This window comes from Streptomyces sp. bgisy027 (genome assembly GCF_057710365.1).
Genome location: NZ_JBYIVZ010000007.1, coordinates 228,693 through 275,613, shown reverse-complemented (window position 1 = coordinate 275,613; position 46,921 = coordinate 228,693). Strand labels below are relative to the sequence as shown.

32 protein-coding genes and 1 pseudogene (1 of these 33 running past the window's edge) are annotated in these 46,921 nt (G+C 72.9%); 16 read left to right on the top strand and 17 right to left on the bottom strand.

The genetic code is table 11. The annotated features are described in order from the left end of the window. Positions 1-559: maltotransferase domain-containing protein (locus AC3ETA_RS10340; RefSeq protein WP_432192517.1), on the bottom strand; the 559-nt coding region annotated here is incomplete at its 3' end. A 70-nt stretch (positions 560-629) separates the two neighbouring features. Beyond that, the gene (locus tag AC3ETA_RS10335) at positions 630-935 is read right to left on the bottom strand and encodes a DUF5133 domain-containing protein (protein WP_432192516.1); all 306 of its coding nucleotides are present in this window, start codon (positions 933-935) and stop codon (positions 630-632) included. Between the two features lie 297 nt (positions 936-1,232). Between AC3ETA_RS10335 and AC3ETA_RS10330 the strand changes: the two genes are divergently transcribed. Beyond that, the gene (locus tag AC3ETA_RS10330) at positions 1,233-1,745 is read left to right on the top strand and encodes a pep a2 (protein ID WP_432192515.1); all 513 of its coding nucleotides are present in this window, start codon (positions 1,233-1,235) and stop codon (positions 1,743-1,745) included. Between the two features lie 35 nt (positions 1,746-1,780). Continuing rightward, positions 1,781-3,898, top strand: coding sequence for a glycogen debranching protein GlgX (glgX, locus tag AC3ETA_RS10325; RefSeq protein WP_432192514.1), 2,118 nt, complete (start codon positions 1,781-1,783; stop codon positions 3,896-3,898). A gap of 57 nt (positions 3,899-3,955) precedes the next feature. Here the strand turns inward: glgX and AC3ETA_RS10320 are convergent, their stop codons facing one another. Continuing rightward, complete coding sequence (locus AC3ETA_RS10320) at positions 3,956-4,756, bottom strand: VOC family protein (RefSeq protein ID WP_432192513.1); 801 nt, start codon at positions 4,754-4,756, stop codon at positions 3,956-3,958. Positions 4,757-4,923: 167 nt separating this feature from the next. Here AC3ETA_RS10320 and AC3ETA_RS10315 point away from each other — a divergent pair, with 167 nt between their 5' ends. Then, on the top strand, positions 4,924-5,256 hold the full coding sequence (locus AC3ETA_RS10315; protein ID WP_432192512.1) for an ANTAR domain-containing protein: 333 nt from the start codon (positions 4,924-4,926) through the stop codon (positions 5,254-5,256). A gap of 3 nt (positions 5,257-5,259) precedes the next feature. Here AC3ETA_RS10315 and AC3ETA_RS10310 read toward each other — a convergent pair whose 3' ends face one another. After that, entirely contained in the window at positions 5,260-6,051 is a 792-nt protein-coding gene (locus tag AC3ETA_RS10310; protein ID WP_432192511.1) for an RNA polymerase sigma factor SigF, read from the bottom strand. A gap of 461 nt (positions 6,052-6,512) precedes the next feature. On the opposite strand from AC3ETA_RS10310, the gene AC3ETA_RS10305 reads away from it, so the two are divergent. Next, the gene (locus tag AC3ETA_RS10305; protein ID WP_432192510.1) at positions 6,513-7,034 is read left to right on the top strand and encodes a hypothetical protein; all 522 of its coding nucleotides are present in this window, start codon (positions 6,513-6,515) and stop codon (positions 7,032-7,034) included. 27 nt (positions 7,035-7,061) lie between these two features. Here the strand turns inward: AC3ETA_RS10305 and hemC are convergent, their stop codons facing one another. Next, positions 7,062-7,997, bottom strand: a complete 936-nt coding sequence (gene hemC / locus AC3ETA_RS10300) for a hydroxymethylbilane synthase (protein WP_432192509.1) — start codon at positions 7,995-7,997, stop codon at positions 7,062-7,064. Positions 7,998-8,014: 17 nt separating this feature from the next. Further along, the gene (locus AC3ETA_RS10295) at positions 8,015-9,217 is read right to left on the bottom strand and encodes an MFS transporter (RefSeq protein WP_432192508.1); all 1,203 of its coding nucleotides are present in this window, start codon (positions 9,215-9,217) and stop codon (positions 8,015-8,017) included. Positions 9,218-9,349: 132 nt separating this feature from the next. Here AC3ETA_RS10295 and AC3ETA_RS10290 point away from each other — a divergent pair, with 132 nt between their 5' ends. Next, positions 9,350-10,357 carry an ArsR/SmtB family transcription factor gene (locus tag AC3ETA_RS10290; protein ID WP_432192507.1) on the top strand — a complete coding sequence of 336 codons (1,008 nt, stop codon included), beginning with the start codon at positions 9,350-9,352 and terminating at the stop codon, positions 10,355-10,357. A gap of 19 nt (positions 10,358-10,376) precedes the next feature. On the opposite strand, the gene AC3ETA_RS10285 is transcribed toward AC3ETA_RS10290, so the two are convergent. The 3 genes from AC3ETA_RS10285 to AC3ETA_RS10275 form a co-directional block, all read right to left on the bottom strand. Next, positions 10,377-11,153 carry an NPP1 family protein gene (locus tag AC3ETA_RS10285; RefSeq protein WP_432192506.1) on the bottom strand — a complete coding sequence of 259 codons (777 nt, stop codon included), beginning with the start codon at positions 11,151-11,153 and terminating at the stop codon, positions 10,377-10,379. Positions 11,154-11,317: 164 nt separating this feature from the next. Continuing rightward, on the bottom strand, positions 11,318-12,301 hold the full coding sequence (locus AC3ETA_RS10280; RefSeq protein ID WP_432192505.1) for an ATP-dependent DNA ligase: 984 nt from the start codon (positions 12,299-12,301) through the stop codon (positions 11,318-11,320). 74 nt (positions 12,302-12,375) lie between these two features. Further along, on the bottom strand, positions 12,376-13,062 hold the full coding sequence (locus AC3ETA_RS10275) for a response regulator transcription factor (RefSeq protein WP_432192504.1): 687 nt from the start codon (positions 13,060-13,062) through the stop codon (positions 12,376-12,378). A gap of 324 nt (positions 13,063-13,386) precedes the next feature. Here AC3ETA_RS10275 and AC3ETA_RS10270 point away from each other — a divergent pair, with 324 nt between their 5' ends. The 6 genes and pseudogenes from AC3ETA_RS10270 to AC3ETA_RS10245 all read left to right on the top strand — a co-directional run bounded on the left by AC3ETA_RS10270 (position 13,387) and on the right by AC3ETA_RS10245 (position 18,551). Continuing rightward, complete coding sequence (locus AC3ETA_RS10270) at positions 13,387-14,043, top strand: TetR/AcrR family transcriptional regulator (RefSeq protein ID WP_432192503.1); 657 nt, start codon at positions 13,387-13,389, stop codon at positions 14,041-14,043. A 77-nt stretch (positions 14,044-14,120) separates the two neighbouring features. Then, positions 14,121-14,651 carry a MarR family winged helix-turn-helix transcriptional regulator gene (locus AC3ETA_RS10265; protein ID WP_432192502.1) on the top strand — a complete coding sequence of 177 codons (531 nt, stop codon included), beginning with the start codon at positions 14,121-14,123 and terminating at the stop codon, positions 14,649-14,651. 287 nt (positions 14,652-14,938) lie between these two features. Next, positions 14,939-15,196: pseudogene (locus AC3ETA_RS10260) on the top strand (helix-turn-helix domain-containing protein); the annotation flags it as partial. A 73-nt stretch (positions 15,197-15,269) separates the two neighbouring features. Continuing rightward, a complete protein-coding gene (locus AC3ETA_RS10255) occupies positions 15,270-15,650 on the top strand; it encodes a DoxX family protein (RefSeq protein WP_432192501.1) in 381 nt (126 codons plus the stop codon). Next, complete coding sequence (locus AC3ETA_RS10250) at positions 15,647-16,105, top strand: peroxiredoxin (RefSeq protein WP_432192500.1); 459 nt, start codon at positions 15,647-15,649, stop codon at positions 16,103-16,105. Before AC3ETA_RS10255 ends, AC3ETA_RS10250 begins: the two co-directional genes overlap by 4 nt. 106 nt (positions 16,106-16,211) lie before the next feature. Then, positions 16,212-18,551, top strand: coding sequence for an ATP-binding SpoIIE family protein phosphatase (locus tag AC3ETA_RS10245; protein WP_432192526.1), 2,340 nt, complete (start codon positions 16,212-16,214; stop codon positions 18,549-18,551). A gap of 251 nt (positions 18,552-18,802) precedes the next feature. Here AC3ETA_RS10245 and AC3ETA_RS10240 read toward each other — a convergent pair whose 3' ends face one another. Then, positions 18,803-19,633: an aldo/keto reductase gene (locus tag AC3ETA_RS10240; RefSeq protein ID WP_432192499.1), complete on the bottom strand. Its 831-nt coding sequence runs from the start codon at positions 19,631-19,633 to the stop codon at positions 18,803-18,805. Between the two features lie 95 nt (positions 19,634-19,728). Between AC3ETA_RS10240 and AC3ETA_RS10235 the strand changes: the two genes are divergently transcribed. Continuing rightward, the gene (locus AC3ETA_RS10235; protein ID WP_432192498.1) at positions 19,729-20,793 is read left to right on the top strand and encodes a LacI family DNA-binding transcriptional regulator; all 1,065 of its coding nucleotides are present in this window, start codon (positions 19,729-19,731) and stop codon (positions 20,791-20,793) included. On the opposite strand, the gene AC3ETA_RS10230 is transcribed toward AC3ETA_RS10235, so the two are convergent. The 4 genes from AC3ETA_RS10230 to AC3ETA_RS10215 are packed head-to-tail and all read right to left on the bottom strand — an operon-like array spanning position 20,756 to position 25,382. Continuing rightward, entirely contained in the window at positions 20,756-22,156 is a 1,401-nt protein-coding gene (locus AC3ETA_RS10230; protein WP_432192497.1) for a glycoside hydrolase family 32 protein, read from the bottom strand. The two genes, AC3ETA_RS10235 and AC3ETA_RS10230, sit on opposite strands and share 38 nt — an antisense overlap. Further along, positions 22,153-23,007, bottom strand: coding sequence for a carbohydrate ABC transporter permease (locus AC3ETA_RS10225; protein WP_432192496.1), 855 nt, complete (start codon positions 23,005-23,007; stop codon positions 22,153-22,155). The genes AC3ETA_RS10230 and AC3ETA_RS10225 overlap by 4 nt, the downstream gene beginning before the upstream one ends. A gap of 15 nt (positions 23,008-23,022) precedes the next feature. Further along, a complete protein-coding gene (locus AC3ETA_RS10220; RefSeq protein ID WP_432192495.1) occupies positions 23,023-23,976 on the bottom strand; it encodes a carbohydrate ABC transporter permease in 954 nt (317 codons plus the stop codon). After that, on the bottom strand, positions 23,973-25,382 hold the full coding sequence (locus tag AC3ETA_RS10215; protein ID WP_432192494.1) for an extracellular solute-binding protein: 1,410 nt from the start codon (positions 25,380-25,382) through the stop codon (positions 23,973-23,975). The genes AC3ETA_RS10220 and AC3ETA_RS10215 overlap by 4 nt, the downstream gene beginning before the upstream one ends. A 175-nt stretch (positions 25,383-25,557) precedes the next feature. Here AC3ETA_RS10215 and AC3ETA_RS10210 point away from each other — a divergent pair, with 175 nt between their 5' ends. Next, positions 25,558-27,108, top strand: a complete 1,551-nt coding sequence (locus tag AC3ETA_RS10210; protein ID WP_432192493.1) for a glycoside hydrolase family 32 protein — start codon at positions 25,558-25,560, stop codon at positions 27,106-27,108. A gap of 136 nt (positions 27,109-27,244) precedes the next feature. After that, positions 27,245-28,210 (top strand): TauD/TfdA dioxygenase family protein, encoded by a 966-nt coding sequence (locus tag AC3ETA_RS10205; RefSeq protein WP_432192492.1) that lies wholly within the window; start codon positions 27,245-27,247, stop codon positions 28,208-28,210. A 30-nt stretch (positions 28,211-28,240) separates the two neighbouring features. On the opposite strand, the gene AC3ETA_RS10200 is transcribed toward AC3ETA_RS10205, so the two are convergent. Together AC3ETA_RS10200 and AC3ETA_RS10195 are read right to left on the bottom strand one after the other, a co-directional pair. Further along, positions 28,241-29,119 carry an alpha/beta fold hydrolase gene (locus AC3ETA_RS10200; protein WP_432192491.1) on the bottom strand — a complete coding sequence of 293 codons (879 nt, stop codon included), beginning with the start codon at positions 29,117-29,119 and terminating at the stop codon, positions 28,241-28,243. Positions 29,120-29,224: 105 nt separating this feature from the next. After that, positions 29,225-29,518: a hypothetical protein gene (locus tag AC3ETA_RS10195; protein WP_432192490.1), complete on the bottom strand. Its 294-nt coding sequence runs from the start codon at positions 29,516-29,518 to the stop codon at positions 29,225-29,227. A 182-nt stretch (positions 29,519-29,700) separates the two neighbouring features. Between AC3ETA_RS10195 and AC3ETA_RS10190 the strand changes: the two genes are divergently transcribed. After that, complete coding sequence (locus tag AC3ETA_RS10190) at positions 29,701-32,205, top strand: AfsR/SARP family transcriptional regulator (protein WP_432192489.1); 2,505 nt, start codon at positions 29,701-29,703, stop codon at positions 32,203-32,205. Here the strand turns inward: AC3ETA_RS10190 and AC3ETA_RS10185 are convergent. Further along, positions 32,202-34,478 carry a polyprenyl synthetase family protein gene (locus AC3ETA_RS10185; RefSeq protein WP_432192488.1) on the bottom strand — a complete coding sequence of 759 codons (2,277 nt, stop codon included), beginning with the start codon at positions 34,476-34,478 and terminating at the stop codon, positions 32,202-32,204. The genes AC3ETA_RS10190 and AC3ETA_RS10185 overlap by 4 nt on opposite strands. A 271-nt stretch (positions 34,479-34,749) precedes the next feature. Here AC3ETA_RS10185 and AC3ETA_RS10180 point away from each other — a divergent pair, with 271 nt between their 5' ends. After that, positions 34,750-46,921 carry the 5' portion of an amino acid adenylation domain-containing protein gene (locus tag AC3ETA_RS10180; RefSeq protein WP_432192487.1) on the top strand. 98 nt of this gene lie beyond the right edge of the window, so the window shows 12,172 of its 12,270 coding nt (coding positions 1-12,172); the start codon lies at positions 34,750-34,752; the stop codon falls past the right edge of the window.

The window sequence follows — 46,921 nt, the reverse complement described above, 5'->3', positions numbered from 1 at the left end:
ACGGATACCGCCCCAACACGGCGTCCACGTTCGCCGCGAACGCCGCCGCCAGCCGTGACACGGGCGGCAGCGAGTCGTCGCGCAGCGCCTCCGAGGCGGCCAGCACGGCCGCTCGCTCCGACTCGTCGGGCACTCCGGCGGCGGCACGCTCGTACAACTCGCCGCCTTCCTCCAGGACCAGCCCGACGTCGATCCCGGCCGGCACCTTGATCCGGGCGGTGCGGCGCCATGTGGCCACCGGATCGCTCCAGGCCTCCACGTGGAACGTCCAGCGGCCCACCGCGGACGGCGTCACCTTGGCGCCCCAGCGGTCCATGCCGGGGGCCAGTTCGTGCATCGGGGTCCAGGGGCCGGGGCGGCCGTCCGGGTCGGTCAGCACGACATTGGCGGCCACGGAGTCGTGGCCCTCGCGGAACACGGTGGCGGTGACCTCGAAGGCCTCGCCCACGACTGCCTTCGCCGGATGCCTGCCGCACTCCACGGCCGGTCGTACGTCCCGTACGGGGATGCGGCCGATGGTCCCGGTGCCGGCACCGGCTTTGCTCTTGGTCCTGCCCATGGTTCACCTCCACCGCACTCGAGGCCGGGCACAAGGCCCGGCCGGGGGTTCGATCTTCGCCGGGAGCTGGCTACCTCCCGGCATGGAAACGCCGCCGCCGCGATCTCGGCGGTCCTCTCCGGGCCGAGACGCTCGCCGTACGGGGCCGTCCGTCCTGCTCCAGGGCGTAGGCGGCCGGAGTGATCCGCAGAAATCGTTCGGCGGCGTCCACGGCCTCGCGGGCGCAGCGCTTCCCCATCAGCACACAGAGGGTGTAGCCGGTGTTCTCGAAGGTGGCGCGCACCGTGAGGTCGTCCGGGGCCGCGAGCATGGCTCGTTCCCAGGCCCGATATCGCCGCAGTTGCCGGGCGACTTCGGCTTTGGCCGGTAGCAGCATTGGCCCCGTTCACCTTCCGGGCTCGATGAGCGTTTCCCGACCGTCGGGCGGAAACCCGTGCGCGCATACGCACAGGTTTCCGTTACGGGCATCGAGGTCTTCACACATGGTGCACGGTTGGCGACGCAGCGTCCTGTTGGATCTTCAACTACCTCAGGAGTGCGCTCCTGTTGCACGAATGGCGTACCGCCCCCACCCTGGAGTGACTCAGAAGCGATCAGTGCTCACGCTCCGTCATCGGGGCCCCGCCCCGCAGGGGCGAGGAGAGCGGGAGCTTTCGCGGTGAGGAGGTAAACGGTGAAGACCGCAGTGCCCTGCTACTACCACCTCGACGTGGAAGTCAGCCCCGAACGGGTGGGTCAGGTCAGCCGAATTCTGGCCGCCCACCTCCGGTACTGGGACCTGGAGACACTTGTCGAGCCCGTCCGCCACGGCGCGGAGATGCTGCTCAGGGTCATCGACGAGCACGCGACGGACAAGAACATCTCCATCGAGATGTGGTGGAACGGCCAGCACCTCATCACGGCCGTCGGCGACAACGACCGCGCCCTGCGCCCGGACCACGAGCTGCGGGCCTGTCTGAGGCACATCGCCCTGACGAGTGACGGCTGGGGCTGCTGCGCCACCGAGTCCGGCAGCAAGGTCATCTGGTTCTCGCAGCGCGCCCGCGCCGGCGAACGGGCCCCGCTCGTACCGGTCGCCCCCGCGCCCAGCCTGCGCGAGGCGCGCCGCGTCCCCCGCGACGTGCCCGCCACGGCCGTCGCGCCCGCGGCGGACATCCGGGACGGCGTCCTCGAGGGGGCCAGGTGACGGCGAGCCGGCGCCGCGACGACAGGAGCCGAGGGGTGTCCGCCTGGAGCGGGCACCCCTACCCGCTGGGTGCCGTGTACGACGGCCGGGGCACCAACTTCGCCATGTTCAGCGAGGTCGCCGAGCGTGTCGAACTCGTCCTGGCCGACGACAAGGGCCGGCACAGCGCGGTCCCGCTGACCGAGGTCGACGGCTTCGTGTGGCACGGCTATCTGCCCGGCGTCGGCCCGGGGCAGCGCTACGGCTACCGGGTGCACGGTCCCTGGGACCCGGGCCTCGGCCACCGGTGCAATCCGGCGAAGCTGCTGCTCGACCCGTACAGCCGGGCGGTGGACGGCCAGGTCGACAACCACGCCTCCCTCTTCGAGCGCACCCCGGGCGCCCCGTCCCCGGCGGACAGCGCCGGGCACACCATGCTCGGCGTGGTCACCGAGCCGTACTTCGACTGGGGCGACGACAGCCCACCGAGACGGCCGTACGCCGACACCGTCATCTACGAGGCGCACGTACGGGGCCTGACCCGCAGTCACCCCGACGTCCCGCCCGACCTGCGCGGTACCTACGCAGGGCTCGCGCACCCCGCGATCGTCGAGCACCTCACGTCCCTCGGCGTGACCGCCGTCGAGCTGATGCCGGTGCACCAGTACGTCCAGGACGGTGTGCTGCTCGACCGCGGCCTGTCCAACTACTGGGGCTACAACACGATCGGCTTCTTCGCGCCGCACAACGCCTACGCCGCCCGCGGCACCCGCGGGCAGCAGGTCGACGAGTTCAAGTCGATGGTGAAGGCGCTGCACGCGGCCGGTCTCGAAGTGATCCTGGACGTCGTCTACAACCACACCGCAGAGGGCAACGAGCGCGGCCCGACGCTGTCCTTCCGGGGCATCGACAACGCCTCGTACTACCGCCTGGTGGACGGCGACTGGGCGCACTACTACGACACCACCGGCACCGGCAACAGCCTGCTGATGCGGCACCCGTACGTGCTCCAGCTGATCATGGACTCGCTGCGCTACTGGGTCACCGAGATGCATGTCGACGGCTTCCGCTTCGACCTCGCGGCGACACTCGCCCGGCAGTTCCACGAGGTGGACCGGCTCTCGGCGTTCTTCGACCTGATCCAGCAGGACCCGGTGATCAGCCGGGTCAAGCTGATCGCCGAGCCGTGGGACGTGGGGGAGGGCGGCTACCAGGTGGGCAACTTCCCGCCGCTGTGGTCGGAGTGGAACGGCAGGTACCGGGACGCCGTACGGGACTTCTGGCGGGCCGAGCCCGGTTCGCTCGGCGAGTTCGCGTCCCGGCTGACCGGCTCCTCCGACCTGTACGCGCACAGCCGGCGCCGCCCGCGGGCCAGCGTCAACTTCGTGACCGCGCACGACGGATTCACGCTGCGCGACCTCGTCTCGTACAACGACAAGCACAACGAGGCCAACGGCGAGAACAACCGGGACGGCGAGAGCCACAACCGGTCCTGGAACTGCGGTGCCGAGGGCGAGACCCGCGACCCGGCCGTGCTCGGGCTGCGCGCCCGCCAGCAGCGCAACTTCCTCGCCACGCTCCTGCTGTCGCAGGGCATCCCGATGCTCTGCCACGGCGACGAGCTCGGCCGCACCCAGCGCGGCAACAACAACGCCTACTGCCAGGACAACGAGGTCTCCTGGGTCGACTGGCGGCTCACCGACGACCAGCGCGCCCTCGCCGACTTCACCCGGCACGTCATCGGCCTGCGCGCCGCCCACCCGGTGCTGCGCCGCCGCCGCTTCTTCCAGGGGGAGACCCCGACCCACCCCGACCAGCCGCTGCCCGACCTGGTGTGGCTGCTCCCCGACGGCCGCGAGATGACGCAGGACGACTGGCGCCGCTCCGACGCCCACGCGGTAGCAGCCTTCCTCAACGGCGACGCGATCGCCGAGCCCGACTCGTGCGGGCGCCCGGTCGTGGACGACTCGTTCCTGATGCTGCTCAACAGCTACTGGGAGCCGATGGAGTTCCGGCTCCCGGACGAGACGTACGGCGAACGCTGGACGACACTGATCGACACGTCGGAGCAGCAGAGCCCCCCGGACGAGGTGGAGCACAAGGCGGGCACGGCAGTGCTGATCGAGCGCCGAAGCCTGGTTCTGCTGTCAAGACCCTCGCGGCAACGCCCCTGAAGGGGCGCGGGGAACGGCGGGACCAGCCACGACGGTGCCGCGGAAACCCGACCACCGTCACCTCTCACGGCGAGAAGTGACCGTGAACTGCGCCCCGTCCGGATCGCGCAGCACCGCCTCGTCACTCACCTTCGACAACACGCTGCCCCCGTTCAGCTCCGCGGCCCGTGCGCACTCCGCCACATCCGCGACCGCGAAGTGAACCTGCCAATGCGGACGGATCGTCGGGTCGGGCGCGGACCCGACCGCCCCCGACTCGATACGCGCCACCGCGTCGCCCCCGCTGCGCAGCACGACCTCGCCGCCCTCGTAGTGCACCTCGCAGTACCCCGGCCCCTCCGTGGCCCAGTCGAGAACCTCGCCGTAGAACAAGGCCGCGTCGAACGCGTCACGCGTGTGCAGGCGGATGAACGTCGGCGCGGCCCGCCGCCAGGTCTCCCAGTTGGAGATGAGCTCCCCCTCCCAGATGCCGAAGGTCGCCCCGTCGCGGTCCGCGAGCAGCGCGGCCCGGCCGGGCGGCAGGGACAACGGCCCCACGGCCGCGGTGCCGCCGCGTTCCTGGACCCGGGCGACGGCCTCGTCCGCGCTCGGCACGGCGAAATACGGTGTCCAGGCCACGGCCATCTGCCACATCGAGGCGACCGCCGCGATCCCGGCCACCGGCACGTTCTGCACCAGCGCGACCCGGAACCGGTCGCCCAGCTTGGCCGGCCGCCAGCGCCATCCCAGTACGGCCGTGTAGAACGCCTGGGTGGTCTCCAGGTCTCGGCTGGTCAGGCTCACCCAGCAGGGTGCGCCGAACACGGAGTGTGTGGACACGACATCGGCCGTGCTCCTGGGGGTCTTCGTATTGTTCATGGCAGTCGCGTCCTGGTCTCGCCCCACCGGCGGCCACCGGTGTGCTCCCAGTGTCCGGCCGGAACCGCTCCCGGGCCTGTCGAGTACCCCCGGCGGAGTGCCGAAACGGCCGATGTCCCCACACGTGTTCACTGGCACCCGACCGGCGAAGGGACGACGATGGATGCGTGGCACCGGTACCGAGCGAGCCCGCCGACGAGACCGACCGGATTCTCGAACTGGAAGCGGAAGTCGACCAGCTCAAGGAAGCGGTCGTCTCGCACGCCGTCGTCGACCAGGCGATCGGCATGGTCGTCGCGCTGGGCCGGGTGGCACCGGACGGGGGATGGGCGGTGCTGAAGGAGGTCTCCCAGCACACGAACATCAAGCTCCGCCGGGTCGCGGAACTGATTCTCGTCTGGGGCAGGGAGGGCGAGATGCCGCCCGAGATCCGCTTCGAGCTCGAAGAAGCCCTGGAGCGTCACGGCCCGACGCAGATCCCGGGGGCGGCACCGGAGTAGGACTCATCGCGCCTCGGCGAGCAGTTCCTCACGCAGATGGGCGAAGCAGCCGCTGAGCAGCCGGGACACATGCATCTGCGAGATCCCGAGCTGGCGGGCGATGCGGCTCTGCGTCATCCCGCCGAAGAAGCGGAGGTAGAGGATCGTCCGCTCGCGCTCCGGAAGCCGTTGCAGACACGGCGTGACCGAGACACGGTCGACGATCACCTCGTACGCCGGTTCCGGACCGCCGATGGCGTCCCCCAGCGCATAGCCGTCCGTCCCGGGCATCTCCGCGTCCAGCGACAGCGCGGTGAAGCAGTCCAGGGCTTCCATCCCGGTACGGACCTCGTCCTCGCTCAGCTGGGCGTGTTCCGCTATCTCGGCAACCGTGGGGGCCCGCCCCGGGGCCTGCTGCGACAGCTCCTTGCTGGAGTTGCGCACCCGGTTGCGCAGGTCCTGGACCCGGCGCGGCACGTGCAGCGTCCACATGTGGTCGCGGAAGTGCCGCTTGATCTCACCGGTGATGGTGGGTACCGCGTACGCCTCGAAGGCGTGGCCGCGCGCCGGGTCGTAGTGGTCGACCGCCTTCACCAGGCCCAGGGCGGCCACCTGGTACAGGTCCTCCAGGGACTCGCCGCGGCCCTTGAACCGGACGGCGATCCGCTCGGCCATGGGCAGCCAGGCCCGGACCAGTTCGTCCTTGAGTACCTTGCGCTCCGGCCCTTCGGGGAGTCCCACGAGCCGGGCGAACGCTTCCGCGGTGTCGGGAGCGTCGTCGTGCGGGTGCTGCTTCGTTCTGGTGGCGGCACACATCCGTGCGCACCTCCCTCAGCAGGTGCTGGCTGGACAGCCATGGGAGGCGCGCGCTCGGACCTCGTGGAGGACACCCAGGGGCCTGATGGCCGGCTCCCACGGACGTGCCTCCTGTCCGAAGCACATATGTCCGTATTCCCGCCCAACCCGAACCTGAAACAGATTTCGTGAATGCAACTACATGTTAGGGCCCGGTGACTGTACGTCCGCACGGCCTTGACCCTTCCTTCAGGGCTGCCCGGTCCGCGGGACCGCCCCGGCGGCCGGGGAAACGAGGCGCGCGGAACGTGATGTGCGGCACGTGGGCGACCACCCGGGCACGGCCCGCAGGGAGATTCTTCCTGCCCACGGCTTGATCGGTGATCAAGGGGGCGAATGGGCTGGCCACAGCGCATTCTGCTCATTTGACAGTGCACTGAGCACAAAGATAGGAAGCAGCTCTCTGGGTCGAGAGGTGGATTGTGTACGAGCCGCACGTGGTCGGGGACTGGCACGAGTACGACGAGCATGCCGGTCTGCGTGTCCGCGTCCACCGCCTGGAAGCCGCCGAGCCGCCGCGAGGACGCGACGACGCCGCCGAGGGGCTGACGTACTTCAGGCTCCGGGTCACCGTCGAGAACCGCGGCGAGCGGCACCTCGGCATCCACCTCGAGGACGGCCAGATCGACGTGCGGATCGGCCGCGACGGCGAGGCCGCGTTCCTCGACTGGCGCAACTCGCAGTTCATCGAGGGCTTCGACGTCTACCCACTGCGCCGCGCCACCGCCGTGCTCTACGCGGCGGGCCCCGAGGCGAGCCTGAGCCAGGTCGATGTGCAGATCCAGCTGCGGGTCGAGGAGGAATGGGCGGAACGCCGGCTGTGGACCGGCGGCGTCGGCCTCCAGGAGGGCTGCGCGGGCGCCCACGCCGCCGCCCTGCGCGACGGCCTCGCGCTCCAGGTCAGCGACTTCCTGCGCGACCAGGCCGAGGAGGGCACCGCCTGACGGGGCTCAGGTCGGTGCCCGTTCGGCTCAGTGCGGGATGCCGTCGATGATCTCGCGGGCGCCCTGACGCAGCAGCGCCACCGCGACCGACGTGCCCAGCGTCGCCGGATCCAGCCGGCCGGCCCACTCGTGGGCGTTCAGCCGCGTCTTCCCGTCCGGGGTGAACACGCAGGCCCGCAGCGACAGTTCGCCACCACGGTCCACGCGCGCGTACCCGGCGATCGGGCTGTTGCAGTGGCCCTGCAGGACATGCAGGAACATGCGCTCGGCGGTGGCCTCCCGGTAGGTGTCCGGGTCGCCGAGGCCGCTGACGGCGTCGATGAGCTCGGTGTCGCCCTCCCGGCACTGCAGGGCGAGGATGCCCGCGCCGATCGGCGGCATCATCACCTCGGGGGAGAGGATCTCGCTGATCACGTCGGTGCGTCCGATGCGCTCCAGGCCGGCCACCGCGAGCAGCAGCGCGTCCGCCTCGCCGGCCGCGAGCTTCTCCAGCCGCCGGTTGGCGTTGCCGCGGAACGGCACGCACTGAAGGTGCGGGTGGGTGGCGGCCAGCTGCGCCACCCGGCGCACCGAGGAGGTGCCGATCCGGGTCCCGGCCGGCAGCTCGTCCAGCGTGAGTCCGCCGGGGTGGATCAGGGCGTCGCGGACGTCGTCCCGCTTCAGGAACGCGGCGAACGTCGTCCCCGCGGGCAGCGGCCGGTCGGCCGGGATGTCCTTGACGCAGTGCACGGCGAGATCGGCCTCGCCCACCAGCAGGGCGGCGTCCACCTCCTTGGTGAAGGCGCCCTTGCCCTCGACCTGGGACAGGTCGCCCATCCACTTGTCACCGGTCGTCTTCACCGGCACGACCTCGGTGCGCACACCGGGGTGCAGGGCCGCCAACTCGGCGCGGACACGCTCCACTTGGGCGAGCGCCATCGGCGAGTCGCGGGAGACGATGCGGATCAGTTCAGGGACGGACATGCCGCCACGATAGACCTTCACAAGTCCGCGCTCGTACGCCACCGCCCCATTTCCCCTCTCTCCCGCGCCCGCGCGGGCCGGGTCTGTACCATCAGCGCCGCCGCCGTGCACAACCCTCCGGCCAGGAACGTGCCGCGCACCCCGGCCACCGGCAGCAGTGCGCCCCCGAGCAGGGCGCCGGCGGCGATGCCCACGTTGTAGGCGGCCGAGTTCGCGGCGAGGGCGGTCTCGGTCCGGCCCGGCGCGACCCTCAGCACCTGGGTCTGCGTCGCCATGAAGACGGCCGAGACCGAAGCGCCCAGCACCATGATCAGCAGCACGCTCGCCACCGGGACGCGGCCCGCCGCCCACAGCCCGAGCAGCGCCACTGTCTGCGCCGCCACCGGCACGGTCAGCGTGGCCCGCGGGAAGCGGTCCAGGAGCGGCCCGGCCACGGCGACCCCCGCGAGCGCCGCGCCGCCGAACGCGAACAGCACCGCGCTCACCGCGCTCGCGCCGAACCCGTTCATCTCGTCGAGGAACGCGACGACATAGGTGAACCCGGCGAAGGCACCGGTCACCGACAGGGCGGTCACCGCCAGGACGACGCGGAACCCGCGCCGGTCGGGGGCGGCGCCGTACGCGGCATGACCGTCCTGCGGGCGGGACGTCGGCAGCAGCGCGGCGATCGTCACCAGTGAGGCGAGCGCGAGCACCCCGAGCAGTACGAAGGGCGTGCGCCAGTCGGTGTGCCCGCCCAGCCAGGTCCCGGCCGGCACGCCGGCCACCGTGGCCAGGGAACCGCCGACGGACAGCATCCCGATCACGCGCCCCCGGCGCTCGGGTGGGAACAGGCCGACCGCGACCGGCCCCGTCACCGACCAGAACACCGCCTGTGCCAACGCCGTCACCACCCGGGCCGCCAGCAGCACCCCGTACGACACGCCGCCAAGCGCCGGCACCCAGCTCGCCACGGCGAGCATCCCCAGGATGCCCGCGAGCAGGTACCGGCGCGGCACCGACCGGGTGATCCGGGCCAGCGGCAGTGAGGCGAGGGCCACCGTCAGGCCGTACCCGGTGACCAGGGCGCCCACCGCGGCGAGCGACACCCGCAGATCGTCCGCCATCAGCGAGAGCAGCCCGACCGGCAGATTCTCGGTGGTGTTGAAGGTGAACGCCGCCAGCATCAGCGCCGCGACGACGCCGGCGCGCCGCCGCGGAGCCGGACCTGTGCCGCCCATCGAACCGCCTTTCCTGCGGGGGGAGTCGAGGGGCAAGAGTGCGGGGCAGCGGCCGGCGCGCTCTACTCTTTCGGTCCAGGACGAATCACTCGTCCGGTCCAGGACGAAATCGCCGCTCACGACGGGGGTCGCATGCCGCTCGCCCTGCACCTCGGCACCGACGACCTGACGCGCTGCCGGTTCGCGATCTCGCCGCTGTGCCAGACCCACGAGGCGCTGCGGATGCTGCGCCGGCCCACCCGGCACGGCTACCACCGCGGCTGGCTGCGCCGTATGCGCCGTACGCTCGCCGGCCTGGACCTCGCACCCCTGTGGCTGTTCGTCCCACCCGCCGGCGGCTACACCCCCGACTTCCTGGGGGCGCCCCCGCCGGAGCCGTACCCGTCCTTCGACGACGAACTGGCCCGGATGCGCGCCACCGACCCGGCGCTGGCGCACGCGGAGATGGCCCGCTCCCTGGCCTGCGTGCCCGGACTCGCCGGGTCACCCGAGGGGCGCGCCGCGCTCGACGACCCCGCTGCCACCGTGCAGCGCCTGGCCGACCTCACGGAACGGGCCTGGCACGCGCTGCTCGCCCCGGACTGGGCGCGGCACCGTGCCGTACTGGAGGCGGACATCGCGCACCGCTCGCGCCGGGCGGCCGACGGCGGCCTCGACACGCTGCTCGCCGGCCTGCACCCGGCCGTCGACTGGACCGACCACACCCTCACCCTGCGCCGCTACGACGAACTGGCCGACGCCCAGCGCCCGGACGGCAGGGGAGTGCTGCTCATGCCGAGCGTGTTCGTGTGGCCGGACGTGGTCAGCGGTTTCGCCCGGCCCTGGCAGCCGACGGTCATCTACCCTGCCCGTGGCATGGGCCGCCTGCACGACGCCCTGCCGCCGCGCCCGCCGCGGGCCCTCGCCCGGCTGCTCGGGCACCGGCGTGCGGCCGTCCTCGCGGGGCTCACCGCGCCCTGCTCGACCACGGAGCTGGCCCGCCGTCACGGCCTGGCGCCCTCGACCGTGTCGGCCCACCTGTCCACGCTGCGGGACGCCGGACTGCTGGAGTGCCGGCGCCAGGGCCACTACGTCCTGTACGCACGAACGCCCCTGGGCGACGCCCTCGTGGAGGGGGACGCCGGCCCGGGGGCGCGTTGACCGCGGAGCGCCGGACGGATCAGGCGTTCGGGTCGAAGGCGATGCCGGACGGCTTCGCCGAGGCCAGGTGGGAGGCGAAGCTGCCGTCCTTCAGGCCGAAGTGGGCGCTGCCGAAGTTGTACGCGACGAGCTTGTCGCGCACGCCCGCCGGGTAGCCGTTCCAGCCGACCAGCGGCGGGTACTGCCAGGTGCCCTTGTGGTTCTCCGGCGGCTCGTCGTTCGAGTTGGCCAGCCGGAAGCAGTGCGTGCTGATGCCGTCCTTGTGGTAGACGATCTTGGCGTGCGTGCCGTCGAAGCGCACCGAGGACGCGGCGTGCACCGTGAACGAGCCGTGGTTGGACGTCGACACGTACTGCACCGCGTTGTTCTGCACCCACACCACGACGTGCTCCCAGTCGTGCCGGTGCCCGCCGATGCTGCTGCCCGCGAGGGCCTGGTCCTTCTCGAAGTACAGGCCGTAGAGGTACGCGCACCAGCCGTTGTTGCACTTGTAGCGCGAGTAGCTGTTGGTGTTGTCGAGGTCCGAGGCGTCACGGCACTGGCCGTTGAGCGCACCGGTCGGGTTCAGACCGCCGTTGACGGTTCCGTCCGGGCCGATCGCCGGGGTGGAGTAGCACCCGTCGGTGTCGTAGTCGAAGGCCGGCTGGAACGTCCGCTCGGCCGCCTCGGCGTTGCCCGGCAGGGCACCGGGCGGTGCGGCGAAAGCGACGCTGGGGAAAGCGATGACAAGGGCGGCAGCACCGGCGAGCCCGGTGAGCCACCTCTTGCTGTGGGTGCGGAACGACTGTGACGCCACTGCGTCCTCCTCCTGGAACGGCGCAGCCCAACGGCTATGGGGGGATGGGGAGTTCAGCATCCCGGCGTTTCACATCGGTGCCAAGAGGCACGGGCGTACCGCTGGTAACGATCAGCACAACAATTGGCGCCCGGGAAAGGCGCCTTGGCGGGCGTGAAGCCCCGTCAGACAGCGTCCCCCGGCAGCCAGGCCGCCGACTTCTCCGGCGTCAGGTCCGGGCGCAGCCGCAGCCAGGACGGCTGGCGCAGCATGCCGGACCGGGTACGGACGCTGTAGCGCACCTCGCCGACCAGCCGGGGCAGCACCCAGTGCGCGTCCGCCACCCGGGGCACCGGATCGAAGGGGCACCCGTCCGTCGCGACGGCCCCCAGCAGCTCGGCCAGCTCCGTCCGCTCGGCCTCGCTCCAGCCGGTGCCGACGCCGCCGACGTACCGCAGCCGGCGGTCGGCCGCGAACTGCCCGACCAGCAGCGCGCCCGGCCGGCCGGTGAGCCGGCCCTTGCCCGGCAGCCAGCCGCCCACGACGACGTCCTCGCTGTGCATGTTGCGGATCTTCACCCAGGCGCGGGAACGCACTCCCGGCTCGTACAGCGAGTCCAGCCGCTTGCACACCAGCCCCTCCAGGCCGTGCTCCCGTGTGGCCGCCAGCGCCTCCGCCCCATGTCCCACCACGGCACCGGGCGTCGACCAGAACGGCCCGTTCAGGTCGAGGTCCTCCAGTCGCCCGCGCCGCCGCGAGTAGGGCACCTTCAGCAAGGAGTGGCCCGCCAGGTGCATCACGTCGAACAGCACCAGGTGCGCGGGCGTCCGCGCGGCCATCCGGGCGGCCCGCGCGGGCGAGTGCGCCAGCCCCATCCGGGACTGGAGCAACTGGAAGTCGGCGCGCCCCTGTTCGTCCAGGGCCAGGATCTCCCCGTCCAGGACGGCGGGCGTGGTGCCGAGCGCGTCGCCCAGCGCCCGCAGCTCGGGGTAGGCGGCCGTGATGTCCTCGCCGGAGCGGGCGCGCAGCAGCATGGTGCCGTCACCCGCCAGATACACCACCGCGCGCTGGCCGTCCTGCTTGGTCTCGTAGGCCCAGCGCGCGTCCTGGGAGATGGGCGGGAGTTTGCCGGAAGTGGCGAGCATGGGAGAGATCAGCGGCAGGCTCACGGGTCAGTTCTCGACACGCCCGCCCGCCGCCACGCGCGCCGGCCGCCGATTTCCCCTGAACGGCCGTCGGGGCGTCACTCGCCCCCGTTCGGCGGAACCGCCCGCACCAGGCCCGACTGATAGGCCATGACGACCAGTTGGGCACGGTCGCGGGCACCCAGCTTGGTCATGGCGCGATGCACATGGGTGCGTACGGTCAGCGGGCTCACGTACAGCTTCCCGGCGATCTCCTCGTTGGAGTGGCCCTCGGCCACCCAGGCCATGACCTCCCGCTCGCGGGCGGTGAGGGCGGACAGGTGCTCCGGAGCGGCCGACTGGGCGCTCTCGGCGGGGGAGGACAGGAACCGGGTGATCAGGGTGCGGGTCGCGGTGGCGGACAGCAGGGACTCGCCGGCGGCCACCGTGCGGATGCCGGCGAGCAGCACGTCCGCGGTGACGTCCTTGCCGAGGAAGCCGCTGGCCCCGGCCCGCAGCGCCTGCGCGACGTAGTCGTCGATCTCGAACGTGGTCAGGATCAGCACCCGCACCGCCGTGAGGTCCGGGTCGGCGCAGATCGCGGAGGTGGCGGCGAGTCCGTCGGTGCCGGGCATGCGGATGTCCATCAGGACCAGGTCGGGGCGGTGGATCCGGGCGAGTTCGAGGGCCTCGGTGCCGTCGGTGGCCTCGCCGACCACCTCCATGTCCGCGCAGGAGTCGATCAGGATCCGGAAGGTGGCCCGCAGCAGGGCCTGGTCGTCGGCGAGCAGTACACGGATGGTCATGGATGGTGCTTCTTCCGGCTCCGGATCATCGTTCGTCCCTCAGCCTGGCCGCTTCGGACCGCCACGTCGTCGTCCGTCCGCCGACAATCACCCCTACTCGGAACGCAGTACGTTCCCCCGCCCACGTCATCCCCGAGCAGGACGGCCCGCGGCCCGGCGCCCACCACACGCACGGCAGCTCCACCTCGATCACCGCGGGCCCTGCGCGCGCCCCGGCTCCCGTCCTGTTCAATCAATTGACTTAGATTGTACGGAGGTGAAACCGCGGCGGCTCGAGGGACTGGCCGCCGAGGTGCGGTGCGCAGTCCCGGTGCGGTGGTGATCATGGCAGGCAGGACACTGCGGGAGGAACAGACGGACGCGACCCGGGAGCTGCTGCTGACCGCGGCGGAGCGGCTCTTCGCCGAGCACGGGGTGTACGCGGTGTCCAACCGCCAGGTCAGTGAGGCCGCCGGGCAGGGAAACAACACCGCGGTCGGCTACCACTTCGGCACCAAGACCGACCTCGTCCGCGCCATCGTCCGCCGGCACTCGGCGCGCATCGAGGAGATCCGCGCCCGCCTGGTCACCGACCTGTCCGACCGCGACGAGGTGCGCGGCTGGGTGGACTGCCTGGTCCGGCCCTCCTTCGCACACCTCGCCGCGCTCGGCAGCCCCACCTGGTACGCGCGGTTCTGCGCCCAGGTCGTCGCCGACCCCGCGCTGCACCGGATCATGGTCGAGGAGGTCCTCACCTCCCCGTCCCTCCAGACGATCATCGACGGCCTCGACCGGTGCCTGCCCGACCTCCCGCCCGAGGTCCGCGCCGAGCGCGGCGAGATGGTCCGCCATCTGATCGTCCACGTGGCGGCCGAGCGTGAACGCGCCCTCGCCGAGCACACCCCCACCCCTCGGGCCACCTGGGACGACGCCGCCACGGGCGTCACCGACGCCGTCGTCGGCATGTGGCTGGCGGCCGCGACGCCCGGAGTACGGCCGTGAAACCGGCTCTCGGCGGACGGGGCGGGCTGCGGTCGCAAATTAATTGAGTTACGCAACGAGATGGTAAAGTGGAACGCATGTCCACCACACCGCTCCCCGAACTCCCCGACAGCCCCGCGTCCTCGGAAGTGGTCGAGATCGAGCGTGCGCTCACCCGGATCACCTACCTGAGTACGCGTGCCCGGCAGCACGAGCGGCTGATGGCTCTGGCCGGGGTGCCGCTGGACCGGGCGGCCGTGGCGCTGCTGCGGCAGGTCGCCGATTCGGAGCCGTTGCGGCCGGGGGAGTTGGCCGCGCGGTTGGGTGTGGAGGCGTCGCACGTCACGCGTACGGTGCAGCAGTTGCAGAGGTCCGGTTACGTCACCCGTGTTCCGGATCCGCAGGACCGCCGGGCCCAGCGGATCGAGCTGACCGAGTCCGGGCGCCGGGCCATCGCCCGGGTTCGGGACGCCGGGGTTCGCGGTATGCAGCTCGCGCTGGCGGACTGGAAGCCGGAGGACCTGCGGCAGCTGGCCACGCTGTTCCACCGGATGGTCGACGACTTCCTTGCGCATGCGATCGACGACGACGGTGAGCAGCAGTCGGCTGCGCCTGCCGGGACCCTCTGACCCGTCGTGGGGCGTCTGCGGGGCCGTCGTGGCTGGTCGCGCGGTTCCCCGCGCCCCTAGGGGGTCGTCGAGCCGTTGGTGACTTCGCTCCGCTCGTAGTGGTTCGTTCCGGGCGGGGCCGGCTCCCGGAGGCCGGTCAGGAGCAGTCGGCCCAGTGCGGGCAGGGCGATGAGCGGGACCAGTGCTGTTCGCGGTGATTTCGCGGTGATGTGGTGTCGGCCAGGGCGCCGAGCGCCGGGGCCGCAAGGCCGCCCACGCGCACGGCGAGCCCCGGCGCGCCGCCGCTCGCGCTCGGCGCCGCGACCGGTGTCGGTGAGCGCACCCTCAGCCGGCTTTTCCGCCGCGAGTTCGGCACGACCTTCCCGCAGTGGCGCACCCAGTCACGCCTCCACCACGCGCTCCGACTGCTCGCCGAGGACACGCCCGTCACGACCGTCGCCCACCGCCGCGGCTGGTCCTCCGCCGGCGCCTTCATCGACGTCTTCCGCCGCTCCTTCGGACACACCCCCGGAACCCACAACCGCCGCGCGCAGCAGGGCCGATGAACGCACGGGGCGGATGGCGACCGGAGACCTACCCTCCGGTAGCATCCGGCGGCAGGCCATCCAAGGAGGATCCGTGCCCCGGTCCCAACGCTCACCCCTGCTGCTCGCCGGCCTGCTGGCCACGGCAGGGGTCGCCCACTTCGCCGTCCCCCGCCAGTTCGACGCCGTCGTGCCGCGCTCCCTGCCGGGGTCGCCCCGGACATGGACGTACGCCAGTGGCGTCGCCGAGCTCGCGCTCGCGGCCGGGCTGGCGCTGCCGCGCACCCGCAAGCCCGCCGCGCTCGCCGCCGCGGCCTTCTTCGCCGGGGTGTTCCCGGCGAACGTGAAGATGGCCGTCGACTGGCGCGACCGCCCCGCGCCGCAGAAGGCCCTCGCCATCGGGCGGCTGCCGTTGCAGATCCCGCTCGTGCTGTGGGCACGCGGCGTCGCCAAGAAGGCGGAGGGACGGGCATGAGCGCACAGCTGAAGGCCGGCGACCAGGTCGAGGACTTCGCGCTGCCGGACGAGACCGGCACCGAGCGCTCCCTCACCGAGCTGCTCGCCGAGGGACCTGTGGTGCTCTTCTTCTACCCGGCCGCCCTTACCGCCGGCTGTACCGCGGAGGCCTGCCACTTCCGTGACCTCGCCGCCGAGTTCGCCGCGGTCGGTGCCCGGCCCGTGGGTATCAGCGGGGACGCCGTCGAACGGCAGCAGGAGTTCGCCGCACGCCACACGCTCGGCATGCCGCTGCTGTCCGACGCGGACGGGTCGGTCAGGGAGCGGTTCGGGGTGACGCGAGGTTTCTCGCCGGCACCCACCAAGAGGGTCACCTTCGTGATCGGCCAGGACCGCACCGTCCTGGAGGTCGTACGCAGCGAACTGCGGATGAACACCCACGCCGACCGGGCCCTCGCCGCGCTGCGCAAGTGAGCGCACGGTCACGGGGGCGGCGGCGGGCGCGAGCGCCTGGGCGGGACGGCTCCGGCGCCGGGCGGCGCGGTTGATGCGGTCCGGCGGAGGACTCATGCTGGACGACATGGAGCGCGTCTCGGCCGCGGCGATCCTCGATGCCCAGGGTGTGGTGAAGGGGTGGAGCGAAGACGCCCGGCGGCTGACCGGCCACACCGCCGAGGACGTGGTCGGGCGGCCCGCCCGGGACCTGCTCGCCGAGGAGCCGGCGGCCACGGCCGTGGCCGCGCTCGCCGGCCACGTCGTGCTGCGCCACCGCGACGGCTCACAGGTGCCCCTCATCGTGCGCGCGCACCGCGTGCTCGGCGAGGACGGCACCGCCGACGGCTTCATGATCACCGGCGAACGGCCGGACGCCCGGGAGCCGGACCTGGGCGAGGCGGCCTTCCAGCAGGCGTCCATGTCGATGTCGGTCTTCGACACCGAGCAGCGCTACCTGCGGCTCAACCACGTCGCCTGCCAGGTCATGGGCGTCTCCGAGAACACCCTGATCGGCCGGCACTTCCCGGAGACCGTGGAGGACGCCCGGCACAGCCGCGGCTTCCACTGGCATCTGCGCCAGGTCGCCGAGACGGGCAGACCGGTCCGCTACGAGAGCTTCACCGGCGCCCCGGCCCTGAACCGGGACCACGCCTGGAGCATCGAGATGTGGCCGGTGCGCGACGCCGCCGGTGACATCGTGGGCACGGCCCTCGCGGCGTTCGACAGCTCCGACCAGTACTGGGCACGGGAGCGGCTGGCGCTTCTGAACGAGGCGGCCGCCGCCATCGGCACGACCCTGGACGTGGTGCGCACCGCCGAGGAGATGGTCGGGATCGTCGTGCCCCGGTTCGCCGACTTCGCCAGCGTGGACCTCTTCGACTGGGTCCTGGACGCGGAGGAACCCCCGGCGCTCACCGGCACCGACATCGCCCTGCGCCGGGTCGCCCACGGCTCCGGCACCGAGGGCACCCCGGAGGCGGCCGTGCACCTGGGCGAGGTGGACGTCTACCCGCCGTTCTCACCGCCGGCCCGCGCGATCCTGGAAGGCCGGGTGATCCAGAGCCAGGCCGGCGAGCCCGCGTTCATGCGGTGGATCGCGGAACGCAACGCCCGCGGCCCGGCCGGCCGGCGGCACCGCGTCGGCGCCCACTCGATGATGGCGGTGCCGCTGCGGGCCCGCGGCACCACGCTGGGCGTCGCCGTGGCCGTGCGCATCAGACAGTCGGACGACTACGGCCCCGACGACACCGTCTTCGCCGAGGAACTCGCGAGCCGGGCCGCCGTCTGCGTCGACAACGCCCGGCGCTTCGCCCGCGAACGCACCACCGCACTGGCCCTCCAGCACAACCTCCTGCCCCGGGGACTGCCCGGACAGGCAGCCGTCGAGGTGGCCCACCGCTACCGGCCGTCCGGTTCGCAGGCCGGCATCGGCGGCGACTGGTTCGACGTGATCCCGCTGTCCGGCAGCCGGGTCGCCCTCGTCGTCGGCGACGTCGTCGGACACGGCATCCCCTCGTCGGCCACCATGGGCCGCCTGTGCACGGCCGTACGCACCCTCGCCGACGTGGACCTGCCGCCCGACGAGCTCCTCACCCACCTGGACGACCTGGTCACGCATCTCGCCGGTGACGACTCCGACGAAGTCGCCGAGCTGGGCGCCACCTGCCTGTACTCCGTCTACGACCCCGTCACCCGCCGTCTCAGCCTGGCCGCCGCCGGCCATCCACCGCCGGCCGTCGTCCTGCCCGACGGCAGCGCGCAGGTCGTCGAGATGAACGCCGGGCCGCCCCTCGGGGTCGGGGGACTGCCCTTCGAGGCCATGGAGGTCGAACTGCCCGAGGGTGCTCTGGTCGCCCTGTACACGGACGGTCTCATCGAGGACCGCGACCGCGACATCGACCACGCCACCGCCGAACTGTGCCGCGCCCTGACCGCCCCCGCCGAGACCCTCGACGCGCTGTGCGACGGCGTGCTCAAGGCCGTCCTGCCGGAGGACCCCAGCGACGACGTGGCCCTGCTGCTGGCCCGCACCCGGGCCCTGGGCGCCGACCGCATCGCCACCTGGGACGTATCGCCGGACCCCGAGCACGTGGCGACCACCCGGCAGGCGGCCACGGACCAGCTGACCGCGTGGGGGATGGACGAGGCGGCCTTCGTCACCGAACTCGTCGTCAGCGAACTCGTCACCAACGCCATCCGGTACGGCGCACCGCCCATCCAGCTCCGGCTGATCCGCGACCGCGCCCTCATCTGCGAGGTCTCCGACGGCAGTTCGACCTCGCCGCATCTGCGCCGGGCCCACGCCTACGACGAGGGCGGCCGCGGACTCCTGCTCGTCGCGCAGCTCACCAAGCGCTGGGGCAGTCGGCAGACCGCCGGCGGCAAGACGATCTGGGCGGAACAACCGCTGCCACCGACGATCTGAACATGCGAACGAGCAGCCCGGGTCGGGCGCGTCCTGGGAGAACGGCGCGCCGTGCGGCAGCACGTGCACCACATCGAGGACGACCGGCATGTCTCCCTCGTTGCGGCCGGTGCGCACATGGCCCGGACCGGCCGGCTCCCCCGCCCGGGCGGCCTCGCCCGAGCGGGCCCGGTGACGAGGACGGTGGCGGCGACCACGGCGCCGGTGACGGCGGTACGGAGCGCGGGGCGCCTGCGAGGGACGCCGTCGGCTCAGAACTCCTCGTGCACCTCGGGGTCGCCGCCGAGCCGCCGGTGCGCGCGGTCGGCGACGGCCGCCATCTGCGTGGCGTCGAGGTCGAAGCCGAAGACGTCGAGGTTCGCGCGCTGCCGCTCCCGGTCGGCCGACTTGGGGATGGGCAGGGCGCCCAGCTGGGTGTGCCAGCGCAGGACGACCTGGCCGGGCGTCACCTTGAGGGTCTCGGCGATGCCCCGGACGACCGGGTCGTCCAGGAGGTCGGTGCCGCGCCCCAGCGGGCTCCAGCTCTCGGTGACGATGCCCTTGCCCTCGTGGAAGGCGCGCAGCTCGTCCTGCGGGAACAGCGGGTGCAGCTCTATCTGGTTCACGGACGGCAGGACGCCCGTCTCCCGCTCCAGGCGCTCGATGTGCTCGGGCGTGAAGTTGGAGACGCCGATCGACCGGACCAGGCCGCTCTCGCGGAGCTCGATCATGGCCCGCCAGGAGTCGACGTACTTGTCGACCCGGGGGAGCGGCCAGTGGATCAGATACAGGTCGACGTAGGCGACGTCCAGGCGGCGCCGGGACTCCTCGAAGGAGGTGAGGGTCTCCTCGTAGCCGTGGTGCCGGCCCGGGAGCTTCGTCGTGACCACGACCTCCTCGCGCGGCACCCCGCTCGCCACGATGCCCCGGCCCACCCCCGTCTCGTTGCGGTAGTTCGTCGCGGTGTCGACGAGGCGGTGGCCCAGATCCAGGGCGCCGGCCACCGCCTCTTCCGCCTGGGCGTCGTCCATCGGCCAGGTGCCCAGGCCGATGGCGGGGATCGTCGTACCGTCGTTGAGCGTGTGCAGCGGAATGCTGATCACTGTCGGACCTTCCCTCGACTGTGCCGTACACCCAGCGTCACGGATAGGGTGAGGATTGATCAACCGGACGGGTGGGGACGAGGACAGGCGACGGGATGGGCGGCACCGAGGAGAAGCAGACGACGGGATCGGGGCGTCCGACGTCACGGGACGTCGCCCGGCTCGCCGGGGTGTCGCACACGGCCGTCTCCTTCGTCTTCAACGGCCGCGCCGAGGGCAACCTCTCGCCCGCCACCCAGGAGCGGATCCGCCGAGCCGCCGCCGAGCTCGGCTACCGGCCCGACCCCGTGGCCCGCGGCCTGCGCCGCCGCCGTACGGCAGTGATCGGCCTGGTCACCGACGAGATCGCCTCCTCGCCGTTCGCGGGACGGCTGCTGCGCGGTGCCATGGAGACCGCCTGGGACAGGGAGCACCTCGTGCTGACCATCGACTCGGGCGGCGATCCGGCCAAGGAGGACGCGGCTGTCGCCGAGCTCCTCGACCGCCGGGTGGACGGCATCATCTACGCGGCCATGTCGCTGCGCCGGGTCCGGGTCCCCGAGGGCCTGCACCGCACCCACTCCGTGCTCGCCAACTGCCTGCCCGAGGACGACTCCCTGCCCGCCGTCATACCCGCCGAGCGCGCGGGCGGCCGTACGGCGGCCCGGCTGCTGCTGGACGCGGGGCACCGTCGAGTCGCCATGGTCGGCGGCCAGGACGACATCGCCTCCGTCGACCGCCTGCGCGGCTTCCGCGACGCCCTGCGCGCCGAGGGGATCAGCGTGCCCAAGGAGTGGGTCGTCCGCACCGGCGGTGAGATCTCCGGCGGGTACGAGGGCGCGATGCGCGTCCTGGACGGCGTCCCCGCCGACCTGCGCCCCACCGGGCTCTTCTGCTACAACGACCGGGTCGCGGCGGGCGTCCTGCACGCCGCGGCCCGGCTCGGCATCACCGTCCCGGGCGAGCTGTCCGTGGTGGGCTACGACGACCAGGAACACATGGCCGCGTTCCTCACTCCGCCCCTGACCAGCGTCGCCCTGCCGCACCGGGCGATGGGCGACGCCGCCGCGCGCCTGCTCCTCGACGCCATCGACACGGGCCGGACGCCGCCCGCGACGGTACGGCGCCTGGCCTGTCCGGTGATCAGCCGTGCTTCGGTGGGACCAGCTCCCAGCCGCTGACCGTGGCCCCGGCACCGGTCACGAGCAGCTCGGCCACGTCGTCGGGCCGTCGGTAGACCCGCTCGGTGACCATCGCCCGGTCGCCCACGAACAGCTCGAACAGCGAGCCGTCGACGAGGATCCGCACCTCGTCGGCCGGCGCCCGCACCACGATCGGCGCCGCCTCCTCGGACCCACCGCGCGGCCAGCCGGCCCGGTCGAGCGTCACCGTCTCCTGGTCCGGGTCAAGGAGCACCGTCAGCTCCGCACCCGAGGCGGAGAGCAGCAGCCGCACGCCGGTTCGGCCGGACGCGGTCACCGTCAGGTCGTACGCCTCCGGGAGGGCGGCAGGCCCACCCGCGGCCGTCACGAACGGCTCGTCGGCCCGCAGCAGTTCGAGCTCCGGCGCCGGTGCGACCCGCAGGGAGCCGTCGGCCCGCAAGTCCACCACGCGCGGCGCTGTCAGCACTCCGGCCCACCCCGCCCGGTCGACCTCGGCCTGTTCCCGCGCCTCCCAGGACCAGCCCCACAGCAACGCCCGGTCGGGCTCCTGGAGCACTGCGGGCGCGTAGAAGTCCCGGCCGTGGTCCAGCCGCCCTCCGGCGCCCGCCTCGAAGCGCAACCCGTCCTCGCCGCCCGGGACCAGATGCCCCGTCAGATAGCCGGTGGCGCTGGGGTTTCCGTCCCACAGCGAGAGCACCAGCACCCACGTCCCGTCGGCCGTCCGCAGCAGCTGCGGGCACTCCCAGCCCACCGCCCCGTCGCCGAAGGCGTGCGCGGCCACCGGGTCGGTGCCGTCCAGCAGCACTCCCGCGAACCGCCAGTCGGTGAGGTCGTCGCAGTCGTACAGCAGCACCGACGGCGTCCCGTCCGCGTGCCCCGCACCGACCAGCGCCCAGCGCCGACCGTCGCCGCCGAACACGAACGGGTCGCGGAACATCACCACGTCCAGGCCGTCCGGCGGGCCCGTCACCACCGGCGTGGGCAGGGGCCGCCAGTCGGTGAGCGTCTCGTCCTCCGGCATCAGCGCCCGCGCGAGGCAGATCGAGCCGAGGCCCGTGTGGTGCCGGTCGACGCCGGTGTAGACGGCCGTCGGCACACCGTCGTCGTCGACCACGCAGCCCGACCAGCAGCCCGCCTCGTCGGGGCCGCCCGGTGTCGGGGTGAGCGCGATCGGATGGTGTTCCCAGTGGACCAGGTCGGCGCTGGAGACATGACCCCAGTGGACGTTGGCGTGCACGGGGGCGTCGGGGTTGTGCTGGTAGAAGAGGTGGTGGCGGCCCCGCCAACGGAAGGGACCGTTCGGGTCGTTGATCCAGTTGGCGGGGGGACGGACCCGGAAGCGCGGGGCGCCGGGGTCCGTGCACTGAGCTGCGAGGCTCAACGGTTGACTCCTGCGGACGTGATGCCCTCGCGGAGAGGGCGCTGACCGACGACGAACACGGCGACGGCGGGGATCATGGACAGCACGACACCGGCGAGCACCACCGAGATGGAGCCGGTGCCGAGGTTGCCCTGGAGCGAGACCAGGCCCAGCGGCAACGTGTAGTTCTGGGCCGACGTCTCCAGGATCAGCGGCCGGAAGAACTCGTTCCAGTGGTAGTTGAAGGCCAGCACGCCGACGATCGCGAGACCGGGCGCGGCCAGCGGGGCGTACACGGACCGGAAGATCCGCCAGGGCCCGCAGCCGTCCAGCATCGCCGCCTCGCCCAGGTCCTTGGGCATGCCCAGGAAGTACTGGCGCATCAGGAAGGTCCCGAACGCGGTCGGGAAGGCCGGAATGATCAGGGCGAGCAGGGTGTCGGTCAGGCCCATCGACTTCAGCACCAGGAACACCGGCACGATCGTGACCTGGAGCGGCACCATCATGGTCGCCAGCACCAGCCCGAACAGCGGCTTCTTGAACCGGAACTCAAGGCGCGCGAAGGCGTACCCGGCGAGGCCGGCCGTGATCATCTGGCCCACCGCGATCAGCGCCGTCACCAGCGTCGAGTTGAGGGCCAGCAGCCAGACGTCGATCTGGTCGAAGACCCCGCTGTACGCCTCCGCGGACGGGCTCGTCGGGATGAGGCGCGGCGGCAGGTCGAACGCCTCGGCCGGGGTGCGCAAGGACGTGGAGACGGTCCAGAGGACCGGGCCCAGCGTCAGCAGCGCGCACACCGCGAGGCCGGCGATCCGGGCCCACGGCGCGAGGGAGTGCCGGGTGCGGCTGAGGGAGAGTGTCGCTTGGCTCATGAGAGGGTCACCGGCTCACTGGTAGTGGACGAAACGCCGGCTGAGCCGGAACTGGAGGGCGGTGACCGCCATGATCAGCACGAACAGCAGCACACCCACGGCCGAGGCGGTACCGAAGCGCAACTGCTCGAAGGCGCTCTCGTAGATGACCATCACGACGGTGCGGGTGGCGTCGCCGGGACCGCCGTCGGTGAGGACGTAGGGCTGCTCGAAGACCTGGAGCGCGTTGATGATGCCGACCACCGACGCCACCAGCAGGGTGGGCGACAGCAGCGGCAGGGTGATGCCGAGGTGCTTGCGCAGCCCCCTCGCCCCGTCCAGGGCGGCGGCCTCGTGGATCTCCTTGGGGATGTTGTTGAGACCGCCGACGAACAGCAGGAACGAGAACCCGAACTGCTGCCAGACATAGACCAGGATCACCGTGGCCATCGCCGCGTTCTCCGACGTCAGCCAGGGCACCGGGGCGACCCCGACCAGCCCGAGCAGCCAGTTCACGACCCCGAAGTCCTGGTTGAACAGGTACTTCATCACCACCGAGATCGACGCCGCCGACAGCACCAGCGGGAAGAAGAACGCGGACCGGAACACCGACCGCAGCCACACCGGCATCCGCCCGTTCACCGCCAGCGCCAGCACCAGCGCGATCACCAGTTGCAGCGCGACCGCGAACACCATGAACACCACCGTGTTGCCGAAGGACACCAGCACGGTCGAATCGGTGAAGACCTCCCGGTAGTTGGCACCGCCGGCGAAGCTCGGATCGTCGATGACGTTCCAGTGGAACAGGCTCAGCACGACCGAGCCGATGATCGGGACGACCGTGAAGACGACGATGCCGACGATCGTGGGCGCGAGGAACAGCGTGGCCAGCAGGCGGGTGCCGCGGTCACGGGCGGAGCGCCGGGGCGCGGGGGCCGGCGGCGCGGCCGCCGGCTGCGGCCGTACGGCCGGTATCCGGGTGTTCGTCATACGTCACGCTCCATGGCCTTCTCCAGATCGCCCTGCATCCGGCGCAGCGCGGGACCCACCGCGCGCCGGGACGCCAGAGCCGTACCGGTGTGCTTGAGCAGCACCTGCTCGACCTCGGCGACCTGCGGCGGCGCGGGGATCGGCCCGGTGTCGGGGAACTTGTCGAGGGTGTCGTAGAAGACCGGCCAGTGCTCCGGGCCCGTCTCCCGGTACCGCTGCGCGGTGAGCATCGAGCGGCGTGCCGGGGTGGTCTGGTTGGTGGAGAACAGCCGCATCAGGGTGTCCCTGCGGGCGGCGTACTTGATGAACTCCCAGGCCTCCTCCTGCCGCTTCGAGGTGCGCAGCAGCGCGTAACCGGCGGCGCCGAACTGCATGCGCTGGGTGCGCCAACGCGGGAAGTACTGCACGTCGAAGGCGTCCGGCTTCATCCCGGCCAGGTGCAGTCCGCCGGCCCAGAAGCCGCCCGCGGGTGTGACGCCGACCCGGCCGGTGGAGAACACGCCGATCAGGTTCTGGCCGTTGCCGCCCTCGGGCCGGGTGCACAGGCCCTCCTGAATGAGGGAGGCGAGATAGTCGTACGCCTCCTCCACGCGCGCGTCGGTGGCCTGCGGGGTCGTCCACCGGTAACCGCCCCCGCGGCCCTCCCGCTCGGCGGCCGGGTAGAAGGAGTCCCACAGCCAGTCACCGCCCGGTGCCTTGGACTCGGCAAGGAGATTGGTGTCGTTGGCGAACAGCCACGGCACGACGCCGCCCCACAGCCGGTTGGTCCAGAAGTACGGCGTGAACTGCGAACCACTGGCCCCCTTCATGTCCCGCAGCAGCGCGGTGAAGTCGTCGCGGGTCCAGTCGGCGGCGGGGAAGCCGGCGCCCGCCCGCTCCAGCACCTGGTGATTGAGGTACATGTCGGCCGCGTTGAACTCGACCGGCAGCTGGTGGAGGGAGCCCTCGTACATCATCGACTCCACCAGCGAGGGGTGGACGTCGGCGAAGTATTCGCGCAGCTCCTCGGCGTCCCGCTTCACCCAGTCGTCCAGCGGGACTCCGAGGCGCTGCGCGAACAGCTGGACACCCTCGGTGGCGACGTACACCAGATCGGGGGCCGTGCCCGCCGCGATCTGGGTCAGGATCTTCGCGAAGAAGTCGGACCAGTCGACCGCCTGGACGGCGTTGATCCGCAGCTTGATGTCGGGATGGACCTGCTTGAAGCCCTCGGTGAGCGTGCGAACGGCCTCCGGTCCGTAGGCGGGGCCGAGCGTGGCGACGACGAGCGAGCCGTCGTCGCGGCCGGGGACGTCGGCTCCGGTGAGCCGGTCCCAGCTCGCGGCGGTACCGGCGAGCGCGGCGGCTCCCGCGCCGTAGGCGCCGTACCGCAGCAGAGTGCGGCGGGTGGGATGCGAGTCGGTCATGCAGCGGGCCTAACTCGTGTTAGTCGAGTAGTGATGCCCCAGATGATGGGAAGCCCGTCGCGGCCCTGTCAATAGTCGTGAACCACTTGACCTTTAACGAGTTAGGTCGCAGAGTCCTGGTCCACATGAGCCGCCTCCCGACGCCTTGCGCGTCCGACGAGAGGAACGATGTGTGATGCCCGCGATGACCAGGAGAGCCCTGCTCGCCGGCTCGGCCGCGGGGGCGTCGGCCGCGCTGCTGCCGACCGCGTCCCCGGCCGCCGCGAAGCCCCGGAAAGCAGCCGCGACCTGCGCGAGCTACCGCGCCGAGTACCACTTCACGGTGCCCGACCAGTGGAAGAACGACCCGCAGCGCCCGGTCTGGATCGACGGCGAGTACCACTACTACTACCTGTACAACCCGGACTACCTCACCGGAGGAACCACCGCGGGCACGGCCTGGCGCCTGGCCACCACGACCGACCTGGTCACCTTCCGGGACCGGGGGATCGCCCTGCCGAAGGACACCACCCCCAACGGCGACCTCTGGTCCGGCTCGGCGGTGGTCGACACGGAGAACACCGCCGGCTTCGGTGCGGACGCGGTGATCGTCGTCGTCACCATGGCGCCGGACGAGGTGACACAGGCGCAGTACCTGTACTACTCGACCGACGGCGGCCGCACATTCCGTAACCACGGCACCGAGCCCGTCCTGCCGAACCCGGGCGTGCGGGACTTCCGCGACCCGAAGGTGATCCGCGACGAGGAGCGCGGCCGGTGGGTGATGACGCTCGCCGAGAACGACAAGGTGGGCTTCTACCACTCCACCGACCTGAAGTCCTGGACGTACGCCAGTGGCTTCGTCAAGGGCGGCATCGGCGTCCTGGAGTGCCCGGACCTGTTCCGCATCACCGCCGACGACGGCACCGTGACGTGGGTGCTCGGCGTGAGCGCGAACGGCAAGGGGGCCGGGCTGCCGAACACCTACGCCTACTGGACGGGCTCCTTCGACGGCACCGTCTTCACCGCCGACGCCGACGACCCGCAGTGGCTCGACCACGGCTGGGACTGGTACGCCGCCGTCACCTTCGAAAGGCACCGCGGCGACGGCTCCGTCGACCCCGCCGTCCGCTACGCGATCGGCTGGCTGAACAACTGGGACTACGCGAACATCACGCCCACCATCGACTGCGACGGCTTCAACGGCACCGACTCGATCGTCCGGCAGATCACGCTGAAGCGCTCCCCCTCCGGCACGTACTACCTGGCGTCACAACCGGTCGCCGCACTGGACGACCACGTCTCCCGCACGGTGCACCTCGGCGACCTGGAGGTCTCCGGCACCCGGGTGCTCGACCACCAGGGCACCGCCTACGAGCTGACCTGCGAGATCACCTGGGACCAGCTCACCGGCGCCGGCCTCCAGCTGCGCCGCTCGCCGGACGGCAGCCGGCACGTCGACGCCGGGATCTACGGCGACTACGCCTTCCTCAACCGCCGCCCCACCATGAACCCCGACGCGTCAGGCCGATGGCAGGAGAGCCACAGCCCCTTCGACCCGGCCGCCCGCAGCGTGCGGCTGCGCATCCTGGTCGACCGCACGTCCGTCGAGATGTTCGTGGACGACGGCCGGTACACCCACTCCTCGGAGGTCTTCCCGTATCTGATCGACACGGGGCTCGCCCTGTTCACGATCGACGGCACGGCGGTCTTCCGGAACGTGGTGATACGGGAGTTCTCCCTGTGACACGGCAACTGACGGCTGACGGCTGCCGGGTTGCCCCTCCGCCCAGGCCCTGTCGCCACGTCCGCCGAACGCTGTCACGATCTTCCTGGAAGCGGCTCGGACCGGAGCCGGCGCGGGCGAGTGACGGAGCGTGCGGATGACGAGGGACAGGGACGGGGCGGAGCGGGCCGCGGGGATCGAGGTGCATCCGGTCGCCGGGCACATCGGCGCGGAGATCAAGGGCGTCGACCTGGCCGGTGAGTTGGCAAACGCCGTGGTCGCCGCGATCCGGGCGGCGGTGCTGCGCTGGAAGGTCGTGTTCTTCCGGGGGCAGCGGCTGGACCACGCCGGGCATGTCGCGTTCGCGCGGCGGTTCGGGGAGCCGGTCGTCCTGCGCAAGCGGGGCAGCGCGTCCCCGGCGGACTTCCCCGAGGTCGAGACGACCGCCGACCGGCTCGAACTGGGCGGGAGGTTCGGCATGGAGCACGACGAGTGGCTGCGCCGGCGCCGGCACACGCTGCTGCGGGGCTGGCACTGCGACCACGGTGCCCGCATCGACCCGCCCGCCGCGACGATCCTGCGCGCCGAGACCGTACCCCCGTACGGCGGCGACACGACCTGGTCCAATCTGGCGGCCGCCTATGCCGGACTCTCCGGCCCGGTACGGGAGTTCGTGGACGGCCTGCGCGCCGAGCACCGCCTCGGGGTCGGCTATCAGCCCCGGCCCGGCGACGACGCGTACGTCCGTCATCTCCTCGACCATCAGGTCGCCTCCCTGCATCCGCTGGTGCGTGTCCATCCCGAGACGGGGGAGCGGGTGCTCTGCGTCAACGGCTACTACGTCGAGCAGATCGCCGACCTCTCGCGCGCCGAGAGCAGCGCCGTCCTGGAGATGCTGCTGGAACAGGCGGTACGGCCCGAGTACACGGTGCGTTTCCGCTGGGAGCCCGGCAGCGTGGCCTTCTGGGACAACCGGGCCACCATCCACCTCGCCCCCGGCGACAACGCCCACCTCGGCTTCCCCCGGACCATGCACCGCGTCATGCTCACCGGAGACGTGCCGGTGGGGGTGGACGGCAAGCCGTCGGAGCCGATCGTCGGGACCGAGGTGGGGCGCTGGTAGCGGACGTCTGCCGGGGTTTGGGCCCTGGGCTCAGCGGGCGAGCAGGTCCCGCAGCGCCTTCGCGATGTCGGCCGGTGCCTCCTCGGCCATGAAGTGGCCGCAGGTGACGGTGGCGTGCCGCAGATCCGGCGCCCAGGTGTGCCACAGCCCGGCCGCGTCGAAGCCGAGCGCCGCGCCCCAGTCCTGCTGGAGCACGCCGACCGGCATCCGCAGCGTGCTTCCCGCGGCGCGGTCGGCCCGGTCGTGCTCGATGTCGATGCCGGCCGACGCCCGGTAGTCCGCGACGATCGACGGCACCGCCGCACGGCAGGCGGCGAGGTAGGCGGCGCGGACGTCGTCCGGGACAGCAGCCCGGTCGGTCGTCCAGATGTCCAGGAAGTGGCCGAAGAAGTCGTCCGGGGCGGCACCGATCATGCGCTCCGGCAGGCCGGGCGGCTGGGCCATCAGATAGAGGTGGAAGCCCACGGCGGCGGTGACGCCGTGCATGACCTCCCACATGTCCAGCGTCGGCAGGACGTCGAGACACGCCAAGTGGGTGACCGTGTCGGGATGGTCGAGACCGGCGCGGAAAGCCACGAGGGCACCACGGTCGTGCCCGGCCAGTGCGAAGCCCTCGTGCCCCAGTTCATGCGCCAGGGCCACGATGTCCGCGGCCATGGTCCGCTTGGCGTAGACGGAGCCGTCGGTCTCCACCGGCTTGTCGCTGGCGCCGTAGCCGCGCAGGTCCGGGCAGATCACCGTGTGGTCGACGGCCAGGTCGGCGGCCACGTGCCGCCACATCAGGTGGGTCTGCGGAAAGCCGTGCAGCAGAACGACGGGCGGGCCGGAGCCGCCCACGGCCGTGTGCAGGGACACTCCGTCGGCGACGGGGACGCGGTGATGTTCGAAACCGGGGATGACAGGAGGCACGGCGGCTCCGCTCCTTCCGAGAGGCGGGATCTTGTTCCTCGATCCTCCCCGGGGCCGATGAGCAACGAATGAGCAGCGGCGCGCCGTGTCTGCGCCCCGGCGCTGTCAGTCCCGCTCGGGCTCGGCCGGAGCGCCGGCGCGGCGACGGGTCAGCAGCGCGCCCACCAGAATCACCACACCGATCGCGACGACCTTGGCGGCCTGGTGGACGCCGGTCGCCAGGTTCTCCGGCATGAGCGGCAGCCGTCCGAGCCCCAGCGCCGGAGCGACGACGGCCCACGCCGCCGCGAGCACCCCGAGGACGATCAGCGTCACGGCCCCACGTGTTCCGAGCCCGGCCCACCAGGGCTCCGAGACGTGCTCCCGCTCGTCGATCCGCTCGACGTCCTTGTCGGCCATGGTCCGTACTCCTGTGAGTGTCGTGGTCACCGGGGAAGACGCGGGTCGAGGCGCGGGAGTTCACCGCGCGGCCGACGTGATCGTCGCGACCGGCGGCGACCTATCGTGGAACCTCCACGGATCACCGGTCCGTCGGTGACCCGTGGGCGTGACGGCGACGATCGCGGAGGGTGGTGGCGGACGTGAGCCCGGCAGACGCGCACCCCGGCCTCGGCGTGCTCGGGCCGGTGACCGCCTGGGACGCGGACGGGAACACGATCGCCCTGAAGGGGCCCCGGCACCGCTCGGTGCTGGCCCGGCTGATCGTCGCCCGGGGCCGCGTCGTGCCCGTCGCCCATCTGGTCGACGACCTCTGGGACGACCCGCCCGCCGACCCCGTGGGCGCCCTGCGCACCTTCGTCGCCGCCCTGCGCCGAGCCCTCGAACCCGACCGCTCGCCCCGCACCCCGGCGCGGCTCCTCGTCACCGAGGGCCCGGGCTACGCCCTGCGCGTCCCCATGGACGCGGTCGACGCCTGGTGGTTCGAGCAGGCCGTCAGCGACGCTCCCAAGCTGCCGCCCGAGGAGGCGACCGTACGGCTGGACGAAGCGCTCGACCGGTGGCGCGGACCCGCCTACGCGGAGTTCGCGGAGCAGCCGTGGGCCCGGTCCGACAGCCGCCGCCTGACCGAGCTTCGACTGCACGCCGTAGAACTGCGGGCCGAAGCGCTGATGTCCCTCGGGGAGGCCGACCGGGCCGCCGCGGACGTCCGGGCGCACGCCGCCGAGCATCCGTGGCGCGAGAACGCCTGGCGCCTGCTCGCCCTGGCCCTGTACCGCACGGGCCGCCAGGCCGATGCGCTGGAGGTACTGCACGGGGCACGGACGCTGCTCGCCGATCAGCTGGGGATCGATCCGGGACCGGGGCTGCGGATGCTGGAGCAGGACATTCTTCGGCAGGCCGAGCATCTGGATCGCGGCAACGGGCTGGATGAGACCGACCGTCGTGTTCGGGGTGGTCGGTCGGGGGGCGCGGGTCGTGGTGCTTGGGGTGGTCTGCCGGGGGGTGCGGGTCGTGGTGCTCGGGGTGGTCTGCCGGGGGAAGCCGACCCTGGTGCTCGGGGTGATCACGCTGCCGGAGAGGGCGATCCCGCCCGGGCCGACCACAGGGCCCGGACCGCCGACCTCGCCCCCGCCGACCGCACCCCAACCACCGACGGACCCGCTGGCACTGACGGAACTGCCCGCACCGATGGGGCGGCTCGCACCGACGGTACCGCCCGCACCGACCGAACTGCCCGCACCGACGGAACTGCGACTGCCCGCACCGATGGGACCGCTCGCACCGACGGCACTGCCCGCACCGACCGAACTGCAACTGCCCGCACCGACGGTACCGCCCGCACCGACCGAACTGCCCGCACCGACCGAACTGCAACTGCCCGCACCGACGGAACCGCCCGCACCGGCGAGGCCCCCGGATCTGCCAACCCCGCCGGACGCGTCTGGGAGCAGGTCGCCGCTGTCTACGACCGCACCGTCGCCCCCGACGCCCGCGCCCGCCTGGAGTCCACCACCGGGCTGCTGCGCAACCTCGCGGTGACCGGCGGCAGCGGGTTGCTGGCCGCCCGCGAGCACCGGGTCGCGGCCGTCGCCGCCGCCGAGGAACTGGGCGACCCCGAACTGACCGCCAGGGTCATCGGCGCCTATGACGTCCCGGCGATCTGGACCCGCCTCGACGACCCGGAGCAGGCGGCCCGGGTCGTCGCCGCGGCCGAGCGCACACTCGCGGCCCTGACCGCCCTGTCCTCGACGGCGCACGGACACGCCGAGGTCCCGGCCGTCCACGAGGCGGACAAGGCCCGGTTGCTCGCCACGATCGCCCTGGAGTCGCGCGGCACCCGGCTCGCCCGTGGCCCGCAGGCAGCCCGCCAGGCGCAGGAGATCGCGCGCCGCCTGGACGATCCGGCCCTGCTGGCGTTCGCCCTCAACGCCGGCTTCATGCAGGCTTTCGACCGCACCGGGCTGGCGCCCCGTCGTGACGCGATCGGCGCCGAACTGGTCGCGCTCTCCGCCCGCCACGGCCTGGCCACGTTCGAGACCCTCGGCCGCCTCGTCCGTCTCCAGGCCCGCAGCGCCCTCGGGGACTTCACCACGGCCGACCACCACGCGGTCGCCGCCGACCGCCTCGCCGCACGGCACGAACGGCCGCTCGTGGGCGTGTTCACCCGCTGGTACGCCGCACTGAGACTCGACACCACCGGCCGGGCCCCGGCGGCCGACGCGGAGGCGGCCTACCGGGACGCGGCCGACCTGCTGAGCGGAGCCGGCATGCCGGGCCTGGCCCACGGCCTCCTCCCGCTCGCCCTGCTGTGCCTGCGCCTGCGCCGCACCCTGCCGCTCGACTTCGACGACCACACGGACTGGGGCCCCTACGCCCCTTGGGCGCAACCCCTGCTCCTGCTCGACCGGGGCCGGCGCGGCGAGGCCGCCGACGCGCTGCACGCCACGCCCGAGCCACCGCGCGACCTCCTGCAGGAGGCCCTGTGGTGCCTCACCGCGCAGGCGGCGGTGGGCCTCGGCGACCGGCGGACCATGGCCCGCGCGCATGCTGCCCTCACCCCGGCGGCGAACGAACTGGCGGGCGCGGGCAGCGGGTTGCTCACCCTGGGGCCGGTCGCGGGATACCTGGAGCTGTGTTCCGGCTAGGCCGGGACGTGGGCGGGGACGTGGTCGGTCTCGGGCCCGCGCTGTGCCGCGTACCAGCCGAGGGCGCGCGCCATCGCCTTGTGGAGGGTGTGGGGAAGCAGCGGATCGAGAGCCTCCCAGCTGCGGTCCACCATGTCCCGCGCCTCCCCGAGGCACACAGTGAGGGCGCCGCAGGACATCAACAGCTCGGCGGCCTCCGCGACATCGGCCTCGGAGCGGACCTGGAGGGCCCGTTGCAGCCGACGGCGGTCGTGCCCGTTGAGCAGCCCGATGGCGTGCGCCACCGGGTAGGTGACGGTCCCGTTGATCAGGTCCAGCGCGGGCGTACGGACGACGACGCCCTGCCGGTACGCGGCGGGCGTCGCCATGCCGTACAGGTCGGCGACGTCGTCGCTGATCTGGTAGGCGAGCCCGACATTCTCGAAGTAGTCGCAGATCGCGGCGAGTTGGGCTTCGTCGGCGCCGCCGAGGATGGCGGCGACCTCGGCGGTGCTGCGCACGAGCATGCCGGTCTTGAGGCGGTGGGTGGTGCGGATCTGCTCCAGCAGCGCGGTGGGGTCACCGGACTCGACGGCCTCGTCGAAAGTGGCGTGATGCCCGGCGAGGTCGAGGGCCTGCCCGGCGTGCGCGGCCCGCATGGCCCGCAGATAGAGCCGGTAGACGCGCAGCATGGTGGACGCGTCGGCCTGGGGAACGCGCTGGAGCAGCGGGTCGAAGGTGTAGTAGCCGAGTGTGCCGGCGGTGATCGCGGCGGCGGTGCCGAACACCTCGTGGACGCAGGGCAGCCCGCGCCGGGTGCTCGAGCCGTCCTGGACGTCGTCGATGACCAGGGCCGAGGTGTGCAGGATCTCGGTGGCGGCGGTGAGCGGGCGGTAGGGCTCGGGGTCGGTGTCCAGCAGACACAGCACGCTGCCCGCGACGTACGCGCGCCAGGAGCGTCCGGGCATGTTCAGCAGGTGCAGCACCGGCGCGGCGAGGGCCTGGTGGAGCCGGGCGTGCGCGGTGGAGTCCAGCCGTGTTCCCTCGTGCGTGCCCGCGAGGAGGTCGACGCCGGCGACGTCCGCCGCGGTGTCCGGATAGACCGCGGCGGCCTCGGCACGGGCGATGCCGTGCCCCCGGCGCATATAGCCCTCGATGTCGTCGATGGTGTTGTTCGGGATGGTCCGCAATGCGGCCGTGCCCGCGGTGGGCGAGCCGTTCATGGTGCCGCGCGCGGTCGCCGGGCTCTCCCAGAACGCCCGGCCGACGATGAACGTACGGACCTCGTGCCGGTCCTGCCGAGCGGTGACGTCCAGATGCAGGTCCAGGTCCGGGACGCTCAGCCGTGCCGCGGTCGGATAGGTGTTGAGCGTGGCCAGCGAAGTCCAGTGACGCAGCGGTTCCCAGGACATCTCGTGATGGCTGACGGTGCCGTCGGGGGCGACGGCGGTCGCGCGGGCGAGCACGGCCGAGTCGGCGTCCGGGGACTCGGGGAAGTGCGCGGTCGCGCTGATCTCCCAGCCGTTGTCGAGGTGCAGGCCCGTCCACGTCCAGGTGTGCCCCGCCAGGACCGGCGTCTGCGGGCCGGATCCGTCGCCCGACTGCCGACCGTGCTGGAACCAGGCCTGGCCCGTCACCCGCTGCGTCGCTCCCCCGCCCGAACGCAGGGTGCCCTGCACATCCAGCCGCGGCAGGAACAGTGACGCGAACCCGCCCGCGTCACCCTCACCGGCTGGACCGCCGTCGGCCGCGGCCGGCTTCACCGGCGTCAGCAACAGCTCGAACTGCGCCCCTTGCCGAAAGGCCAGCCGGAAGCTCCCGTCGTCCTCGCGACGCAGACTCGCCACATCGCCCGCGCGGAGGTCCAGCCCGTCGGCTGCTTCGGTCACCGGCTCCGGCAGCAGCCGGTCGGGCAGCAGCGGGCCCTGCTCCAGAGCCTCGGACAACGTCCTGCGGACCCGCGGGTCCAGCAGCTCGTCGGAGTCGATGCCGCGGCGCAGCGCTCGCAGCGCGGCCGGTGTGATCCAGGTGCCGTAGGACATGCCGCCCGGGCCGTGGTGCACGACGTACAGGCGGTGGCCCGGCCCGGCGTCCGGGTCGCCCGCGTCGCGGTGACGCAGGAGGCCGACCGCCCAGGTGTGGTCCGCGCCTTCCTCGTCACGCAGATGTCCGGTCAGATACCAGCTCTCGGCACCGGCCGACGGGTGCGCACCGCCGAAGGGCGGGGTGCCGGCGGGTGAGTGCGGTGTCGGGGCGGAAGGCCGCTGCTGGGCGGAAGACACGGGGGAGATCACCCCCGCACCCTAGAAGCCCGATACGTTCCACTCGGTGACCATTAGCCGGATTCTCGCCTCATCGGATGAACCGGGACACCGATCAGGAGCAATCCCGTGCCCAGAGACGGTGCCGGCGTCGCAGCGCACCCGGCCCGCCCGCCTCGCCGGTGAACCGACGGGCGAAACTCGTCGTCGTACAGATGAATGATCCACACGCTCCCGCCGGGTACTCGACGCCGGCAGGAGCGCGCCCGCGGGCCCGCGCCCCGTGCGACGAGGAAGGAAGCGCATGCCGACTCCCGGGCCCCGTACCGCCGTCACACTTCTGGACATCCTGCTGCACGCCGCCGAGGACACGCCCGGCCAGGTCGTCGTCCACGTCCGCGGAGACGGCGGCGAACACCCCGTGACCTTCGCCGAGCTCCGTGACGACGCACTGCGCGTGGCGGGCGGCCTGCGCGCGGCGGGACTGGAACCCGGGACACCCGTCCCTCTGCTCGCGGGTCTCGGCGAGGACTTCCAGCCGATGTTCTGGGGAGCGCTCGCGGCGGGTCTCGTGCCCGTGCCGCTGGCCCCGGAAGCACGGCGTGCGGGACCCGTGTGGGAGTTCCTCGCCAAGCCCGCCGTCATGGTGGACGACACCACCAAGGACTTGCTCGCGGAGTTCCCCGGACCGGTGCGCGCGCTGCGACTGGGCGAGTTGCGCAAGGCCCGGGCGCCGCACGAGCTGCCTGCCCGGGCGCCGCACGACCTCGCGTTCCTGCAGTTCTCCTCCGGCAGCACCGGCGTCCCCAAGGGCGTCGAGCTCACCCACGAGGCGGTCCTCGCCAACCTCCGCCAGATCCGCACCGCCATGGCGATCACGTCCGACGACGTGATCGCCACCTGGATGCCGTACTTCCACGACATGGGCCTGATCGGCACCCACCTCGTCCCCATGGCGGCGGGCCTGAAGCAGATACGGCTCGAACCGCTGACCTTCGCCAAGCGTCCGGCCCTGTGGCTGGAGACGGCGGCACGGCACCGGGCGACGCTGCTGTCGGCGGCGAACTTCGCGCTGGCGCTCGCGGTGCGGCGGGTGCCGGACGGCGACTGGGCCGGGCTGGACCTGAGTTCCGTACGTCTGATGCTGGTCGGTGCCGAGCCGATCGCCCCGCGCGTGTGGCGGGAGTTCACCGCCAGGGCCGGTGCGGCGGGGCTGGCTGCCACGGCCATGCTGCCCGTGTACGGGCTCGCCGAGGCCACGCTCGCCGTGACCGTACCCCCGCTGGGGGAGGTCGCCGCGCCCCTGCGGCTGGACCGCAAGGCGCTGAGCCGGGGGCGGGCCGTCCTCGTGCGGCCCGGCCCGGACGCCGTCGAGTTCATGGACGTGGGCCGTCCCGTGCCGGACTGCCAGGTCCGTGTCACGGACGGCGCGGGCGGCCCGCTCGGCGAGCGGCGGGTGGGTCATGTCGAGGTTCGCGGTCCGCAGGTGGCACGCGGCTACCACCGCACTCCCGAGGCGAGCGCGGCCGCGTTCTCCGAGGGCTGGCTGCGCACCGGCGACCTCGGATTCCTGCACGACGGCCGGCTCTGCGTCACCGGTCGGCACAAGGACGTCGTCTTCGCCGGCGGCCGCACCTTCCACGCGCCCGACCTCGAGGAGACCGCCGCGGCCACCCCGGGACTGCCCCAGGGGACGGTCGCGGCGGTCGGATCCCCCGACCCCGAAACCGGCGGCGACCGGGTCGTGGTGTTCGTGCAGTGGGCACGGCCCGCCCTGGCCAAGGCACTTCCGGTACTGGACGCGGTGGCGGCGCGCGTCCGCGAGACGCTGGGCCACGACGACGTACGGGTGCTGCCCCTGCCGCCGGGCGCGTTCCCGCGCACGACGAGCGGCAAGCTGCGGCGAGCGCTGATGCGGGACCGGTTCGAGGCGGGCGCCTATGCGGCGGTGGAGGAACGGTTGGCGGCGGGGCGGGCCGAGGAAGCCATCGCGCGGAAGGCAGCGGGGGCGGAGCCGGAGCCGGAGCTGTCCGGTCCGCACTCGCGGCGTGACATCGAGGAATCCGTCCGCGCGATCTGGGCACGGGCACTCGACCGCCCCGCGGCGCAGATCGACCGGAACGCGCGCTTCTTCGCCCTCGGAGGCTCCTCGCTGAAGGCGATGGAGGTGCTCGCCGGGATAGAGGACGCCTTCCCGGTGACCGTGGAGCCCCGTGCGCTGCGCGACCACGACACGGTGACCGGGCTGGCCGACCATGTGCTCGCCCGTCTCGCCGGCCTTGACGGAGAATCGGGTCATGGCGCTCCCAGTGCGAGGCGCGCCGCGATGCCGTCGAGCGAGGGCGGTGCCGGGAACGGGCCGCTGGCCGTACTCGGCATGGCCTGTCGCTTCCCCGGAGCGGAAACGCCGGAAGCCTTCTGGGAGTTGCTGGTCTCCGGCCGCGACACGATGACGGCCGTACCGGACGACCGTTGGACCGGCGGGCAGGCCGACAGGGGCGGCTTTTACGGCTCCTTCCTCCCCGAACCCGGGGACTTCGACGCCGACTTCTTCGGGATGGACGACGAGGAGGCCCGCGCCACCGACCCGCAGGCGCGGATCTTCCTGGAGCTGGCCCACGAGGCGCTGGAGCGCGCGGGGTACGCGGGAGCGCGCCGGAACGGCCGCAAGGTCGGCGTCTTCGCCGCCGTGGGCGACAGCGGATACCGCGAGATCCTCGCCGCCACCGCCGGCGGCGACCTGACCGCCCAGCCAGGCGCCCTCACCGGAAACCTGCCCAACCTGATCGCCGCCCGCCTGTCCCAGGCACTCGACCTCGACGGCCCCGCCCTGGCCGTGGACACCGCCTGCTCCTCCGCGCTCGTGGCGCTGCACCTGGCGCGGCGCAGCCTCCAGAGCGGTGAGTGCGATGTCGCCGTGGTCGGCGGCGTCCACCTCGCTCTCACCGCGACCGGCCACCGACTGCTCGCCCGCGCCGGCGCACTGTCCCCGACGGGCGGCAGCCGGCCCTTCGGCGCCACCGCCGACGGCATCGTGCCCGGTGAGGGCGGCGCGGCCCTCGTCCTCACCCGTCTCGACGACGCGCGGCGGGCCGGCGATCAGGTCCTGGCGCTGGTCCGGGGCACGGCCGTCAACAACGACGGCCGCTCCCTCAGCCTGCTCGCCCCCAACCCCCGCACCCAGCGCGAGGTCATCACCCAGGCGTACGCCGAGTGCGGCATCGCCCCCGACGCGGTGACGTACGTCGAGGCGCACGGAACCGGCACCCCCGTCGGCGACCCTGTCGAGGCCCAGTCGCTCGGCCACGCCTTCCCGCCCCGCGCGGACGGGCTGCCGCGCCTGCTCGGCTCGGTCAAGGCCAACATCGGGCACCTGCTCAACGCGGCCGGCATGCCGGGCCTGGTCAAGACGGTCCTGGCGCTCCAGCACCGCCAGGTCCCGGCCACCCCGCACACCACCCCGGCCGCGCCCTACCTGGAACGCGTCGCGCCCGGCTTCGAACTCGCCACCGAACAGCGGGAATGGCGGTCCGCCGGCCCCCTGATCGCGGGCGTCAACGCCTTCGGCTTCGGCGGAACCAACGCCCACGCCGTCCTTGAGGAGGCACCGGTTGGCCCTGCCCCCTCCGGGCCCGGCTCCGAGGGCCCGCACCTTCTCACGCTGTCGGCCCGCAGCGCCGACGTCCTGCGGGCAGCCGCCGCCGACCTGGCGGCTCATGTGCGCAGGCATCCGGGTCTGCGCGAGGCGGACGTCTGCGCCACCGCGAACACCGCGAGAGACGACGGTCCCCATCGCCTCACCGTGGTCGCCGACGGTGACCTCGCCGACCGCCTGGACGCCGGCCGCGCCGCGGACCTCAGGATCGCCAAGTCCCGTCCACGGACGGTGTTCCTGCTGCCCGGCCAGGGTGCCCAGCGGCCCGGCCAGGGCCGTGCCCTCTACCGGTCGGCTCCGGTGTTCCGGGAGGTCATCGACGAGGCGTCGTCGCTGACCGGGCCCGTCCTCGGGCGCTCGCTCGCCGACTGGTGCCTCGATCCCCGCACGGATCCGGGTGAGTTGGCCAGGACCGAGGTCGCGCAGCCGCTGCTGGTCGCGTTCGGGGTGGGCCTGGCACGGCAGTTGGCGCACTGGGGCGTGACCGCCGACGCGGTCGCCGGGCACAGCGTGGGCGAGATCGCGGCGGCCTGTGCCGCCGGGTCGTTGAGTCTCGCCGAGGCGGTCGGGTTCGCCGCGGAACGCGGGCGGCTGGTGGGCGGACTCGCCCGCCCCGGTGCCATGGCCGCGGTGCGCGGCGACGAGGACACCGTCGCCGAGTTCCTCGGTCCGGTGAGCGTGGCCGCCGTCAACGGGCCCGGGCAGGTGGTGATCTCGGGCGCCGAGGACGCCGTCGAGCAGGCCCTCGCGGACCTGAGCCGACGCGGCGTGGCCACGCGCAGACTGCGTGTCTCCCATGCCTTCCACTCGCCGCTGCTCGGACCGGCCCTCGACCCGCTGCGGGACGCCGCGAAGGCGCTGACGGTCCGGCAGGGAGCCCTACCGATGCTCAGCACGGTCTCCGGGGAGTGGCGGCCCGGCCTGACCCCCGCGTACTGGCTGGATCATGCCGTCCGGACGGTGCGCTTCGGAGCGGCCGTGGAACGGCTTCTCGACGAGGGCTACGACACCTTCCTCGAACTCGGACCGGGGAACACCTTGGGCGGGGCGGTCCGTGCGGTCGTCGGCGCGCGGGGCGCCGGGGACGTGGCGGTGCTGTCGACGGGAGCTGCTGCGGCGGCAGGGCCCGGCGGTGACGCGGACGGGGGCGAGGCGCGGGCGTTGCTGGAGGCGGCCGGGCGGCTGTGGACGCGGGGCGGGACCTTGGACCGGACGGCCCTGGCCGGCCCGGCATCGAGGGTGCCGGTGCCGACGTACCCCTTCCGGCGCACCCGTCACTGGCCGCGCACGCCGGACGTGGAGCCATTGGTGCGCCGTCTCGATTGGCGGGACGCTCCGCTCACGCCCGCCGAAGGGCCCCGGGTCGTACGGTTGCTGGGCGGCGACGGAGCGCTCGGGCGGGCGTTGGGCGAGCGGCTGGCCGAGCGTGGCGTGACCGTATCGCGGGACGACGCCGTGCAACGTCCGACGCAGGCGGACACCTTGGTGTGGCTGGGCGGAGCGGGAAGGGGCGGGGCCGGCAGTTCGTCGGCCCTGGACGAGCTGGATGCCACGACCAAGGCCGCCGTCACCTCACTGCGCCATGTCCTCGACCTGCTCTCGGGCGACTGCTCCCGGCTGCTGGTGGTCACGGAGGACGCGTACGGCACCGCAACCGCGAACCCGTCGCAAGCCCTGCTGCACGGCTTCATGTCGGCACTCCCGGAGGAACACCCCGGGCTCGCCGCCCGCGGGGTCGACCTGACCTCCGATGACGCGCTCCCCGCCCAGGTCGACGCTCTGGAACGGGAGTTGTACTCGGCCCATGAGCCCGGCGCGGAGGCCACCGTCGTCCGGCGCTGCGGACGCAGGCTCGTCCGTACGTCCGCCGCCGTGGCCGACGCTTCCGCAGCGCTCGGCGAACTTCCGCCGGACGGCACCTACTTGATCACCGGGGGAGCCGGTGGGCTCGGCTCCGCACTCGCACGGGACCTCGCCGGGCGAGGCGCGTGCGAGCTGATCCTGACCGGGCGCTGCGAGACCGTGCCCGACGACCTGCTCGCCGCTCTCCGTGCCCAGGGCGCCCGTGCCGCCCGGTACCAACCGGCCGACGTGTCCGACGAAGCCGCCGTCGACGCCCTGTTCGCGGGGCTGCCCCCGCTGGACGGCGTCTTCCACGCCGCCGGTACGGTCCGGCCCGGCACACTCCGCTCCAAGTCCGACGCCGAGATCGAGCAGGTGCTCGCCGCGAAGGTGCGGGGCACGATCCTGCTCGCCGACGCGCTGCGCCGGCACGGCCAGGAACCGGCCGTGTGTGTCGCCTTCTCCTCCGTCGCCTCGGTCCAGCCCGGTCTCGCGGGCGCCCTCGGCGACTACGCGGCCGCCAACGCCTTCCTGGACGCCTTCGCCGCCGCCGAGCGCGCGGCGGGTCGGCCCTGGCAGTCGATCGGGTTCGGGCCCGTCTCGGACGCGGGTCTGGCGGCCGGGTCACCGGTCGAGTCGCGCTTGCGTACCCGGGGCCTGAGCCCCATGACGACGCGGGCCGCGATCACGGCACTCCGGACGGCGATGACCACGGACGCGGCGCACCTGCTGGTGGTTCCGCCGGAGATGCCTGCACCGGCTCAGCCCCGGCTGGTGGCCGCGCCGGAGACGCCTGCGTCGGCTCAGCCCCGGCTGGTGACCGCGCCGGAGACGCCTGCATCGGCTCAGCCCCGGCTGGTGACCGCGCCGGAGACGCCTGCACCGGCTCAGCCCCGGCTGGTGACCACGCCGGAGACGCCTGCATCGGCCCCACTCCACTCCATCGCGACCCCCGCAGGCCGAACCGTCCCCGCACCCGACCGCTCGACCGTCCCGGCCCCCGCACCCGACCGCTCGACCGTCCCGGCCCCCGCACCCGACCGCTCGACCGTCCCGGCCCCCGCACCCGACCGCTCGACCGTCCCGGCCCCCGCACCCCAGCGCCCGACCGTCCCGGGCCCCATCTCCCTCCGCGACGAATGCGCCCCGACCGACGACCCCACCCGCACAGCCGACCTGATACGCAGTCTCCTGGCCGACGCCCTGCGCCGCGCGCCCGAGGAGATCGGTGACGACGAGCCGTTCCTCAGTCTCGGCCTGGACTCGCTCACCGCCGTCGACCTCGCGCGCCGACTGGAGGCGGAGCTCGGGCTGCCCCTGCCCGCCACGCTGCTGTTCGAGCACCGGACGGTCGGCGAACTGTCCGCCCACCTCGCCACGCAGGACCCCGCCCCACTCACACCGCCCCCGGCGCCGCACACCCGGCACGAGAGCACCCCACGCCCCCTCACCCCCCTCCAACTCGCCTTCCTCACCACCGAGGCCCTCTACGAAGGCGTCACCGCCTACGGCTGCATACGCCAGACCATCCGCGGGCCCCTCGACCCCACCTTGCTCGGCCAGGCCCTGTCCCACCTCGCCGCCCGCCATCCGATGCTGCGCCTGCGCATCACGTCCCACGGCACCCCACCGCGCCAGTACACCGCCCCGGCCGAACCCACCGACCGAGCTCCCCGCTGGTACGAGGTGCAGGACCCGACCGTCGACACCGACACCCCGCCCCTGCCCGACCTCGAACAGCGCCTGTACAACCGCCCCTTCGACCTGACGACCGAAGACCCCGCCCGCGCGCTCCTGATCCGCGACAGCCGCGACGAGCACCTCGCCCATCTCCTCCTCGTCGTCCACCACAGCGCGGCGGACGGCTACAGCCTGAAGGTCCTGTGCGAGGAACTCTGGTCGCTCTACACGGCACTCGCGCAGGGCAGCCCGCCCCTCGAAATCCCGTCTCGGCGAACCGAGTTCGCCCAATACGCGGACCACATCACCACCGACCGCGAGTCCCCGGCCTTCGCCCGGGACCAGCAGTACTGGCGCGCCCGCATCGCCGAGCACGCGACAGCGACCACGACTCCGGCCCTGCCGTACGACGGCGACCCGGAAGCCGTCCCGGCGCCGCCGCTCGCCCACCACCAGTCGACCGCCGACGCATCGCTCACCGCCGCGCTGCGCGAGGTGGCGGCCCGGAACGACATCACCCTCTTCCATCTGCTTCTCGCGGTGTACGGCCGCTGCCTGGCCCGTTGGGGCGGGCAGCGTGCCGTCGCCGTGAACGTGGCTCGTGCCCGTCGTGAGGCGCCGCTGCCCGGCATCGACCGCCTCGTCGGCCCGATCGCCGACACCCTGCCCGTCCTCGCCGCCGTCGACCCCGACGAGCCCGTGACCGTGCTGGCCCGGCGGCTGCGGCACATCTGGCAGGAGGCGGAGTCCCACGCGACGCTCACCAGCCCTGACATCGCCGCGCTGCTGCCCGCCACCGGCCCCGCGCCCCGCACGGTCGCCCCGGCCGGGTTCAGCTTCGCCCGCTTCCCCGTGAGCCACGGACGTGACTGGCCCGTCACCGTGACACCGACCGCAGCGGCCACCGCCTCCGCGGCGACCAGGCTGGGACTGCTCTGCTGGGAGTCGGACGAGGCCCTGCACTTCTCCTGGAACCACCCCGCGCAGCTCTTCCGCCCGGAGACCGTCGAACGCCTCGCGGCGGAGTACGTACGGGAACTCCGGGCCGCTGCCGAGCAGCCGGCGCCGGAGCAGGGCCTCGGGCACGCCAGCAACGAAGGCATCGTGGGCCGTCTCTGCGCCCAATTCCGGGCGACACCGACGGCGATCGCGGTGAACACCGGGCACGGCACCCTCACCTACGCCGCACTCGACACCGCCTCCGCCACCCTGGCGACCCGCCTGCGAGCCGGTGGCGTCCGCCCCGGCGATCTCGTCGGCCTGCTCACCGAACCCGGTGCCGACACCGTCGTGGGCGTGGCCGGCATCCTCCGGGCGGGCGCCGGCTGGGTACCCCTGGACGCGACCCATCCCGTGGCCCGGCTCCAGGACCAGGTCGGCCGCACCGGTGTCACAGCCGTGGTCTGCCACGCCGCGACACGCGAAACCGCCGCCCTGCTGAACGGCACCACCTCCATCACCGCCGACGACCGGTCCCCGGCCGCACCACTCCCGACCGCAGCGCCTCTCCCCGACCCGGAGGCCATCGCCTACGTCATCTTCACCTCCGGTTCCACCGGCCGCCCCAAGGCGGTCCCCATCACCCACCGGTCGATGCTCAACTACCTCGACTGGTCGCTGACCACCTTCGGCTACGGCCCCGGCGACCACCTCGTACAGACCGCGTCCGTCTGCTTCGACGCCTCCGTACGCCAGTTGCTGGCCCCGCTGCTGGTCGGCGCCACCGTCCACACCCTCTCCCGGGACCTCCTGCGCGACCCCGAGGCACTCCTCGACCGGCTCGTCGAGGACCGGATCACGGTGTGGAGTTCGGTGCCCACGCTCTGGGAGCGGCTGCTGACCGCCGCCGAGAACCGGGCCAGGCAGGTCGGCGCGCCGCCGGACCTGTCGGCCCTGCGCTGGGTGCACGTCGGCGGCGAGGCACTGCCCGCCGCGCACGTACGCCGCTGGTTCGACCTGGTCGACACGCGCGGGGGAGCGGAGCACAGGATCTCCAACCTGTACGGGCCCACCGAGTCCACCATCAACGCCACCTGCCACATCATCGACACCCGCCCGTCCGACGACGTACGGCAGCTGCCCATCGGCCGCCCCGTGACCGGCACCGAACTGGCCGTCGTGACCGAGGACGGCCGCCCCTGCGCTCCTGGCGAGCCCGGTGAACTGCACATCGCCGGAACCGGACTGACACCGGGCTACCTCGGCGACCCGGAGCTCACCGCGGCAGCCTTCGTCGAACGCGAGGGCCGCCGCTGGTACCGCAGCGGCGACCGGGTCCGGCAGACCCCGGACGGCGCACTGGAGTTCCTCGGCCGCCTCGACGACCAGGTCAAGGTGCGCGGCCACCGGGTGGAGCTCGGCGAGGTCGAGGCCGCGCTGCTCACCCACCCGGACGTCGCCCGTGCCGCCGTACTGCTCGTCGACGGACGACTGGTGGCGTACGTCGAATCCCGCTCCGGCACCGCAGGGCCCGACACCCGTGCGGTACGCGCCTTCCTGTCCCGTGTCCTGCCGCCGTACATGCTGCCCGCACGCGTCCGCACGATCCCGGCGATGCCCCTGACCGGCACCGGAAAGATCGACCGGAACCGACTGGCGGGCGACGGTGCGGCAGCCGGATCGACGTCGAGCCCGCATGGCGCCGCCGGGGGCGACGATCACCCGCGACCCGAGCCGGAACCCGCGTCCGCCACATCGCCCGCCACCCCGACCGAGCACATCGTGGCGCGCATCTGGTCGAACCTGCTGGACGTGACCGGCGTCTCCCGCGAGGACGACTTCTTCGAACTCGGCGGCGACTCCATCCTGGTCCTGGAACTCTTCGCCCGCCTGCGAGAGGAACTCCCCGCGGTCCCGCGGCCGACGACCGTCTACACCCACCGCACACTCGCCGCCCTCGCGACGGCCCTCGATGGCGGCACCACTCCCGATCCGGCTCCCACCCCCACCCTGGTGCGGCGGCCCTCGGGCCCCTTCCCCCTCACCCCCTCCCAACGGGGCTTCCTGCTCGCCGACTCGCTCACCCCCGAGTCCGACTCCGGCTGGCTCGCCAGGTTCCGGCTGAGCGGGGCACTGCGCCATGACGTCCTGCAGCGGGCCGTCGACGTGCTGATGGCCCGTCATCCGATGCTGCGCACCGTCTTCCCCGCAGGCGTCCGCCCGCCCGTGCAGCAGGAGCTGCCGGACTCCCTGCGCCTGCCCGTCGAGACCGAGACACTCGCGCACCCCGGTCTGCTGGAGCAGCGGATCGCCGAGGAGGCCCGGCGTCGACTGGAGCCCTGGGCCTGGCCGTTGCTCCGGCTGCGCCTGTTCACCCTGGCGCCGACCGAGCACGTGCTGATCGTCCACGCCCACCACCTCATCGGCGACGGGTTCAGCGCGGCTCTCCTCACCAAGGAACTGCTCACCGCGTACGACCGTCTTCTGCGCGGTCGGCCGCACGGCCTGCCGCCGATCCGCAGCACCTTCCGCGACCACGTCACCGGCTCCGCCGTACGAGAGCGCCCGCAGGGTCCCGAGGCCGACGCCTACCGGGCACGGCTCCGCGCGCCGTACACGCCGCCCGCACTGCGTCGGCCGGCCACCGGGGACGCGCACGCCCGACCCGCCTTCCACACCGCGGGCTTCACCGTGGACGAGGCCACCACGACCGCGCTGCGCGGACTCGCCCGAGCAGCGCGCCGCACCCTGTACGCGCCGCTGCTCACCGCGTTCTACCGGGCCCTCGCGGAACTCACCGGGCGGCGGGACCTCGTGCTCGGGCTCGCCGTCACCGGACGCGAGGACTCCACGGCGGACGCGCACCGGGTCTTCGGGCCGTTCGCGGAGGCGGTTGCGCTGCGTCCGGTGGCGCCGGCCGGCGACGGCACCCCCGCCTTCGACGACGACCTGCGGCGGCTCGCCGCCGAGGCGGACCTGGCACGGGCGAACGGGCCCAGCGATGTGCGTACGGCTGCCGGACTGCCGTGCCACGCCCAGTTCTTCTTCACCTTCCTCGACTTCACCTCCCTGGGCAGCGAGGAGGGCGGCGCCCTGTCCCTGCACGCCGACGAGTCCGACACCTCCCTCGCCCCGCCGCCGCTGGGTACCGATGTGTTCGTGGCCGTGCGGCGGGAGGGCGAAGGGCTGCGCGTGACCGTGCGGGCGCCGGCGGACGCCGTCACCTCCGGAGAGGCGACCGGATTCGCCGAGGGGATGCGGAGGCAGCTGCGGGATGCCGTACGCGGGCCCGGCGGCCGCCGGAGCCCTCGGCTCGACGCCGCGCTCGTCGGATATCTGCCCGCCCCTCACCATCTCGCCGCTCTGGCCGGACTCCCGCACGACACTCCAGGCCTCGGCCGTGAGCAGATCAGGGAGCTGCTCTTCCCGGACGGTCGTGCCCGTCTGCTGGAGGAGACCGGGACCCCGCTGGGCAACTCCGGCTTCGTCGCGCTCCCGCTCTTCGCCGACGAACTGGCCCCGGCCGGCGACCTGGCCGCCCGCACCGCACGCGCCGTCGAGCACGCCGCCGCGCTCGGCGCCCGCTGTGTCTCGCTCGCGGGCATGATCCCGTCCCTGACGGGCTACGGCTACGACGTCCTGCGGGAGAGCACGACCGGCGCGGCGATCACCACCGGGCACGCGTCCACCACCGTCGCCGTCGTGAAGACCGTCGGTGCCGCGCTCACGGCCGCCGGCCGCCGCCTCGGCGAGGTCACTCTCGCCGTCGTCGGCTGCGGCTCGATCGGCCTCTCGTCGCTGCGGCTGCTGCTGGCGACGGCACCCTGTCCGCCGGCCCGGCTGCTGCTGTGCGACCTGCCCGGCAGCACCGAGCGGCTCCGACGCCTCGCGGCGGAGCTGTCGTCCGGGCATCCGGGCATGCCGGTCGAGGTCGTCGAGTCGGGGCAGGCCCTGCCCGCCGCCGTGTACGGAGCCGACGTGATCGTCACCGCCGTCAGCGGTGCGACGCGCCTGCTGGACGTCGCCCGGCTGCGCCCCGGCACCATCGTGGTCGACGACTCATTCCCGCACTGCTTCGACACCACGAGCGCCCTGGACCGGATGGACCGGGACCAGGACGTCCTGGTCGTCGGCGGGGGCCTGCTGTCCCTCGGCACCACACGGACCCGGCTCGCCGAGGACCTGCCGGCCGTCGCGAGCGCGGGCTTCGCGCTGCGGCCCGGGATCCCGGGCACGCTGGCCTCGTGCCGACTGGAGTCACTGCTGCACGCCGACCTCGGCGCACCCGGCCGGTCCCCGGGCGGACTGCCCCTGATCCACGGCCTCGTGGACCTGTCCCGCGCTCTCGCCCACTGGGACG

Coding starts and splice junctions, on each gene's coding strand:
- AC3ETA_RS10335 (WP_432192516.1), bottom strand. CDS start 935: ATGCTGCTACCGGCCAAAGCCGAAGTCGCCCGGCAACTGCGGCGATAT.
- AC3ETA_RS10320 (WP_432192513.1), bottom strand. CDS start 4,756: ATGAACAATACGAAGACCCCCAGGAGCACGGCCGATGTCGTGTCCACA.
- AC3ETA_RS10310 (WP_432192511.1), bottom strand. CDS start 6,051: ATGTGTGCCGCCACCAGAACGAAGCAGCACCCGCACGACGACGCTCCC.
- hemC (WP_432192509.1), bottom strand. CDS start 7,997: ATGTCCGTCCCTGAACTGATCCGCATCGTCTCCCGCGACTCGCCGATG.
- AC3ETA_RS10295 (WP_432192508.1), bottom strand. CDS start 9,217: ATGGGCGGCACAGGTCCGGCTCCGCGGCGGCGCGCCGGCGTCGTCGCG.
- AC3ETA_RS10290 (WP_432192507.1), top strand. CDS start 9,350: ATGCCGCTCGCCCTGCACCTCGGCACCGACGACCTGACGCGCTGCCGG.
- AC3ETA_RS10275 (WP_432192504.1), bottom strand. CDS start 13,062: ATGACCATCCGTGTACTGCTCGCCGACGACCAGGCCCTGCTGCGGGCC.
- AC3ETA_RS10270 (WP_432192503.1), top strand. CDS start 13,387: ATGGCAGGCAGGACACTGCGGGAGGAACAGACGGACGCGACCCGGGAG.
- AC3ETA_RS10265 (WP_432192502.1), top strand. CDS start 14,121: ATGTCCACCACACCGCTCCCCGAACTCCCCGACAGCCCCGCGTCCTCG.
- AC3ETA_RS10250 (WP_432192500.1), top strand. CDS start 15,647: ATGAGCGCACAGCTGAAGGCCGGCGACCAGGTCGAGGACTTCGCGCTG.
- AC3ETA_RS10245 (WP_432192526.1), top strand. CDS start 16,212: ATGGAGCGCGTCTCGGCCGCGGCGATCCTCGATGCCCAGGGTGTGGTG.
- AC3ETA_RS10235 (WP_432192498.1), top strand. CDS start 19,729: ATGGGCGGCACCGAGGAGAAGCAGACGACGGGATCGGGGCGTCCGACG.
- AC3ETA_RS10225 (WP_432192496.1), bottom strand. CDS start 23,007: ATGAGCCAAGCGACACTCTCCCTCAGCCGCACCCGGCACTCCCTCGCG.
- AC3ETA_RS10220 (WP_432192495.1), bottom strand. CDS start 23,976: ATGACGAACACCCGGATACCGGCCGTACGGCCGCAGCCGGCGGCCGCG.
- AC3ETA_RS10215 (WP_432192494.1), bottom strand. CDS start 25,382: ATGACCGACTCGCATCCCACCCGCCGCACTCTGCTGCGGTACGGCGCC.
- AC3ETA_RS10210 (WP_432192493.1), top strand. CDS start 25,558: ATGCCCGCGATGACCAGGAGAGCCCTGCTCGCCGGCTCGGCCGCGGGG.
- AC3ETA_RS10205 (WP_432192492.1), top strand. CDS start 27,245: ATGACGAGGGACAGGGACGGGGCGGAGCGGGCCGCGGGGATCGAGGTG.
- AC3ETA_RS10195 (WP_432192490.1), bottom strand. CDS start 29,518: ATGGCCGACAAGGACGTCGAGCGGATCGACGAGCGGGAGCACGTCTCG.